At 71.9% G+C, this 48,631-nt stretch carries 44 protein-coding genes; 11 read left to right on the top strand and 33 right to left on the bottom strand.

From position 1 onward, the window contains the following. Positions 1-198: 198 nt before the first annotated feature. Genes Val02_RS43985 through Val02_RS43970 form a run of 4 tightly spaced genes read right to left on the bottom strand, consistent with a single transcriptional unit; the run spans position 199 to position 3,647 of the window. Positions 199-804, bottom strand: coding sequence for a response regulator transcription factor (locus tag Val02_RS43985; RefSeq protein WP_203905326.1), 606 nt, complete (start codon positions 802-804; stop codon positions 199-201). Continuing rightward, positions 801-1,976 carry a sensor histidine kinase gene (locus tag Val02_RS43980; RefSeq protein WP_203905325.1) on the bottom strand — a complete coding sequence of 392 codons (1,176 nt, stop codon included), beginning with the start codon at positions 1,974-1,976 and terminating at the stop codon, positions 801-803. The genes Val02_RS43985 and Val02_RS43980 overlap by 4 nt, the downstream gene beginning before the upstream one ends. Before the next feature lie 10 nt (positions 1,977-1,986). Beyond that, the gene (locus tag Val02_RS43975; RefSeq protein WP_203905324.1) at positions 1,987-2,724 is read right to left on the bottom strand and encodes an ABC transporter permease; all 738 of its coding nucleotides are present in this window, start codon (positions 2,722-2,724) and stop codon (positions 1,987-1,989) included. Continuing rightward, positions 2,721-3,647: an ABC transporter ATP-binding protein gene (locus Val02_RS43970; RefSeq protein WP_203905323.1), complete on the bottom strand. Its 927-nt coding sequence runs from the start codon at positions 3,645-3,647 to the stop codon at positions 2,721-2,723. Before Val02_RS43970 ends, Val02_RS43975 begins: the two co-directional genes overlap by 4 nt. Positions 3,648-3,729: 82 nt before the next feature. Between Val02_RS43970 and Val02_RS43965 the strand changes: the two genes are divergently transcribed. Next, on the top strand, positions 3,730-4,401 hold the full coding sequence (locus Val02_RS43965; protein ID WP_203905322.1) for an MOSC domain-containing protein: 672 nt from the start codon (positions 3,730-3,732) through the stop codon (positions 4,399-4,401). Positions 4,402-4,458: 57 nt separating this feature from the next. After that, positions 4,459-6,099: an ABC-F family ATP-binding cassette domain-containing protein gene (locus Val02_RS43960; RefSeq protein WP_203905321.1), complete on the top strand. Its 1,641-nt coding sequence runs from the start codon at positions 4,459-4,461 to the stop codon at positions 6,097-6,099. Here the strand turns inward: Val02_RS43960 and Val02_RS43955 are convergent. From Val02_RS43955 to Val02_RS43925, 7 genes are all read right to left on the bottom strand, one after another. Then, the gene (locus Val02_RS43955) at positions 6,096-8,357 is read right to left on the bottom strand and encodes a type IV secretory system conjugative DNA transfer family protein (protein WP_203905320.1); all 2,262 of its coding nucleotides are present in this window, start codon (positions 8,355-8,357) and stop codon (positions 6,096-6,098) included. The two genes, Val02_RS43960 and Val02_RS43955, sit on opposite strands and share 4 nt — an antisense overlap. A gap of 42 nt (positions 8,358-8,399) precedes the next feature. Beyond that, a complete protein-coding gene (locus tag Val02_RS43950) occupies positions 8,400-8,990 on the bottom strand; it encodes a hypothetical protein (protein WP_203905319.1) in 591 nt (196 codons plus the stop codon). A gap of 74 nt (positions 8,991-9,064) precedes the next feature. Continuing rightward, positions 9,065-10,753, bottom strand: a complete 1,689-nt coding sequence (locus tag Val02_RS43945; RefSeq protein ID WP_203905318.1) for a carbamoyltransferase C-terminal domain-containing protein — start codon at positions 10,751-10,753, stop codon at positions 9,065-9,067. Beyond that, positions 10,750-11,868: a glycosyltransferase gene (locus Val02_RS43940; RefSeq protein ID WP_239153790.1), complete on the bottom strand. Its 1,119-nt coding sequence runs from the start codon at positions 11,866-11,868 to the stop codon at positions 10,750-10,752. Before Val02_RS43940 ends, Val02_RS43945 begins: the two co-directional genes overlap by 4 nt. 2 nt (positions 11,869-11,870) lie before the next feature. Further along, entirely contained in the window at positions 11,871-12,989 is a 1,119-nt protein-coding gene (locus Val02_RS43935) for a hypothetical protein (RefSeq protein ID WP_203905316.1), read from the bottom strand. Positions 12,990-13,068: 79 nt separating this feature from the next. Then, on the bottom strand, positions 13,069-13,920 hold the full coding sequence (locus Val02_RS43930) for a galactosyltransferase-related protein (RefSeq protein WP_203905315.1): 852 nt from the start codon (positions 13,918-13,920) through the stop codon (positions 13,069-13,071). Beyond that, positions 13,917-15,044: an aminotransferase class III-fold pyridoxal phosphate-dependent enzyme gene (locus tag Val02_RS43925; RefSeq protein ID WP_203905314.1), complete on the bottom strand. Its 1,128-nt coding sequence runs from the start codon at positions 15,042-15,044 to the stop codon at positions 13,917-13,919. Before Val02_RS43925 ends, Val02_RS43930 begins: the two co-directional genes overlap by 4 nt. Before the next feature lie 356 nt (positions 15,045-15,400). On the opposite strand from Val02_RS43925, the gene Val02_RS43920 reads away from it, so the two are divergent. Together Val02_RS43920 and Val02_RS43915 are read left to right on the top strand one after the other, a co-directional pair. Then, entirely contained in the window at positions 15,401-16,393 is a 993-nt protein-coding gene (locus Val02_RS43920; protein WP_203905313.1) for a hypothetical protein, read from the top strand. Positions 16,394-16,395: 2 nt separating this feature from the next. Beyond that, positions 16,396-17,547 (top strand): DegT/DnrJ/EryC1/StrS family aminotransferase, encoded by a 1,152-nt coding sequence (locus Val02_RS43915; protein WP_203905312.1) that lies wholly within the window; start codon positions 16,396-16,398, stop codon positions 17,545-17,547. Positions 17,548-17,604: 57 nt separating this feature from the next. Here the strand turns inward: Val02_RS43915 and Val02_RS43910 are convergent, their stop codons facing one another. Then, a complete protein-coding gene (locus tag Val02_RS43910) occupies positions 17,605-18,849 on the bottom strand; it encodes a Rossmann-fold NAD(P)-binding domain-containing protein (protein WP_203905311.1) in 1,245 nt (414 codons plus the stop codon). 125 nt (positions 18,850-18,974) lie between these two features. Further along, on the bottom strand, positions 18,975-19,904 hold the full coding sequence (locus Val02_RS43905; protein WP_203905310.1) for a sulfotransferase: 930 nt from the start codon (positions 19,902-19,904) through the stop codon (positions 18,975-18,977). Positions 19,905-19,973: 69 nt separating this feature from the next. On the opposite strand from Val02_RS43905, the gene Val02_RS43900 reads away from it, so the two are divergent. The 4 genes from Val02_RS43900 (at position 19,974) to Val02_RS43885 (ending at position 24,954) form a co-directional block, all read left to right on the top strand. Beyond that, positions 19,974-21,347, top strand: a complete 1,374-nt coding sequence (locus Val02_RS43900; protein ID WP_203905309.1) for a hypothetical protein — start codon at positions 19,974-19,976, stop codon at positions 21,345-21,347. After that, positions 21,344-22,576 (top strand): GNAT family N-acetyltransferase, encoded by a 1,233-nt coding sequence (locus Val02_RS43895; protein ID WP_239153789.1) that lies wholly within the window; start codon positions 21,344-21,346, stop codon positions 22,574-22,576. The genes Val02_RS43900 and Val02_RS43895 overlap by 4 nt, the downstream gene beginning before the upstream one ends. Before the next feature lie 61 nt (positions 22,577-22,637). Continuing rightward, positions 22,638-23,597: a tRNA (adenosine(37)-N6)-dimethylallyltransferase MiaA gene (miaA, locus tag Val02_RS43890; protein ID WP_203905308.1), complete on the top strand. Its 960-nt coding sequence runs from the start codon at positions 22,638-22,640 to the stop codon at positions 23,595-23,597. 1 nt (position 23,598) lies between these two features. Beyond that, on the top strand, positions 23,599-24,954 hold the full coding sequence (locus Val02_RS43885) for a hypothetical protein (protein WP_203905307.1): 1,356 nt from the start codon (positions 23,599-23,601) through the stop codon (positions 24,952-24,954). On the opposite strand, the gene Val02_RS43880 is transcribed toward Val02_RS43885, so the two are convergent. Genes Val02_RS43880 through Val02_RS43870 form a run of 3 tightly spaced genes read right to left on the bottom strand, consistent with a single transcriptional unit; the run spans position 24,936 to position 28,838 of the window. Further along, positions 24,936-26,093, bottom strand: coding sequence for a methyltransferase domain-containing protein (locus Val02_RS43880; protein WP_203905306.1), 1,158 nt, complete (start codon positions 26,091-26,093; stop codon positions 24,936-24,938). The two genes, Val02_RS43885 and Val02_RS43880, sit on opposite strands and share 19 nt — an antisense overlap. Before the next feature lie 11 nt (positions 26,094-26,104). Further along, positions 26,105-27,142, bottom strand: coding sequence for a hypothetical protein (locus Val02_RS43875; protein WP_203905305.1), 1,038 nt, complete (start codon positions 27,140-27,142; stop codon positions 26,105-26,107). Between the two features lie 22 nt (positions 27,143-27,164). After that, the gene (locus Val02_RS43870; protein WP_203905304.1) at positions 27,165-28,838 is read right to left on the bottom strand and encodes a peptidoglycan DD-metalloendopeptidase family protein; all 1,674 of its coding nucleotides are present in this window, start codon (positions 28,836-28,838) and stop codon (positions 27,165-27,167) included. Positions 28,839-28,999: 161 nt separating this feature from the next. On the opposite strand from Val02_RS43870, the gene Val02_RS43865 reads away from it, so the two are divergent. Further along, the gene (locus tag Val02_RS43865; RefSeq protein WP_203905303.1) at positions 29,000-29,479 is read left to right on the top strand and encodes a hypothetical protein; all 480 of its coding nucleotides are present in this window, start codon (positions 29,000-29,002) and stop codon (positions 29,477-29,479) included. 7 nt (positions 29,480-29,486) lie between these two features. Here Val02_RS43865 and Val02_RS43860 read toward each other — a convergent pair whose 3' ends face one another. The 7 genes from Val02_RS43860 to Val02_RS43830 form a co-directional block, all read right to left on the bottom strand. Further along, positions 29,487-30,203, bottom strand: a complete 717-nt coding sequence (locus tag Val02_RS43860) for a flagellar basal body-associated FliL family protein (RefSeq protein ID WP_203905302.1) — start codon at positions 30,201-30,203, stop codon at positions 29,487-29,489. A gap of 20 nt (positions 30,204-30,223) precedes the next feature. Further along, the gene (locus tag Val02_RS43855; protein WP_203905301.1) at positions 30,224-32,515 is read right to left on the bottom strand and encodes a hypothetical protein; all 2,292 of its coding nucleotides are present in this window, start codon (positions 32,513-32,515) and stop codon (positions 30,224-30,226) included. Positions 32,516-32,536: 21 nt separating this feature from the next. Beyond that, the gene (locus Val02_RS43850; RefSeq protein ID WP_203905300.1) at positions 32,537-35,311 is read right to left on the bottom strand and encodes an ATP-binding protein; all 2,775 of its coding nucleotides are present in this window, start codon (positions 35,309-35,311) and stop codon (positions 32,537-32,539) included. A 12-nt stretch (positions 35,312-35,323) separates the two neighbouring features. Then, positions 35,324-35,713 carry a TcpE family conjugal transfer membrane protein gene (locus Val02_RS43845; RefSeq protein ID WP_203905299.1) on the bottom strand — a complete coding sequence of 130 codons (390 nt, stop codon included), beginning with the start codon at positions 35,711-35,713 and terminating at the stop codon, positions 35,324-35,326. 80 nt (positions 35,714-35,793) lie between these two features. Then, positions 35,794-36,063, bottom strand: coding sequence for a hypothetical protein (locus Val02_RS43840; RefSeq protein ID WP_203905298.1), 270 nt, complete (start codon positions 36,061-36,063; stop codon positions 35,794-35,796). 34 nt (positions 36,064-36,097) lie between these two features. Beyond that, positions 36,098-38,377: a conjugal transfer protein gene (locus Val02_RS43835; RefSeq protein WP_203905297.1), complete on the bottom strand. Its 2,280-nt coding sequence runs from the start codon at positions 38,375-38,377 to the stop codon at positions 36,098-36,100. 108 nt (positions 38,378-38,485) lie between these two features. Further along, positions 38,486-39,079 carry a hypothetical protein gene (locus tag Val02_RS43830; RefSeq protein ID WP_203905296.1) on the bottom strand — a complete coding sequence of 198 codons (594 nt, stop codon included), beginning with the start codon at positions 39,077-39,079 and terminating at the stop codon, positions 38,486-38,488. A gap of 256 nt (positions 39,080-39,335) precedes the next feature. On the opposite strand from Val02_RS43830, the gene Val02_RS43825 reads away from it, so the two are divergent. Next, entirely contained in the window at positions 39,336-39,728 is a 393-nt protein-coding gene (locus Val02_RS43825) for a hypothetical protein (protein WP_203905295.1), read from the top strand. Between the two features lie 103 nt (positions 39,729-39,831). Here the strand turns inward: Val02_RS43825 and Val02_RS43820 are convergent, their stop codons facing one another. Both Val02_RS43820 and Val02_RS43815 read right to left on the bottom strand, forming a co-directional pair. Continuing rightward, a complete protein-coding gene (locus tag Val02_RS43820) occupies positions 39,832-41,949 on the bottom strand; it encodes an MFS transporter (RefSeq protein WP_203905294.1) in 2,118 nt (705 codons plus the stop codon). Between the two features lie 70 nt (positions 41,950-42,019). Continuing rightward, positions 42,020-43,021, bottom strand: a complete 1,002-nt coding sequence (locus Val02_RS43815) for an EamA family transporter (RefSeq protein WP_203905293.1) — start codon at positions 43,019-43,021, stop codon at positions 42,020-42,022. A 71-nt stretch (positions 43,022-43,092) separates the two neighbouring features. Here Val02_RS43815 and Val02_RS43810 point away from each other — a divergent pair, with 71 nt between their 5' ends. Continuing rightward, complete coding sequence (locus tag Val02_RS43810; protein WP_203905292.1) at positions 43,093-44,004, top strand: LysR family transcriptional regulator; 912 nt, start codon at positions 43,093-43,095, stop codon at positions 44,002-44,004. Here Val02_RS43810 and hisF read toward each other — a convergent pair. Genes hisF through Val02_RS43770 form a run of 8 tightly spaced genes read right to left on the bottom strand, consistent with a single transcriptional unit; the run spans position 43,973 to position 48,625 of the window. Further along, the gene (gene hisF, locus Val02_RS43805) at positions 43,973-44,734 is read right to left on the bottom strand and encodes an imidazole glycerol phosphate synthase subunit HisF (protein ID WP_203905291.1); all 762 of its coding nucleotides are present in this window, start codon (positions 44,732-44,734) and stop codon (positions 43,973-43,975) included. The two genes, Val02_RS43810 and hisF, sit on opposite strands and share 32 nt — an antisense overlap. Beyond that, the gene (locus Val02_RS43800) at positions 44,731-45,111 is read right to left on the bottom strand and encodes a RidA family protein (protein WP_203905290.1); all 381 of its coding nucleotides are present in this window, start codon (positions 45,109-45,111) and stop codon (positions 44,731-44,733) included. The genes hisF and Val02_RS43800 overlap by 4 nt, the downstream gene beginning before the upstream one ends. Continuing rightward, positions 45,108-45,836, bottom strand: coding sequence for a bifunctional 1-(5-phosphoribosyl)-5-((5-phosphoribosylamino)methylideneamino)imidazole-4-carboxamide isomerase/phosphoribosylanthranilate isomerase PriA (gene priA / locus Val02_RS43795; protein WP_203905289.1), 729 nt, complete (start codon positions 45,834-45,836; stop codon positions 45,108-45,110). Before priA ends, Val02_RS43800 begins: the two co-directional genes overlap by 4 nt. 3 nt (positions 45,837-45,839) lie before the next feature. After that, entirely contained in the window at positions 45,840-46,169 is a 330-nt protein-coding gene (locus Val02_RS43790; protein ID WP_203905288.1) for a hypothetical protein, read from the bottom strand. Then, complete coding sequence (gene hisH / locus Val02_RS43785) at positions 46,162-46,779, bottom strand: imidazole glycerol phosphate synthase subunit HisH (protein ID WP_203905287.1); 618 nt, start codon at positions 46,777-46,779, stop codon at positions 46,162-46,164. The genes Val02_RS43790 and hisH overlap by 8 nt, the downstream gene beginning before the upstream one ends. A gap of 1 nt (position 46,780) precedes the next feature. Further along, positions 46,781-46,948 (bottom strand): CG2302 family histidine operon protein, encoded by a 168-nt coding sequence (locus Val02_RS43780; protein WP_203905286.1) that lies wholly within the window; start codon positions 46,946-46,948, stop codon positions 46,781-46,783. A gap of 1 nt (position 46,949) precedes the next feature. Beyond that, the gene (hisB, locus tag Val02_RS43775) at positions 46,950-47,561 is read right to left on the bottom strand and encodes an imidazoleglycerol-phosphate dehydratase HisB (protein ID WP_203905285.1); all 612 of its coding nucleotides are present in this window, start codon (positions 47,559-47,561) and stop codon (positions 46,950-46,952) included. Beyond that, a complete protein-coding gene (locus Val02_RS43770; RefSeq protein ID WP_203905327.1) occupies positions 47,561-48,625 on the bottom strand; it encodes a histidinol-phosphate transaminase in 1,065 nt (354 codons plus the stop codon). Before Val02_RS43770 ends, hisB begins: the two co-directional genes overlap by 1 nt. Between the last annotated feature and the right edge of the window lie 6 nt (positions 48,626-48,631).

Genomic DNA, 48,631 nt, shown 5'->3' with positions numbered 1-48,631 from the left:
GTGAACTCACACCCGTGCGAGCGGGACCGCCGTGAGCTCACACCCGTGCGGCGGGGTGGCGGTCGGGCGGGTGGTGAGCTGGGCGGCTGGACGCGGACCTGGCAGCGGAGGGGTCGATCGAGCGAAGCGGGATCGACCCGGAGCGGTCCGCCGCGGGAGCAGCGGTAGCAGTCCGGCGGACCGTGGCAAGAAAGAACCTTAAAGCCAGCCGCGTTCCTCGGCTATGCGCGCGGCGGCGGCCGAGGTGCGCGCGCCCGTCTTGCCGATGGCCGAGGAGAGGTGGTTGCGGATCGTGCCCTCGGACAGGTGCAGGGTGCCGGCCAGCTCGGCGACGCTGCGCCCGGTCGCGGCGGCCACCAGCACCTCGTGCTCGCGCGCGGTCAGCGGGCTGGGGCCGGTCGCGAGCGACTCCGCCGCCAGGGCCGGATCGACGACGCGCAGCCCCGAGTGCACCCGCCGGACGGCGTCGACCAGCTGCTCCGGCGGCGCGTCCTTCACCACGAAACCGGCCGCTCCCGCCGCCATCGCCCGGCTCAGGTACCCCGGCCGCCCGAACGTCGTGCAGATGATGATCCGCACCTCGGGCATCGCCCGGTGCAGGGCGGCCGCCGCCGCGAGCCCGTCCAGGCCGGGCATCTGCACGTCGAGCAGCGCCACGTCGGGGTCGACGCGCCGGGCGGTGGGCACCACCTCGTCGCCGGCCGCCACCTGGGCGACCACGGTCAGGTCGGGCTCCAGGTCGAGCATGGCGGCCAGGGCACCGCGCACCAGCGCCTGGTCGTCGGCGAGCAGCAGCCGGATCAACGCTCCTCCTTCTGGTTCGCCGCGGCGTCGGTCCCGGTCGCGGCGACGGGCCGGGCCGGGGCGGCCTCCGTGCCGGCCGATGCGCGCAGCAGGAAGCCGCCGCCCTCCAGCGGGCCGGCGGTCAGGTCGGCGCCGACCGCCGCGAGTCGCTCCCGCAGGCCGGTGAGCCCGTTGCCCTCCGCGGGGGCGCCCGAGTGCGGGCCGTTGTCCCGGATCTCCAACCAGGACGGGCCCAGCCGGATCTCGCAGCGGGTCGCGCCGCTGTGCCGCAGCACGTTCGTGACACCCTCGCGCACCACGTAGGCGAACGCGCCCTGCAGGCGGGGCGGCACGTCGTCGACGGCGTTCGGGAGGTGGGCGGTGATCTCGGCGGCGGCCAGCGCGGCCCGCACGCCGGCGAGCTCCGCCACCAGCGACGGCTCGCGGTAGCCCGACACGGTCGAGCGCACCTCCGCCAACGCCTGCCGGGACAGCTGCTCCAGGCTGGAGACCTCGTCGGTGGCGCGCTCGATCTCGCCGGACTCCAGCAGCCGCCGGGTCAGCGACGCCTTCACGGTGATCGTGGTGAGGCTGTGCCCCAGCAGGTCGTGCAGGTCGCGGGCGACCCGGGCGCGTTCCTCGCGGACGGCGGCCTCGGCCAGTTCCTCCTGCGCCGCGTGCAGGGCCCGGTTGGTGCGGATCTGCGCCCCGAACAGGGTCACCGTGGCGGTCACCGACACCAGCGTGACCATGTCCCCCCACAGCGACGAGTCGTGCGCGAACAGGATCAGCAGCGCGAAGAAGCCCACCACGGTGCCGTTGAGCAGCACCGACTCGCGGAACGGCAGCAGGATCCCGGCCGAGGCGGTGGCGTAGATCAGCAGCGTGACGGTGCGCAGCCCGTGCATCGCCACCAGGGAGGCGGCGAGCGCCACCAGCCAAACGCAGACGAGCAGCTTGGTCCGCAGCGGGCGACTCCAGCTGAGGATCGGAAGGGCGCAGTAGCTGGCGGCGTACGCGAGGCACAGGAAGACCGTGGCGACCCGTTGGGCGGTCGAGGTCGCGTCCTCGACCAGTTCGATCGAGGTGACGAGCAGGAAGATGCCGAAGAAGAGGGAGATCCGCAGGCCCCAACGTCGGCCGGCCGGCCCCCGACGGAGGCCGGCCTCGCCGGTCGTGACGTGCGGAGGCATCGCCCGCAGCCTAGACGCGGGCCGCGTCGCGGGAGTATCGGCGGGCGGCGATCAGAGCCGCTGCGGCGGCGTAGGCGCCCAGCACGGCCACCGCCGTCCCGATCGCGGGGTGCGGGGCGAACGCCGAGTGCCCGACCTCGCGCAGCCAGTACGTCGGCGTCGCCTTCATGATCGTCTGCATCCACTCCGGCACCACCTCGGCCGGGATCCACAGCCCGCCGACCAGGCCGAGAACGATCGTCACGGCGCTGGTCACCGGCTGCTGGCTCTCCGGCGTCACGAACTGGCCGATCACCAGTCCCAGCACGGTGAACGGCAACACCGCGAGCCACAGCCCCGCCGTGACCGCGAGCCACTGTCCCGCGTCCAGCCGCACGCCCATCACCGCGCCGAGCACCGACACGATGAGGATGGCCGGCACCGCCAGCAGCATCGCCAGCGCGGTCTTCGTCAGCAGGTAGCCGGTGCCGGTCAGCGGCGTCAGCCGCAGTTGGCGCTGCCAGCCGAGGCCGCGTTCGACGGCGATCAGCGAACTCGTCGAGAACGCCGCGCTCATCGCGCCGTACGCCGCCATGCTGACCATGAGCGAGGCGCGCACCGGCGTGCCGTCCGGGTAGTTCTCGCCCTGGTCGCCGAAGATGCCGCTGTAGACGAGGAACAGCACCGCCGGCAGAGCGACCGTGAAGATGAGGAAACGACTGTTGCGGATCAGGATTCGGATCTCGAAGAGCAGGTAGCGCGGGTTCATCGGGCTTCTCCCCCCGCGAGAGCGGGCTCGGCGGTCAGGGTCAGGAACGCGTCCTCGAGGTTCACCGCGGTGATCTCGATGTCGGCGGCGTCGGGGTAGCGGGACAGCAGCGCGCGCACCGTCGCGTCGGAGTCGGCGCAGGAGAGCACGACCCGGCCGGCGCGCACGTCGGCGCCGGTGACGCCCGGAAGGCGTTCCAACTCGTCGGTCCCGACGCCCGGGACGACGGCCCGCAGCGTCCGGCCGCTCGCCGCGGCCCGGACCTGGGCCACGGTCCCGTCCGCGACCACCCGGCCGGAGCGCATCAGCACCACGCGGTCGGCGTAGGACTCCGCCTCCTCCAGGTAGTGCGTCGCGAAGATCACCGTGCGGCCGGCGCTGGTGTAGTCGCGCATCGCCCGCCAGAAGTCGCGCCGGATCGACACGTCCATGGCGACCGTGGGCTCGTCCAGGATCAGCAGGTCCGGCTCGCTCACCAGCGCCAGCGCGAAGCGCACCCGCTGCTTCTGGCCGCCGGAGAGCTTGTTGGTGCGGGTGTTCGCGATGTCGGTCAGGCCGACCTGCTCGAGCACCGCGCGGGTGCGGCCGGGACGTCCGTGCAGCGCGGCCATGATCCCGACCGTCTCGGCCACCGTGGCGTTGTCGCGCAGCGCCCCGCTCTGGAGCATCGCGCCGATCGCGCCGGAGCGGATGGCCTCTTCGGGGGAACGGCCGAAGACGCGCGCCGTGCCCTCGTCCGGGCGGGTCAGGCCCAGGATCATGTCGACCGTGGTCGACTTGCCGGCGCCGTTCGGGCCGAGCAGCGCCACCACCTCGCCGGGCGCGACGGTCAGGTCGACCCCGTCCACCGCTCGCACGTCGCCGTACCGCTTCCGGAGACCGCTGAGGGAGACCGCGGCCCCGTCCTTCTGCATCTCGCTCATGGGAGAGACGATGCCGGTGGGGCGTTCGGGGAGCCTCGATAATCGGTAACGTCCCGCGCATGACACCTGTCATGCTTTGCGCATGGCACGAGTCCTGTCGGTCAATCTCGCCGTGCCCAGATCCAATCCCGCCAAGGGCGTGGGGATCACGGGCATCGACAAACGGCCGGCGGACGGCCCCGTCACGGTGCGCCCACCCGGGCCCGGCGGCAGCGGCCTCGACGGCGACAAGATCTTCGACGTCGACAGCCACGGCGGTGCGGACCAGGCGGTCTACGCCTACGCCCGCGAGGACCTCGACGCCTGGGGTGCGGAGCTGGGTCAGGAGCTGCCCGGCGGGGCGTTCGGCGAAAACCTAACCACCGCCGGGCTCGCCGTCACCGACGCCCTCATCGGGGAACGCTGGCGGATCGGTCCCGACGTCGTCCTCGAGGTCGCGGTGCCGCGCATCCCGTGCGGCACGTTCGCCCACTGGATGGCCTCGCTCGGCGCCGCACCGGAACGCGGCTGGCAGAAGCGCTTCACGCTGCGGGCCGTGCCGGGCGCGTACCTGCGGGTGGTGACCGGCGGGCAGATCCGCGGCGGCGACCCGGTGGAGGTGATCGAGCGGCCGGATCACGACGTGACGATCGGGATCACGTTCCGCGCGCTGACCCGCGAGGCGGAGCTGTTGCCACGACTGCGGGACATCGCGGCGCTGCCGCAGGACGTCCGCGACCTGGCCGATCGCCGCACGTCCCCGTACGCATCCTGAAACTCGGACCCGGTCGACCGCCGCACGTCCGTTCGCACCCGAAAGAGGCTCCACCGCATGAGCGCGACCCTTATCGCCCGTGATCTCTCCGCCGGGCACGGGGAGAAGGTGCTCTTCTCCGGGCTGGACCTGGTGGTCGCGCCCGGCGACGTCATCGGCCTGGTCGGGGTCAACGGCGCCGGCAAGTCCACGCTGTTGCGCGCCCTCGCCGGGGTCCTGCCGACCGAGCACGGCACCGTCCAGCGCACCCCGCCGCACGCCACCGTCGGCTACCTCCCGCAGGAGCCCGAACGCCGCCCCGGCGAGACGGTCGCCCACTTTCTCGAACGGCGCACCGGCGTGGCCGACGCGCAGCGCGCGCTCGACAAGAGCACCGCGGCGCTCACCGAGGGCCGGCCCGGTGCCGACGACGAGTACGCCGTGGCGTTGGAGCGCTGGCTCGCACTGGGCGGGGCCGACCTGCCCGAACGCGCCGCGCAGGTCGCCGCCGACCTGGGCCTCACGGTCGACCTGGACCATCCGATGACCGCGCTCTCCGGCGGGCAGGCCGCCCGGGCGGGTCTCGCGTCGCTGCTGCTGTCCCGCTACGACGTCTTCCTGCTCGACGAGCCCACCAACGACCTGGACCTGGACGGGCTGGCGCGGCTGGAGGCGTTCGTCACCGGGCTGCGCGCCGGGGTCGTGCTGGTCAGTCACGATCGCGAGTTCCTGGCCCGCACCGTCACCGACGTCCTGGAGCTGGATCTGGCCCAGCAGCAGGTCAACCACTACGGCGGCGGATACGAGGGCTACCTGGAGGAACGCGCCACCGCGCGCCGGCACGCCCGCGAGGCATACGAGGACTACGCCGAGACGCGGGCCGGTCTGGAGCAGCGCGCCCGCACCCAGCGCGCCTGGATGGAGAAGGGCGTCCGCAACGCCCGCCGCAAGGCGACCGACCCCGACAAGTTCGTGAAGAACTTCCGCGCCGAGTCGAGCGAGAAGCAGGCGGCCAAGGCCCGCCAGACCGAGCGCATGATCGAACGCCTCGACGTCGTCGAGGAGCCCCGCAAGGAGTGGGAACTGCGCATGGAGATCGCCGCCGCGCCACGGGCCGGGGCGGTGGTAGCTGCGCTGCGCGGCGCCACGGTGCAGCGGGGGGCGTTCACGCTCGGGCCGGTGGACCTGCAGATCGACTGGGCCGACCGGGTGGCCATCACCGGCGCCAACGGCTCCGGCAAGTCCACGCTGCTCGCCGCCCTGCTCGGCCGGCTGCCGCTGGACTCCGGCCACGCGTCGCTCGGCCCGGGCGTCGTCGTCGGCGAGATCGACCAGGCGCGCGGCCGGTTCCTGGGGGACGAGACGCTGCTGGACGCGTTCCGGGTGGCGGCGCCGGACCTGTCACCGGCCGACGCGCGCACGCTGCTGGCCAAGTTCGGGCTGCGCGCCGATCACGTGCTGCGGCCGGCCGGCACCCTCTCCCCCGGCGAACGCACCCGCGCCGGCCTTGCCCTGTTGCAGGCCAAGGGGGTCAACCTCTTGGTGCTCGACGAACCGACGAACCACCTCGACCTGCCGGCGATCGAGCAGTTGGAGTCGGCGCTGTCGACCTATCCGGGCACGCTGCTGCTCGTCACGCACGACCGCCGCATGCTGGAAGCCGTGGCGACCGACCGCCGCATCGAGGTGCACGGCGGCCGGATCACCGAACGGGTCTAGCGCGTGTCCGTGCCGGGCGGCGCGGGCGGCTGCCACGGCATGTACTGCGGGATCGGCATCGTCGCCTCGGAATCGGGGGCGGCCGGATAACCCACCCCGAACGGATGCTCGGCGACGGCCGGCGGCGACTGGGCCGGCTGGTACGGCGCCCCCGGCTGCGGGACGCCCTGCGGCGCCATCCCCTGGGGCGGCATCCCCTGCGGGGGCATCCCCTGCTGCGGCGCGGCACCCGGCCACGGGGGCTGCTGCTGGTGGTGCTGCGCCCCCGGCCACTGCTGCTGCGGCTGCGGAAGGGGCGGCTGCTGCGGCTGCGGAAACGGCTGCTGGTGCGGGATCGGCATCGGCTGCACCGGGAACTGCGGCGGCGGCGCGACGGCCTCCGGCCGCGCCACGGGCGTCTCGGGCGCACCGGTGCCGCCGGCCGCCAGCTGCGCCATGTACTGCTTCGCCGGGTCGTGCCGCTCGGCCTCCTCGGTGTACTGCAGCACCATTTTCTCGGTCTTCGACTTACCGGCGCCGATCTGCTTGGCGTCCTTGCGCTTCCACCACGGCGTCAGGCTCACCTCGACCGGCCGCGACGCGCGGGCCACCACCACGGCCGTCCCGAACGGCAGCGTGCGGATCTCCTCCGGGGAGAGCACCCGCCGCCCCTCGTGCCGGCTGGTCTTGCCGCTCGGATCGCGCACCTCGCCCATGAGGCGGGACACGTCCTCGAGGTCCTCCACGTTGCCGGCGCCGCCCATGATGACCCGGATCGCCGCGTTGTCCCACATGATCATCGCCTCGTGCACGCCCCACTTGCTCCGGGCCTGCGACAGCGACTGCAGGTAGACGTGCAGCGAGATGGAGAAACCGCCGGAGTCACCCATGTAGCCGGGCAGGTTGGGCATCGGGGCGATGTGCGCCGCCTCGTTGAGTTCGACGGTCAGCGGCGGGTCGAGGCGGCTGCCCGGCATCTTCGACGCGATCTTCCGGATCTGGTCGAACATGTCCTCCATCATCGCGGTGACGATCGGCGCGACACCGCCGCCCTTCTGCTCCTTGCCCAGGATGTAGAGGGTGTTCTGACCGGCCAGGAACTCCTCCATGTCGAGCACCTCGTCCGGCTCCGGCGAGCAGGCGTCCAGCACGTTCGGGTCGCTGAAACAGGCGAGCGCCTGCACCAGCTTCGACCACGTGGCGCCGACCATCTGCGCCTCGCCGTTGGCCAGCGCCTCCAGCGACGCGCCCCACCCCTTCACCGCGGCACCGGCCGCCTCGGCGTGGCGCAGGATGTCGACCGGCTCCGGACTGGTCGGCTTGGTGGCCCACCGCATCACGTCGCGCATCGTCTTGCGGCCGACCGCCGCCGCGTGCAGGTACATGCGCAGCGCCGAGATCGACGCGTTGGTGTAGAACGCGCCCGCGCCGTCGGTGGAGAACCCGGCACCGATGATCACCGCGGTCGCGCGGCTGGTGGCGATCCGCGGGTTCTCCGCACCGGCCACGAGGGACCAGCGGTACTTCTCCGGCCAGTTGGTCATCCCGTTGGGGTCGAAGACCAGCACCTTGCCCAGCTTGGCGCGCATCGCGTACGTGTTGGTGAACGCGTCGGCGCGGGTCGAGGTCACGATTGCCGCACCCGGCGCGTCGATGGTGTACGGCGCGCAGAAGTGCACGTCCTTACCCTGTCGCGGCGGGGCCAGCACGATGAAGACGTCCTCGACGGAGCCGTAGATCTCCTGCCGGGAACGCACGTCGCGACCCAGGTAGAAACCGACCTGCTTCGGGTCGACGTTCTTCTTGCCCTTGGTCGACGGGCGCACCGAGCCCGCCTTGCGCCGCATCGCCGCGACACCCAGCGTCTTGCGGATCTCGTTGCCGGACGCGAAGCCCAGCCGGAACCGGCGACTCTCACGCCGGCGCCGCCAGTTGAGGGCGAACTGCACCCCACGGAAACCCGCGTAGCCGAACGGCGAGAGCAGCACCAGGAAGATGAAGAGGATCAGCCAGAGTGGACCGCTCCGGGCGCCGGTCACCGCCAGCCACGCCGCGGCCGGATCGCCCGGGTTCTGCGCCCACAGTTTCACGATGTTGCCGATGTTCTCGCCGGAGGACGCGGGCCATCCGTTGCCCGTGAGCACCGCCGACAACTGGCCGGCCAGCCACAGCAGCCCGCCGAGCACGATCACCAGCGCGAAGATGCCGATGATCGGCAGCACCAGTGCGAATCCGTCGCTGTTCTTCTTCTGTCCCGTGGTGGCCCCGCGCGGCATCATCGTCCGCCCCCGTAAAACGCCATGTCGCTACTCCCCCGTCGGTCAGTTGACCGTCTGGCCGCTCACGGGCGTCGAATAGAACTCCGCCCGGACCATGTCCATGAACTCGCGGCGGTCGTCGTCCCTGAGCCACACCGCCGGCGCCGGCTCCGTGTGGTCCTCGCGGCACGAGATGAACACGTCGCCGAGTTGGTACGTGCGGTTGTTGAGCTGGTTGAGGAACTCGTCGTTGGACCGGATGCCGCCGCCGTCGGCATACGTGTCCATGTAGTACTCCCACAACGAGGTCAGGATCATCAACGACAGCCGGTGCCGCCACCAGCACGGCCGGATGAGGAAATGCAGGCTGTAGGCCTTGACGATGTGTTCCACCCAGGCGAACAGCTCCTGCCAGGCCAGTGCGCGCTCGGCCCCGGTGACGACGTCCCAGTCGAGCGGGTGCCGCACGGTCAGCGTCGGCGCGGGCGGCTCCGGGGCCGGCTCCGGCTCCCGGGGCGCCGCGGGCTCCTCGACGGCCGGCACCGGCAGGGCCGCCTGCAGCCGCTCGACGGCCTCGGTGAGCTTCTCGATCGAGGCCTGCTGATGCTGCACAACGGACAGGAGTCGTTGCACCTCGGACGACAGGTCGCTCATCGATTCCCCCGCACCACCGACCCGACGAACAGACTCCGACCACCGTAGCCGATCGATACCAGGCGGGGCGGTATTTACGGGCGTCGAACCAGGTAGGGCGGCATGACGAGCAGGTCGACCTCGGGCGCCTCGGCGAAGAGTTCCACCGCGTGCGCCGGGGTGAGCACCATCGGCCGGCCGCGCAGGTTGAGCGAGGTGTTGATCAGCCCGGGCAGGCCGCTGACCCGGCCGACCGCCCCGAGCAGCGCCCCGAACTCCGAACCGTCGGCCACGTGCTGCGCCCGGGTGGTCCCGTCCACGTGCACCCCGGTGGCCACGCGGTCCCAGTCCCGTTCGCCGACCCGGTGCACGCACAGCATGTACTCGGTCAGGCCGGCCACGGCCGGTTCGATGTCGATCGCGTCGAACCCGGCCCCGGTCAGCGCCAGCGCCGCCGGACGCCACGCGGCGCGGCCCTTGATGACGTTCAGGCGGTCGAGCGTGGTGCGCGAACGCGGCGACGACAGCAGGCTGCGCGCCCCGAGGGCCCGCGGGCCGACCTCGATGGGGCCGTCGAACCAGGCGACGATCTCGCCGCGGTCGAGCGCCTCGGCGACCTGCGCACGCAGCTTCTCCGGCTCCAGGGCCTGCCGCGGCACGGATTCCGCGTCGAGCGCCGCCTCGATCGCCGCCGTGCCGACCGCCGGGCCGAGGAAGATGGGCAGCGGATCGGCGGGATCCCGGCGGCGCACCGGCTCGCCGAGCACGGACGCGGCGAGCAGGCCGGCACCGATCGCGGCGCCGCCGTCGTGCGGGGCGGTCGTGCTGGAGACCCGGCGGTAGCCGCTCTCCAGGGCGAGGCGGCGGTTGAGGTGTGCGTTCAGGGCGACGCCGCCGGCCACCAGCAGCGCGTCGTGCCCGGAACGCCGACGCAGCCGCCGCGCCAGCGCCATGCCGACGTCCTCGACGGTCTCCTGCACGTCGGTGGCGAACGTCGCGTAGTCGAACGTGTTGCTCGCGCCGGCCGCGTACGGGAACGCGCTCGCCTCGAAGATCGCCGTCCACTCGTGGGCCAGCCGTTCCTCGGTGAACCCGCCGGAGGGCAGCCCGCGCAGCGCCGGATCGAGCCGGAACTCACCGGCGCCGTCGTCGAACGTCATGAACCGGCGCCCGCTCGGCCGCCCGTAGGAGCTGAGCCCCATCAGCTTGCCGGCGGCGTCCCAACCCAGCCCGGCGTAGAACGCGGCCGCCTCGTAGAAGATGCCGATCGACCACAGTGGAGAGTAGCGGTCGAGCAGTTCGAAGCGGCCGTCCCGCACCCGGAACAGCGACGTCGACCCGGCCCCACCGGTGCCGTCGGCCACCAGGACGTCGGCGTCCCGGTGCGGGTTGAACCAGTACGTCTGCGCGGCGTGGCAGAGGTGGTGGTCGAAGAAGAAGATCTCCTTGTTGCGCAGTTCGGCGGCGAGCGTCGGGAACACCGTCTCGGTCAGCCGGTCTGTGCCCAGCACACCGCAGGGCAGCGCGCTGTCGACCCGCCGCGCGATCTCCGGAGTCGCGTCGGCCCACGCGTAGCCGATGGCGTCCACATCGGACGGTCGCAGCCCCTGCTCGGCCAGCAGCAGCCGCAGCGTCTCCTCCGGCCCCTCCCCGGGCGCGAACCGGCGCCGGCTCAGCCGTTCCTGTTCCAGCGCGACGACGACCCGGCCGTCGACGACGAGACAGGCCGTCGCGTCGTGACACCAGGGCGAGTCGGGCCGACCGATGATGCCGACGACGATCATCGGCGCCTCCCCCGTAGCAGCAGTGCGGTGGCGGCCGCCGCGGCACCGGTCACCAGCAGACGTTTCCTGATCCCGGGCCCGATCCGGAAGGAGAACCTCCCGGCGTCGGGGTTGCCCCAGTTGAACCGCTTGACGAGCAGGTCCGGCCGGCGGCGGCGGGCGGCGCTGCGCACCCGACCGGACTCGTACAGCACCGACCACGCGGTCTGCGTGCCGACCTCGAGCGGCGTCGCCTCGGGATGGCGCCCGGCGAGTTCGACCGCCTCGCTCACGAGCCATCCGGTGGCCGCCGCAGCCGCGGTGGACAGCGGCGACAGGCCGCGTCCGCCGGCGACCAGCCGCGCGCACAGCGCGCCGAGCGCGGCGCTCACGACCGGGTTCTCGTAGCCGAGCCGGGAACGCTGCGGGTAGTGGCGGACCAGTTCGGACTCGGCCCAGCCGTAGTTGCGGGAGCGGCGGGCGTTCTGGGCGAACGAGTTCCACGTCTCGGTGTCGTGCCAGGCGAGCACCTTCGGCACGCCGTGCAGGCGCCAGCCGGCCGCCCGCAGGCGGATGCACGCGTCGACGTCCTCGCCGCCGACCGGCGCGCCGTTGCGCTGCCGCGCGAAGAGGTCGGCCCCCAGGACGGCCTCCCGGCGGAACGCCGACAGGGTGGTGACCGCCCACGTGACGTCGCCCTCGGTGGTGATGTCGGCGAAGCCGGCGAGCAGGTCGCTGTGCAGCGCCGCGTCGAACGCCCGCGTGCGTTCGCCGACGAAGTCCGCGTTGACGAAGATCGCGCCGGTGCGCCGGGGGTGCTGCTCGGCGATCGTGCGCAGCAGCACACCGAGCCCGTCCGGAACGACCCGGCAGTCGTCGTCGAGCATGACGACCCACGCGCTGTCGGTCAGTTCGAACGCCAGCCGCCGCTTGCTGACGCACGACGGGTCGTCGGGCCGGTGGATCAGCCGCGCACCGTCGGGCACCGCGCGCGGCGTCCGGCTGCTGTCGAGCACCAGCACCGGAAGCGACACACCCGCCGCGGCCAACCCGTCGAGCACCGAGCGGACGGCGCGGTCGCGCAGCGCCGGCCGTTCGTGGCTGATGACGACGACGGTCGCGTCGGGCGCGTCCATCGTCACCGGGCCTGTCCGGCCAGCGCCAGCACCTCGCGGCCGACCTGTGCCGCGCCGTCGAACGACGACCACGGGTTGCCCGGGCGCAGCGTCGGCGCCTTCGCCGGCCGGTCGATCGCCTCGCGCAGCAACGCTTTCAGGGTCTCCCGCGCGGCGGCGTCGGTGGCGAACCGGGTGCCCAGCTCGACCGCCCGCGCCACGCCCTTGTCCTCGGAGAGCCCGGCCGGCAGCGTCTCGTACCCGTCGAGCCGGTCCCACGTGATGAACGGGACGTCGGCGAAGAACTGCTGGTAGCTGCCGACCTGGCGGTGGTGGCTGTAGTTGGCCCCGGGCAGCACGACGGTCGGCACGCCGGCCCGCAGCACCTCCCACATGATGGACTGGCCGGGCAGGGTCACCAGGCGTTCGCTCGTGGCCAGCGTGCGCATCATCTCGTCGAACGGCAGGTCCGCGATCCGCGCCCGCACCGGCGCGCCGAGCCGGCGGATCGCGTCGGCGGCGCCCGACGAGCAGGTCACCGTGATGCCGTCGGGGTCGCCGACCACCTCGGTCACCACGTCGATCAGCGCGCGCAGATACGTGTGGTTGCCGCCCATCGGGGACATCGCGCCGCCGAAGTTCAGCACCGTGCCGGAGCGCGCCGCCGGCGCCGCGTCGGGCATCTCGTCCACGATCTGGGAGACCAGGCGGATGCCGCGCGCCGGTGCGCCCTGCGCCGCGATGCGTTCCGCCACTCCGGGGAACGCCAACGCGAGGTAGCGGTCGACGAGGTCCGGCCGCAGCGGATCGGCCGTCCACATCCAGTACAGCGCGTCGACCACCACGGTGCGCAGGCCGCGTTCGCGGGCCACGAGCGGCCGGTCGAAGTCGCCGAAGAAGACCGTGACGGCGCGCGGATCCCGGCCGACGGCGTCCGGCAGCCCGTCGACCTCGGCGAGCAGCAGCCGGTCGCCGAAGAGCCCGCTGTCGCGTAGGAAGTCGTGCGCGATGCCGTCGCCGACACCGAACACCGGCACCTCGGGGTGGTGCTGGCGCAGCCAGCGCGCGACCGCGGTGGCCAGCGCCGCCGGCCCGAACCCGAACGTGGCCGGCACCAGATAGACCGGAACACCCTCGCTCATGCCGCCGCCTCGCTTCGCTCGCCGGCGCCACGAGACGCGGGGCGCACAGTGCTGATGATTCGCTCGTGCGAGCACTCGCTCATTTGTCGTCCTTCCCCCAGGCGGCCGCGTCGGCGCGGATCATCGAATCGACACCGGCGGCGATCCGCCCGGCGAGCACCGCGCGGTTGGCCGCGAACTCCGCCGACTCGTACGGACCGTCGTGCTCGAAGTGCAGGCAGCGCAACGCCGGTTCGGCGCGCCACGCCGTCACCACCGACGTCACCGCCCGCACCTTCGCGAGCAGGTCGTCGTCCTCGCAGCCCCAGCCCCGGTAGCCGTCGTAGTAGCCGCCGACCGCGTCGAAGACCTCCCGGCGCAGCAACATGCTGCCCCAGTGGAACGCCGCGCGCCACCGCAGCTGCTCGGGCGGCGCCGCGCGGAGCACCTCCTCCGGCAGCGGAACCATCAGGTCGTCGCCGTCGTACACGAAGCGTTCGTCGGGATGCGGCACCGGCCGTCCGGCGGCGTCGCGCAGCAGCAGGCACCGCTTCTCGTGGCCGAACACGTCGAGCGCGTCGTCGTCGACCTCCAGCGCGTCCGACAGCAGCCGGTACATCCACGGCTGCGCGAGCGCACCGGCGCCGGCGAGGCGCTTCGCCCGTTCCAGAAAATCGACGCCCACGGGACGGACGTCGGCGTCGGCCAGATAGAACCAGGAACCGCGGGCCCGCGCCGCCGCGACGTTGCGCAGCAGTCCGGGGGCGGCGGGCGAGACGTCGGCGGGGATCACCCGCACGCCGGCGGGCAGCGCCGGCACCGGCCCGTCGGCGACCGCGACGACCACCTCGCACGGAACGCTCTGCGCCAGCCAGCTCGCGCACACCACGGGAAGCGTCTCCCGGCCGCGGTGCGTGCCGAAGAGCGGAATGACGACGCTGACGTCGGTCATGCCTCCAGTGCGCTTTCGAACACCGCACACACCCGTTCGATCTCCTCGGGACCGTGCGCGGCACTGACCAGCACCTGGTCGAGCGGGTGGTACAGAACGCCGCGCTCGTACAGGCGACGGCACAGGTCGTCGGAGTCCAACGACGCGGGCAGGTCGAGGCGGAAGAAGGTCGGCACACCCGACACACCGACGTTGTATTTGCCGCCGATGTCGCGCAGCGCCTCGTAGAGCGCGGTCGAGTTGCGCGCGAACCGCTCGTACCCGCCGTCGGCCAGCGCGCGCAGGCATTCCAGCGCCGCCGCGACCGAGACCAGCTCGGAGGCGTAGGTGCTGTACACGCTGAACGTCTCCGTCGAGGCGAGCAGGTCGGATCCGAGCAGTGCGGCGATCGGGAAGCCGTTGCCGATGCCCTTGCTCACCACGGTCAGGTCGGCCGGGATGCCCCAGGCGGCCGACACCGTCGGATAGGCGAAGCGGAAGCCGCTCTTCACCTCGTCGAAAATGACCACGGCGCCACCGGCCCGGGCCGCGTCGACCACGGCGCGAACCGCGTCGGGCTCCACGGTGTCCGTGGTGGGGGTGACCACCAGGCAGGCCGCCTCGCCCGCCAGCGCCGCCACCCGCGCGGCCAGCGCCGGCGAACGCCAGTCGAGCCGCTCGACGCGGAATCCGCCGAGGTCGCTCAGCTCGCCGAGCGGCAGGAGCCAGCCGTGGTACGAGGTGGTCAGCACCGCGCGCCGCCCGGTGGCCTTGACGGCCGTCGTGATGGCGGCGTGCACCGCCTCCGAACCGGTCTTGAACAGCGCCGCGTGGGTCGCGCCCGGGCACAGCTCGACAAGGTGCCCGGCCAGCTCCGGCTCTCGTGGGTGGCGCAGGCTCACGGTCGCGCCGCTGCCCACCGCCTCGCGCACCGCCGCCACCTGGCCCGGGTGCGCGTGTCCGAGGATGACGGCGCCGCTGCCGCAGAAGAGGTCGATCAGCTCACGGCCGCCCGGCTCCACCACCCGCGCACCGCGCGCCGCCGCCATGAACGCCGGAACGCCCGCGGAGATGGGAAACTGGTGCCAGTTCTGGCTGCCGGGCGCCAGGCGGGAAATCCCGCCCGAAGCATCGTGCGCTGTCAAGTGTCAAGCCCCCGCTCTTCACCGGCATCGACCAATGATCTTCGACGCCTCGGCCGAGCCTAGCAAGGGCGGCACAAACGTCAAGTGTCGAACGCCGTCGACGATCTTCGATGGACGCATCGACGAGATCAACCCCTCGCGCCGAATGGGACCTCCTCGTATGCTGGCGACACCGCGTCGCCCCACGACGGTTCGACGCGGCACCGAGTTGCCTGAAATCACGAGGGAGGCAGCGAATGGTACGGCTGGAAGAAACACTCACCCACTTCGACATCTATCTCGGCGACGCATGCAATTTGAAGTGTGTCCACTGTGCATGTTGGATCAATGAGAGCGCCCCGCGGTTCGATCCGGACGTGTTGGAGGCGCGCCTGTTCGAGGCCGTCGGCTACGCGGTGGAAAACTGCCCCAAGCTCGACAAGGTGATGCTGATCGGCGGTGAGCCGTTCATCCACGAGGGCATGGTGCGCTTCCTGGAGAAGCAGCGCCTCGACGTGATGATCACCGTCTACACCAACTTCGTCTGGCCGAACCCCGACGTGGTGCTTCCGGACAACGTGTACTTCCTCAGCTCGATGGACGCGCCGGCCCAGGACATCTACGGCCAGCTGCGCCGCACCAAGGACTTCCGCTACTCGCAGGAGATCATGCGGGAGCGTTCCAGCAAGCTGCTGCACATCGACACGACGGTCTCCAAGGGCAACCTGCTGCACATGGACGCGATCTTCGACATCACGCGGACGTACCCGTGCACGCATTGGTTCCTGCCGATCGACCCGCGAATGATGCGCTACGAGGACCGGATGAAGAACGGCGGCACGCCGACGCCGACCGAGCTGAGCAACACGTTGCGCACGGCGGCCCGCACGAAGTCCCTCATGCTCGACGACGACGACCTGCGCGTGGTCGAGGACTTCTACCGCCGGCGCGGTGCCGAACTGACGCCCGAGGGATTCGAGCGCACAAACGACTTCGACACGTTCCGCGGGATCTATCTGTCGGGTGTCAACAAGTTCAAGAACGAGACGTTCGACTACCGCAAGGACATGGCCGAGCAGAAGATCACGCTGCCCGGCACCGGACAGCACCGCTGCGCCGCCATCCGCCGGTACATGGAGATCAGTTTCACAGCTGACGGCCAGTTCGTGCCGATGGTGCACTGCCCCGAGCTGTGGGACATCCTCGCCACCCAGCGCGGCCCGGGGCTGCCCTCGTTCAAGGCGCTGATGGACTGGGAGTACGAGGCGCGCGGGCGCAGCGGCTGCCAGACGTTCTGCGGGCGCACCCAGTTCCTCGGCATCGACGAGTACGAGGACACGTTCCGGCACATCGCCGTCGAGCCCGCCTGAGCATGTACCGCTTCGGCAAAGAGGAGAGCGACGCCGCCGCCCGCGTGCTGGAGAGCCGGCAACTGTTCCGGTACCTGCCGGACGCGCGGGAGGCGGACACGTTCGAGGGGGCGCTGGCCACCCGGCTCGGCGTTCCGCACGCGGTGGCCACGTCGAGCGGCACGGCCGCGATGATCAGCGGCCTGGCCGCGCTCGGCGTGGGGCCGGGCGACGAGGTCGTGGTGCCGGCGTACGGCTTCGTGGCGAGCGTGCTCGCGCCGCTGGCCGTCGGCGCCGTGCCGGTCGTGTGCGACATCGACGAGAGCCTCACGATGGATCCGGCCGACCTGCGCCGGAAGATCACGCCGCGGACCCGCGCGGTGCTGCCGGTGCACGTGCACGGCAACGCGAGCGATCTCGACGCGATCCTGGCCGTCGCGCGGGAGCACGACCTGCTCGTGCTGGAGGACGCGTGCCAGGCCATCGGCGGCACCTACCGGGGACGCGCGCTCGGCACCATCGGCGACGCGGGGGCGTTCAGCTTCAACCAGCACAAGATCCTGACGGCCGGTGAAGGGGGCGCGCTCGTCACGCCGAGCACCGACGTGTACGAGCGCGGGTTCATGGCGCACGACGGCTCGGCCAACTTCAGCCGGCACGCGTTCGCCCAGCCGATGCGGGCCGGGCTGGCGTTCCGGATGACGGAGGTCGCGGCGGCCGTCCTCAACGTCCAGTTGGGGCGCCTCGACGGGATCCTCGCCGACCTGCGGGCACTGCGCTCGCGCGTCGCGGAGGCGGTCGAGTCGGCGGCCGTGCTGACGCCGGTGCCGCAGCACGACCCGGACGGCTCGTGCGGCACCAATCTCGGGTACGTCTTCGCCGATGCCGTTACGGCGCAACGGTTCCAGGCCGCCGCGGACGGGCGCAACATCGACGCGTTCTTCGGCAACGAGTACGGCCACTCGTTTCGCGAGTGGACGATCGTGCACGAGGGGCGCGGTGGCCACCATCCACTGGCCAACCCGTTGCGGGACACCGAGTGGCGCCAGGACGCCGACGCCTGCGCGCGCAGCGAGGACATCCTGAGCCGCACGGTGTTGCTGCGCTACAACTTCGACGTCACCGACGCCGAGATCGACAAGATTCACCAACGGCTGGCCAAGGAGTTCGGCTGATCGGGACCCGCGCGGCGACCGGGCAGGTGCCTCCGGTCGCCGCGCGGGCCCGGGCGCTCAGCGGTGCTCGCCGACCCGGATCACCGTGACGTCGTCGAGGTCGCCCACCACGTGCCACGGGTCCACGACCACCGACCCGGCCGGGAAGTCGAACGCCGCGAACGCCCGCTCCGGGCAGCCGATGAAGTAGGCCGCCGGCCCCTGCGGGAGGTCGCTCGTGGCGATGTCGTCCGGCGTCGCCACCAGCGTCATGTCGACGCCCTTGGCCGCGGCGAGGTTGACCATCAGCACGGTGGAGCTGCCCGTCTCGATGGGCACACCGGGCTTGTAGGCGGTGCCGAGCACCACCAGCGGTCGCCCCTGCGCCGCCTTCACGAAGGTGTCGCCGAGCCAGCCGACGTACGCCTCGCGCTGGAACATCAGCGCCGAGAAGAGATCGGCGCCCAGGTCCAGCTCGCCGGCGAGCCAGGAGAGCGCGATGTTGTCCCGCGGGTGGCACGGGCCGCCGTCGCCCATGCCCGGGCCGATGTACGTGGGGCTGGCGAGCCGGCGCGTCGAGGAACGCAGGATCGCGAACACGTCCGCGGCGTTGGCCCCGACCTGGTGCGCCGTCTGCTGCACGACGTTGGCGACGGTCACCTTCGCGCCGACGAACGTGTTGTAGGAGACCTTCGCCAGTTCGGCGCTCTCGTAGGAGACCTCGAACGTCGGGCAGTCGTTGCGGCGCATGCTCTCCAGCACCTCCTTGACCACCAGCGGCTTGCTCTCCCCGTAGCCCAGCAGCACGAACTCCGGCGTGCGCAGGTCGGCGGCGACCGTGCCCATCGCGATGAACTGCGGGCAGTACACGAGGCTGTGCCCGGCGGTGTACGGCAGCACGTGCCGGCGCACCCCGCCCGGCAGCACGGTGGAGATGACACCGATCTCGATCGGCCGGTTGGCGACCGCCACGACGGCGCGAACCGCCGCGGTCAGCGCCTCGTAGGAGAAGTCCGCGCGGGTCTGCGGCAGCGGCGTGATGCCCTCGTACAGCGGGCCGTGCGGCGTCTCCACGGCGACGAGCACGCAGTCGCTGTCGTTGACGACCTCGGCGAGGTCGCGGAAGTGCAGGTCGAGCGTGTCGTCGAAGGTGGCCGACAGGGGGCCGGCGCGCTCCGCGTCCAGCTCGTACGGCGCGAGCGAGTCGAGGCTCATCCGTGCCGGGTCGAGGTCGTAACCGAGTACCCGATGACCGCTCTGCGCCAATGTGATCGCGGTCGGCAAACCCAACTTGCCCAGACCGACGAGCCCAACCGATGCCATCCCCGTGTTCCTTTCACCGCATGGTCCCGCGCCGCAACACAACCGTCCACAATGGACGGTTACGCTTTGATCGACTTGAGTACACTAACCGCTGCCGCGAGAGCGAAACAAGACGAGCAAAGTCACTACGGCCGGTGCCCGCGCAGCAGGATCCGGTACAGCGGCGAGGCCACCGCGCCGAGCCACACCCGCACCGGTCGCGACAGCCGGCGCCGCCACTCGTCATCGAGCGTGACCTGCCCGAACCCGCCGAACCGGGCCGGGTTGCCGCCGAGCACGTGATAGGCGCGCGGGGCGTCGCGGCGGACCTCCCCGGCGTCGAGGAGACCCAGTGCGCGGACACACCGGTCGACCGCACCCGCCGGATCGGCGCACAGCTCGTCATACGACATGCGCACATACGGCACGTCCGGGAAGAGCCGCCGGAAAAGCGCCGCCTGCACCGCGTTGACACACCACGCCGCACCGGTGCGCAGCGCCGAACGCGGCTCCATGTGCCAGTTGCGGTCGCCGGACTCGGGCAGTGGCTTGCGCCGCCGCCAGCTCCACACGACGGCCTGCGGGCGGCGCAACAGGTGCACGACGCGCAGGTCGACGGCGCCGGTGCTGGCCAGCGCGTAGAAGTGCAGCGGCGTCTTGGAGTTGTCCAGGAGCGTGTCGTGCCCGGCGGCGAGGGCCCGGAGCGCGTCGAGGACCGGGTCGTACGCGGCGAGCCCGCGCGGCGGCCGGCCGGCCCGCCCGGTCCACCGGCGGCGCAGCGCGGCGGCGCCGAGCCGCAGGCAGAAGCGTCGCCAGCCCCGGCGGTTTTCCACCAGGGAGACCCACTCCTCGTGTGCCGGGTCGGCGACCAACGCGGTGAGCACGGCCGTCCACTCTGGACAGTCGACCGCCGGCTTGCCGCAACTGCACGGCTCGGCGTCCTGGTAGCTGCGCGTGACGATCGTGTCCAGCTCGCCGACGGCCCGGGCGTCGCGCAACCGGGCGGCGAGCAGGAACTCCAGCAGCGTGCTGCCGCTGCGCCCGGTCCCCATGATGCCGACGACGGGTACACCCATCGCTTGTCACCCCCCGTTCAGCGTCCTAATCTACAGCGCGGGAACGACAGCGGAAGAGCGCACACGGGGGTGATCGCGATCGAGGTCGACGCCGCCCCGCTCGTGGTGGGTTTCGATGACGTGCACGACGATCCGGTCCGGGGACTGACCGTCACGCTCGGACCGTCCAATGTGGACCGTCCGATCTGGACGTACTGGTTCCCGATGATGTGCCGGTTGCGCCCGGACCTGATGCGGCCCGTCCCGATCGGCACGCTCGACGCCGCGACGCGGCCGTTCGTGTATCCGATCGAGGTGCGCTTCGAGGCGGAGCAATGGTCGCGGGACGCGCCGCCCGGGGAGCCCGTCGCGGTGCTGAGCCCGGCGGCCGAGCGCGCCGTCGGCACGGGTCGGGTGATCGTCGTGATCTCCATCGCGCACGAGGGCAACTCGCTGGCGCTCGAGCCCGGTTCCGACGCTCCGGTGCTGCTGGACCGGGTGGCCGCCTTCGCGCGGTGCTACGGACTGCCGCCCGAGCGGTTGTGGTTCCTCACCGGCAGCCTCGACGGCGTGGCGTCCGTCGCGGCGTGGCGGCAGGCCCGGGGGCTCGCCACCGTGCCGTTCACGGTGCGCAGCACGGAGCCGTTCTCGGCGTTCACCGGCGCGTGCGTGCGCGAGAGCCTGCGCCACGGCCGGGCACCCACCGCCGCCGTCGACTTCGCGCGTCGGCATCCGCACCTGGTCGGGTGGCGTTCCACCACGGTCTCCTGGACGGCGCGGCCGTTCCCCGGGCTCGGGGCCGCGGCGCCCGACGAGCCGGCCCGGTTCCGCTACGCCTGTCTCAACCGGATGCTCCGGCCGCACCGCTGGCAGGTGCTGCGCCGGCTGTGGACCGCGGGCGCGCTGGACAAGGGCCTGGTCAGCTTCCCCCTGCCGGACGCGGAGGACCTGGTGGACCTCGGCGTCGACCCGGCCGCCCCGGCCACCCGCGAGCTGCTCTCCCGGCTGCCGCTGGAGATCGACCGGACGGTCTTCCTGGACAGCGCGCGGATCTTCGGCGACAACGCCGAGTTCGTCGGGCTGCACCCGGACGTGGTGCTGCGCGACTGCGCGATGGAGATCGTCACCGAGACCCTGCAGGACGGCCGGTTCGTCTCGGAGAAGGTCTTCAAGTCGCTGCTCGGGCGCGGGCCGGCCGTGGTGGTCGGCACCGTGGGCACGCTCGACTACCTGCACTCGATCGGCGTGCGCACCTGGGGCGACCGGGTCGACGAGAGCTACGACCGGATCGCCGACCCCGCCGCGCGCCTGGACGCCGCCGTCGACGCCGCACTGTCCTATGTGGACGGTGACGGCGCGGACGCCACGGCCGTCCGCGCGGAGAACCTGCGCTGGCTGCTCGACGCGCCGAAGCCGTGGGACGCGCTCACCCGCGAGCTCGCACAGACGCTGGCCGGCCTGTGACCGCGCCGTTCGATCGCATCACGACCCGGTGCGCGGCGCAGGGCGACTGGCCGGGGATCATCGCGCTGCTCGACGAGGCCTTCCTCGGCGGCGGCGACCCCTCGGGGTGGGACGCCGAGCGCGCCGTCTACGCGCCGGAGCGGGCGCTCGTCGCGCGCGACGGCGAGCGGGTCGTGGCGCACGTCGCCTCGTACGGCCGCGACCTGGCCGTGCCCGGCGGCACGCTGCCGGCGGCGCACGTCGCGCTCGTCGCCGTCGCGCCCCTCTACCGCCGCCGCCGGTTGCTCTCCACCCTCATGCAAAAGCATCTGGTCGAACGGCGTGCGGCAGGCGAAAGCCTCGCTGTGCTCTGGGCCAGCGAGGGCCGCATCTATCAGCGCTTCGGCTACGGGCTCGCCTCGACCCGCCTGGAACTCGACGTCGACACCCGGGCGGCCGGCCTGGACACCGCCCCCACCGCATACCTGCTGGAGGACGCGGTGCCCGCCGACGCGATACCGCGGCTGCGCGACGTCTACGAACGCCTGTGGCGGCACCGGCCCGGCTGGTCCGGCCGGACGGACACCTGGTGGCGCCGGCTCACCGAGGACCCGCCCGCCCGTCGCGGCGGCGCCACCCCGTTGCGCGCGCTGCTCGCCGTCGCCGACGGACAACCGCGCGGTTATGCGCTGTGGCGGGCCGAGCCGCGCTGGGACGACGCCGGCCCGCGCGGCACGGTCGACCTCCGCGAACTGGTCAGCGCCGACCCGTCCGCCACGCGTGCCCTGTGGCGCTTCCTCTTCGCCGTCGACCTGACCAGGACCCTGCGCTACCGCTTCGGCGCCGCCGACGACCCGCTCGCACACCTGCTCGACGAACCCCGCCAGCTGCGCGCCACCGTCGCCGACGCGCACTGGGTGCGGCTGCTCGACGTCGCCGCCGCGCTCGCCGGGCGCCGCTACCGCACACCCGTCGACGTCGTGCTGGAGGTGCGCGACGCGCTCATCCCGCAGAACGCCGGACGCTACCGGCTGCGCGGCGACCGTTCGACCGCGTCCTGCACCGGAACCACCGCGGACGCCGACCTCACCCTCGACGTCCGCGACCTCGGCGCGGCGTATCTCGGCGGGACGCCGCTGACCGCCCTCGCGGCGGCGGGACGGGTCGCGGCCCACCGGCCCGGCGCGCTGGACGCCGCGGCCGACGCCTTCTCCTGGCGGCCCGGCCCCTCGGTGGTGGAGGACTTCTGAGCCGGCGGCGGCCGCCGGGTAGCATGGCCGACCGGGTCCGGCACTGGCAAAGGGGTGGGAAATGAGCGGCGATCGCCTGCTCGTGGCGCTGTACGGGCCCACCTCGTCCGGCAAGACCGCGCTGTCGGTCGACGTCGCGCACCGGCTCCGGCGCACCCTCGACCGCCCGGTGACGGTGATCTCCGCCGACTCCCGCCAGGTGTACCGGTACATGGACATCGGCACCAGCAAGACCACGGTCGAGGAGATGCGCGGCATCCCGCACGAGATGCTCGACGTCGTCGAGCCCGACCACAAGCTCGAGTTGGAGGAGTACGCCCGCCGCGCCCGCGAGCACATCGGCGCGGCGTTCGCCGCCGGCCGCGTGCCGTTCGTCGTCGGCGGCACCGGGGTCTACGTCAAGGCGCTCGTCGACGGTTGGGAGATGGACGCCGTCGGCGCCGCCCGCCGGGGACTGCGCCAGGACTTCCCGCGCAGCATGGCCGCCGACGCGCACGCGATGCTGCGCCGCCTGGACAAGGCCGCGGCCGCGAAGGTCCACCCGAACAACTACGAGGCCGTCATCAACGCGCTCGCCGCCCGGATGGCCTCCTCCGGCGGGAGCGGCGGCGGCACCGCGGCTCCGCGCACGGTCCTCCTCGGCCTCGACCCCGGCCCGCGCGCCGTCGACGAACGCCTCGCCGCCACCTACGACCGGCAGGTGGAACGCGGGCTCCTCGACGAGATCGAGGAGCTCAACGAGCGCTACGACCTCGAACGGGAGAAGCGCCGGCGCGGCGCCGACAGCCCCAACCAGGTGCTGCACACCCACGGCTACCGCGAGTACTTCGACGTGGCCGCCGCTCGTGGCCGCCCGCTGGCCAACCTCACGGCGGCCGACCGCGCACAGGTGCGCGAGCAGGTGCTCGAACACATCCGCGGGTACACCCGCCGCCAGCGCTCCTGGTTCAAGAAGCTGCCCGGCGTCAAGATGGTCACCTCCCCCGGCCAGGCGGCGGCCGCCATCGCCAAGAGCCGCTGACGTGGACGGACCGCTGCGTCTCGGGGACTACCTCGAGGACCCGTGGCTGCGCGGGCACACCGGGCGGGAGTTCCTCGGTCGCGACCCGGCCGCCGAGCGCGCCGCCGTCGCCGCCTACCTCGCCGCGCAGGAACCCGCCTGGCGGGAGCTGACCGGCGGGTGGGCCGACCGGTTCGGGCCGCTGCCGCCCGGACACCGGCTCACCGTGTTCCTGCTCGCCGGCAACGAGGCCGACCTGATCGGCCCCTGCCTGACGGCCCTCGCGACCGACCTGCGCTCCTCGGGACTCGGGCGGCACGCCGAGATCCTGGTGGTCCGCCAGCATCTCGCCGGCACGAAGCGCGACGACACCGCCGCGATCGTCACCGCCTGGGCCGAGCGGCACCGCGCCGACGTGACGTGCCGGCTGGTCGAGGTCGAGTGGCCGGCGGAGTGTGCCACGTTCCTGCCGTTGTCCCGCAAGCTCGCCGTCGACATCACCGCCACCCGCATGCTCGCCGGGCCGCGTACCGCACCGGTGTACCTGATCACCGAGGACGCCGACGTCGAGTGGGTCGAACACGGCCGGGCCGCGCACGTCGTGCGGGCGTTCGACGCCGAGCCGCACCTCGACGCGCTGCGCGGCTGGCACCTGCGCAGCCTCGACCTGCTGGAGTACCTGCCGCTCTTCGTCGAGCGGCTCACCTGGCGGGCCTGCGAACACGCCCTCGCCGACCCGCGGCTGCGCCCGGAGCGCGGCGGCGACTACAACTTCGCGTGGAACAGGGTCGTCACCGCCGGCTGGAACGTCGCGTTCACCATGGAGGCCTACGCCCTCGCCGGCGGCTACACCACAAGCGTCGAGCTGTTCGAGGACATGGATCTCGGGCAGCGCATCTCGGTCATGCGCGGCCGGCACACCGGCACCGGGTTCGTGCCCGGCACCGAGACGATGCGGTGGATGCCGTACGAGGCGTGCTCCGACGGGCGGCGCGCGTTCGGCGCCCTGGTCGACGGCAGCGACCTCTACGGTGCGGCGCCGTCGCTGGACGGGTTCGTCGAGGCCACCGCCCGCACCCGCACGTGGTCCATGGTCGACGCGGCCGCCCGCGCGGCGAACGGTTTCGTGCCGCCCGACGCGGTGGACCTGGTGCTGGAACGCCGGCGCGAGGAGGTGGCGGCGATGGTGCCGGACACCGCCGCGCTGGAGTTCGTCATGGACGCCGCCGCGCGGGCGCTGGGCGGGCGGGACGCGTCGGCGCTGGCGGCGCGACAGCGGGAGTTCCTGGCGGCGGCGCGGGCCGTCGCCGGTGGCGCCCCGTCCGCGGCCTCGGCGTCGATCCTGCGCCGCGAGACGGCCTACTCGACCCGGTCGTAGACCCAGATAGTGGTCTTCATGCCGAGGAGCCTGATCGGGAAGCGTTCGCGCAGCCGCAGCGCACCCGGCACCGCGGCCCGGTCGACGGCCGGCGCCAGCAGCACCACCCGCCCGCCCGGGCGCACCACCCGCGCCATCTCGCCGAGCACGGTGCGCAGCCAGGCCTTCATCTCCCCCTGAACGGCGTACTGCTCGCCGAACGGCAGGTTGGACACGCACGCGTCGACGCTGCCGTCGGCGTACTCCAGCCGGCGCGCGTCACCGTGGCGCACCGTCGCCTCGGGAACGTTGGTGGCGGCCACCCGCACGGCGTCGTCGTCGATGTCCAGCCCTTCGGCGGCCCAGCCCGCCTCCAGGGCCTCGGCCAGGATCGTGCCCGAACCGCAGCAGGGGTCGAGCAGCAGCGGCCGGCGCCCCTCCGCCTCCGGCTTCGGCTCGTGCGCCGCACCCGCCAGTTCGACCATCGCGCTGGCCACCGTGGGGCGCAGCGCACCCTCGCGCTCGACCAGGCGGCCCTCGTGCTGGCGGGTCGACGCGTCGGTCAGGCGCAGTCCGGCGACGATCCGGCCGGCCGCGTACTCGCTGACCCAGACCTCGATCTGTGCCGGGTCCGCCACCCGCCAGCGCGGCCGGTCCCGGGCGATCACGTCGACGAACTCCTGCCGCAGCTGCGTGCGCAGGAACGCGCGTTCGTGCAGCACGCGCGCGATCACCCGGTACGACATGCCGGTGCTCAGCGGGCGTACCTGGTCGGCCCAGACCGAGAGCGCGCGCTGCACCCGTTCGGGCCGCCACATCCGGCCGGCGATCTGGACCGGCCGGTCGCCGTCGCCCCGCGTCGTGCGCCCCACCTCGACGAACAGGTCCTCGACCAGGCTCAGGTCGGCGACCTCGCCGCGCCTGCCGCGGGCCACCTCGAAGACCACGACGTCGGCGCGCCCGTCGAAGCCGCTGTCCTGGACGGTGACCCCGGGCAGCCGGTCGAGTGACCGGGCGACCAGCGGCGCCAGGCCGGGCACCGCCATCGCGAACATCCGGGTGACACCGGCCGGCAACGGCGGATCTTCGCGCCGGCGGGGCGCGGTGCGGTCCTGCGGGCGCGGACGGGACCGGTGCGGGGGCGGGTTCTGGCGGCTCATGGAAGGGCCGATTATACGGACGCCGCGGATCGCATCCTTCGGGCCAGCCGCCGCACCTGCAGGCCGGTCAGCACCGCCGGCCCGTGACCGAGCCGGCCGGCCAGCAGGTCGGCCCGGATCACCAGCACCTCGGAGCGCTCCTCGGCCGTCCCGTCGGTGGTGCGCATGATCCCGGTCGGGAACTCCGCGCCCGACACGACCAGCACCGGCTGCACCGGCGTGCGCAACGTCCTGGCGACCCGGCGCGCCGCCGACGCCGCGTGCCGCACCGGCCGGTCCAGACGGGTGCCGCCGGCCACCAACCGGGTGCCGCGGCCCGTCGTCCCCACCTCGCCGTCCGGCTCGCACAGGTGCACCGCGAACGTTCCGGTCGACCCGGTCACCACCGTCACCGAACGGCCCTTCGCCGTGGGCACCCGCCAGCCGACCGAGTGCCCGGGCCCCAGGTTCCGCAGCGCCCCGTGGAGCGCCTCGGCGTCGGGGTCGTCCTCGGGCGGCGCCGGGATCCGCCGCGAACGCATCGGCGGGCTGAGCCGCCACACCAGCACCGCGATCGTCACCACGTAGCCGACCAGCCAGCCGTGCCGCGGCGCGACCAGCGACGCCGTGAGCAGGACGGCGAAGTTCACCGCCCAGGCCAGCATGATCGTGGCGGCCGGCCGCGGCGCCCGGCTGACCATCGCGCACAGCCAGACGACCGCCCCCAACGCGACCGTCGCCGTGGTGGCCGACGGCACGAACGCGATCGACGCCAACGCCGGCAACCGCATCGTGCTGAGCACGCCCACCGCCGGCGTGGTGCTCACCCACCACAGGATGGCCAATGCGCTGGTGAGCAGCGCCCGGTGCACCTCCCACGCGACCCACAGCAGCCCGAGGATCAGCGCGACGAGGAACCCGACGGCGAAGCGCGAATGGTCGTTGAGCCACGCCATCGCCGTCAGCAGCGCCACCGCGAACAGCGCGATCGTGTAGGTGCGGCGGCGGTCGGCCGTCTTGCGAGGCCGCGCCGGCCGGATCTCATCCAGCCGCCGGCGCGCCCGTGTCACGAGTCCACTCATACGGTGTCGCTCAACCCCAGTAGTTGACCTGGTGCGCGATCAGCACCGGCTTCGGATCGATGTGCCCGGTGAACAGGGCGCCGCTGCTGTTGAGCACCTCGAAGTGCAGGTGGCAGCCGGTCGAGTTGCCCAGGTTGCCGACCTCGGCGATCTTCTGGCCCTTCCGGACCGTGTCGCCCTTGTTGACGAACAGCGCCTGTTCATGGCCGTAGCCGGTCATCACGTTGCTGCCGTGGTTGATCTCTATGTAGTTGCCGTAGCCGTTGGCCGGACCCGCGAAGGCCACCACGCCGTCGGCGACCGCGTAGATCGGCGTGCCGCAGCCGGCGCCGATGTCGATCCCCTTGTGGTTGGTCGAACCGCCGTCGCCCGGCGACGCGCGCAGGCCGAACTCGGAGGTCACCACGCCGGTCACCGGCCGCGCCCAGGGTCCCGCGGAGCCGCCGGAGGCCACCATGCCCTTGACCCGGCCGACGCCCATCACCTTCGCCCAGCGGCCCGGCTCGTACTTGGAACGGATCACGCCCCGGTCGCTGCTGTACGCCTCGACCACCTCGCCGTTGCCGATGTACATCGCCACGTGGCCGATGTACGCCTGCAGCCGGCTGGAGTAGTCGTTCTGGGCGCGGCTGCCGTTGTCCATGAAGAGCAGGTCGCCGGGCATCAGCCCGGACCCGTCGGTGACCGGCCGGCGCTTCACGATGTCGATCCGCTCGTCGTCGGCCTGGTCGACCGCGCGCCGGTTGATCTGCACGCCGACCGACTTGTACGCGGCGAGCATCAGCCCCGAGCAGTCGTAGGAGTCCGGGCCCTCGGTGGCCCACACGTATGGGTAGCCGACCCGCGCGACGACGTACGCGACCACCTGCGCCAGCAGCCCGGAGTCCAGGCCGCTGCACATCTGCGCGTCGACGTTCGTGGTGTCGGTGACGCCACCGGAGAACTTCTCCGCCCAGAACAGCACGTCGTTCTTGTAGAACTCGTGCGGGTTGTACGCGCCGATCGCCCGCAGGACGCCCTCGGGGCCCTCCAGGAATCCGTTCTTCACCAACAGGTTCGCCGCCGCGAACACCCCGTCGGCGACGCTCTCGTCGGTGACCTTGCCGTCGTTGTCGCCGTCGACGCCGTAGGCCCTGAACGTGGCCGGGATGAACTGCATCGGGCCGTACGAGGCGTCGCTGTTGGCGCCACGGTCCCAAGTGGACGGATCGGCGCCGTGCCGGGTCTCCTGCCACGACTGCGCGGCGAGGAAGAACCACGGGACCCCGAACTTGCGTTCCGCGTCGTGGAAGTACTGCGCGTAGGGAACCGTCTTGCCGGCGTGCTCGTACGTCTCGGGCAGCGGCCCCGGCGTCGCTTCCGGGTTCTTCGTCTGCTGGCGCTTCGCCGGATCCGGGTCCCACTTCGGCAGCGTGAAGTTGTAGTTGGTGGGCACCCCGGCGCCCGCCATGGTGGCCGCGCAGCCGTCCTCGTTGGCCGCGTCGCGGAACCCGATCAGGCTCGAGATGCTCTGGATCATCACGATGACGAGCAGCACCGGAGCGAAGAGCGCCACGATGCCGGCGATCACCTTGAAGCCGCCACCGCCGCCCGCCCCACCACCGCCACCGCCACCGGACCCGCGGGCCGCGTTCGCCGCGTTGCGCACCTGACCGGCCAGCTGAACGGCCTTGAAAATCGCCATTGGAGCCGGCATCTGTCCTCCCCCGTGTTAGATGGCCGTCACCGCATCCGCACCGTCGACCGCGCTTGCCGGCATCAACCGACTTCGCGATACTGCCCACTGGCGCGAGTGCCGCGGAGCCCTCCGGCTACCGAGGAAAACACACCAACGGGGGAACAGACATGCGCATTCTTCGAACCGTCGCCGTTGCCCTGACGGCCACCGCGGTCGTATTCGCGGGTACCGCGTGCGGTGGCCCCGAGGCCCCGGACGATCCCAAGTCGACGCTGACCGATCTCACCAAATACATCGCCGACGACGACGGCGACGCCGCCTGCGAACTGATGCTCGAGCCGGTCCGGGACACGTTCGCGACCGACAATGACGCCGACTCCTGCGAGAAGGCCGTCAAGGCCCTGCACGCGAAGGTGGCCGACAAGAAGGCGTTCAAGGCGATGGTGCCCAACGGGCTGAAGGTCGACGGCGGCACCGCCGAAATCACCGGCGCCTGCAACCGCGGCTGGTTCCAGCCCGACGGCAGCCGCGACAAGCTCGACTTCAGCCCCAACGCCCTCGGCAAGTTCACGCTGAAGAAGACCGACGACGGCTGGTTCGTCAGCGAGTACCGCGGCGGCAAGCACTTCGGCTCCTGCGGCGGCTGAACGGGCGTCAGCGGTTGCCGTTGCCAACGTCGCCCTCCCCCGGATCCCGCACCGCGGTGACCATCCAGACATTCGCCTGCTTCACCAGCGTCAGCGTGAAGCCCATGCGGCCCGGCTTGGGTGCGACGCCGTCGGATGCCACGGTGCGGTTTCCGGCGACCGTGAGCACCACCTGGGTCTCCCCGATCAGCGCCCAGCGCGCCTCGGTGACCTGGTAGGTGATGATCTCGTGCCGGTCCATGACCGGGCGGACCCGCTGGTAGCGGGCCAGCACACTGTCCAGCGAGTCCTTCGACACGAACGGCGAGATCGCCGCGATCTGCTTCTCGGCCGTGTCGTTCCACCGGCCGTTGGCGAACACCTCCAGGAACGACATGGCCCGGCCGGAGGCCGCCGTGAGGTCGGCCTCCGACATCGGCGCGACCGGCGGCGCGGTGTAGCGCGGCGGCAGCGACTGCGGTCCGCTGGGCACCGGACCGACGGACTGCCGGTCGTCGTGCTCGATGCCCGTCGGCGGCGGCGTCGCGCCACCGCCCGGCGCGGCCGGTGACTGCGCCGCCGGCTGCTGCTGCCCGGCCCGCGCGCTCGCCCTCGGCTCGTCGGGTTCGTCCCCGCCGCCGAGCCCGGCGAACGCCACGATGCCGAGCAGCACCACGATGATCACCACCGCGCCGATGAAGATCCGCCGCCGCAACGGGTCGACACTCGACCATCCCGTAGCCATCGCTCATCCCCTCGCTTTCGCTACGGCCGGTTGCGGTTGCGGTTGTTGTTGCGCGGGTCGTACTGGCGCCGCTGCCGCTGTTGTTGCTGCTGCTGCGTCGCGTTGAGCCGTTCCACCGCGGCGATCACCTCGTCGAGCTGCTTGGTGTGCCGCTTCTGCTCGCTGACCTGCTGCTCCTGGCGGGTGTCCTGCTTCGTCTCCCGCTGGTGCTGCCGCTGTTGCTGTTGGGTCCGCTCCTCTTCCTTGCGCTTCTGCTCGGACTCGGACACCACGCTGCGGCGCATGTGGCGGTTCATGAAGACCTCGTCGTAGGCCTGGCGCGTCTTGCCCGGCGTCATGCCGCGGCCGGCGCCGGTGAGGGCGCCCTTCCACGGCGAGATGCCCGCGTGCTTGGCGCCGACCGCGCCACCGATCGCCCCGGTGGTGATGCCACCCAGGAGCTGGCTGGCCTTCCCTGCCATCTCGCCGTCGGTGTGGAAGTCCTGGCTTCCGGAGAACTTCAGCGCGAACGCCTCCGTGAACCGCTTCCGATACGTGAAGCCGATCGCCGCGATCATGCACACCAGGACCAGCTTCATGATCCACGGCATGTTGATTGTCAGTACGACCGAATACAACGCCATCAACAGGCCGACGAACAGACCGAGCACGATCCGCTTGACGAACGTGCCGAGCAGCAACTCCAGCCACCGCAACAGAATCTGCGTGCCGAAGCCGGGTATCAGGCCGATCAGGAACGCCGCGGGTGCCATCAACGCGAGCATGATGGTGGCGATCTGCAGCATCAGATACGCGAGCGACACGACGATGATGATGATCGCGATCGACGTGGAGCCGACCAGCGCCAGCACCGCGATGCCGAACCGGTTGTCCGAGGCGCCACCGCTCCAGTTCTTCCAGTACTTGGTGTCCTTGGCGTTCTCCGACACCTGTACGCGGGAGTACACCCACGTCGCCTCGTCGAACTGCTCATCGGGCACACCGAGTTCGTTCTCCCGCATCAACGAGCGGTCGCACGCCTTCATCGTGAACGTGCGCGGCGTGACACCGGCGTCGTTGCGGTGCTCCGTCCACCAGCGCCCCTGCTCGGTGTCCTCGCAGATCTGCGGCTTGCCGCCCTTCATCGTGCCGTCGTTGTTGCGGCGCTGATCGCGGTAGTCGGCGATGTTCCCGCCGTTGTCCTGCACGTCCCGGAACGAGTACGCGTTGTGCTTCAACATGCGCAACGCCATCTGGTCGTCGTTCGTCGGCGTGCCCGGCTGGCCGTTCTCCTGCCGGTTGGCGCGGTTGTAGCTGCCGAGCATCCCCACCACGTACGGCGTGAAGATGGTGACCTCGTACAGGGACTCCGCCGCACAGTCCAGCGCGATGCTGCGCCGCTTTCGCAACGCCTTCTGGTCCTCGGTGAAGTCCGAACCGGTGCCGCTGAAGTCGGGCTCGGAGCAGTTGGTGCCGGTGAACGCCGACAGCACGACCGAGGTGATGTCGTTCGTCCAGTCGTTGACGGTCTTCAGCATCGACGAGGCGTGCGGCCCACCGCCGCCCGGCGCCCCGCCGTAGAAGAACGCGAAGCCGGCCACCAGCACCATCGCCATGAACTTGCCGAGGATGTTCGACGCGCCCTCGCGGCTGAACAGCCACTTCCACGCCAGCACGATCGCGCCGATCAGCACACCGACCGCGAACAACTGCAGGAAAACGTCGATGTGGATCTGCTGGATCATCATGTCGAGGGTCGCCTTGGTCCCGCCGACCTCGCCGTTGGGCGAGAGGAACACGTCGAGCAGGTCACCGCGGAACGTCCAGGAGAAGATGAGGATCGACATCGCCGCCAGATGCTTCGTGTCGTGGAACACGAAGTTCGCGGCGTCGTTGTAGAAACCGGCCTTGCTGAAGCAGTCCAGCCAGAACGTCGACCACGTGGTGCCGGCCACCCCGTACTGGCCCCACTTGGTGGTGGGCTTGTCCGGGCGGTTCTTCCACTCCTGCTCCAGCACCATGCCGACCATGCCCTCGTCGGCCCGCTCCGGCTGGAACACCTTGCGGTCGCACCAGGTGTTGATGTCGAACGCGTCGAGGATGTCGGCCTGCGCGGGACCGCCGGCGAACGCCAGACCGCTGCCGGCCACGACGACGAGCAGCAGCATCGCCACCCGCCGGCGCAGCATCGGCAGGGCCGTCACCGCACGCGCCAGCCACCGCCCCGCTCCGGTGCCGGTACGCGCGCGGTCTGACCACTTCACCTGACGCAGGAACGCCTCGTCGTCGGCACTGCGCTGCCGTACGAGGACCTGCCCGGCGGGACGATCCATCGAACCCAACTCCCCCGAATATCAGTTCGACGACGGGACGGCACCCTGTGCGGGCGCATCCCTCAGTACGGTGGTCCGCGCCGAGTCGGAGCGGATCGCGTCGGCTTCCTCGAGCGTGTCGGCCACCCCGAGCACCCGCCCCGACGTGTCGGTGACGATGCGGCGGGCGGCCGACTGGACCCGACCGGTGCCGTCGTCCGGCGTCGAGTCGAACGCGGCCACCACCTCGGGCAGGTACGACATGTCGACCCGCATCGTGCCGACGTGACCCCGGATGTCGCGCATGATGCACTCCGAGTGCCGGCCGGTCGGCAACGTCGCGATGGCGTTGCGGTGCTCGGCGTTGTCGGAGATGCGCAGCAGTTCGATGTCGGCACTGATCTCGCCCGGATCCTCGGAACGGAACACGAACATCGTCGTGAGACAGTTCCGCACGTCCTCGGCGAGCAGGTCCTTGGCGTTCTGCGACACCAGCACCAGCGCGGTGTTGCGCGAACGCCCGAGCCGCGCGACCTCCGCCACGAGCTGCGCACCCTGCTGCGTCTGGGTGACCGCCCACGCCTCGTCGATGACCAGCGCCTTCGGGCCGGTGTACAACGGGTCGGTGACGAGGCTGCGCGTGTAGTGGGTGACCAGATACAACAGCGTCACCGACAGCCGCTGCGCGTAGGTGTAGCGGTCGACCGAGACCTGCGCGGTCGGCAGCGACAGGCCGGCGAGCGTGATGATGCTGAGCCGGTTGCGGACCAGCTTCACGTCTACCCGCGCCTCGGAGAAGCACAGGTTGCCCAGCGGCAGTTCGCTGATCACCTCCAGCAGGCTCCCGACCGAACGCGCGATCGACACCTGCTGTTCGGTGTACATCGAACGGGACGGGTTGAGCGCCTCGACGCCGCCGGCGAGCAGCAGGTCGATGACCTTGCGCAGGTTGGGCGACGGCTGCATGGAGACGTAGCGGATCGCGCCCACCACGGCGTTCTCCCGCTCGGCGGTCAGCTCGCCACCGAGCAGCAGGCGGATCGTCTCCATCGCCAGCAGCACACCGGACTCCCGCGACTCCGACAGCGAGAACGGGTCCAGCAGGCCGGCCATGTTGGCGCCCAGCTCGAGGATCCGCACGTCGCCGAGGCCCTGGATGGTGGCCAGCCCCTTCGCGTCGCCCTTCGGGTCCAGCAGCACGGTGGTGATCCCGCGGATGGCCGCCTGGTACGCGATGGTGAGCGTGGTGAACGTCTTGCCACCACCGGGCGCGCCGACGATCGCCACGCCCGGCGGCTTGTTGTTGCGCGGCGCGAACAGCGGGTCGAAGTAGACGATCTCCTCGCTGCGGCCGGTGGTGCGGCCCAGGTACGGGCCCTGCCCGTCACCGAGGCTGTTCGTGGCGGTGAACAGGCCGGCCGTGATCGTCTCCAGGTCCTGCACCTGCCGGTAGGCGCGCACCTTCAGCCGCACCCGGTCGCCGGGGAACTGCTCGACGAACAGGCGCAGCTGGTCGTTGGGCGACCAGGCGACATCGATGCCGATGTTGCGGTAGTGCTCGATGAGCACCTCGCAGCGCCGGGTCAGCTCGTCCGGGCTGTGCGCCGAGACCATGAGCCGGCCGGCCCCGTACACCAGGTACTTGCGGGCGCGTTCGACCTCGACGTCGAGCGAACGGCCGTCGGCGAAGGCGTCCTCGACGCTCGTCGGCACCTCGGCGCCGGAGACGGCGATGTGCCGCCGCTGGCCGGCGACCTTCTGCAGCTGCTTCTCGACGTCCTTCTTCGCCTTGCGCGGCGGGTGGATGTCCCACCGGGCGGAGAACTCCACCGGGAAGCCCAGGCTCGGGTCCTCGGCGTGGTGGATCCACGGGTTGCCGTCCCAGGTGTCCATCTCGCGCGGCACCCGGGAGACCGACAGGGTCGCCACGTACGACGTGTACTCCCGCTCCGGCGGGGTGCCCCCGTCCTCCTGCCGGTACGAGTCGAGCTGCTTCAGGTAGTCCCAGTTGGGCTGCGTGATCCGCAGGTAGTAGCGGCTCTCCGTGTTGTCCACGACGCCCTCGACCAGGTGCTGCACCTCGCCGCTGCCCCACGGCTGGTTGCGGCGGGTCGAGGCGGGCGGCACCGGCATGGCCGGGTGCATGTGGTGGCGGAACAGCCAGGTCAGCTCGTCGATCGAGGCGGGCACCGCCTGGAAGGCGCCGCCGCGCAGCATCCGCTGCACCGGCGTGGCCTTGCCCCGCCACTTGGCGATCTCCTTCTCGTCGATCACGTCGTCCGGCCCGACGACCGAGTCGGCCATCAGGCTGAACCAGCGGCCGACGGTGGCGAACGCCGCCTTCAGCTGGCTCGTCGCCTCGTCCGTGCGCGAGCCGAGGCGCACGCCGAGGTAGACCTCCTTCTGCAGGAACTGCTCGTCCCACAGGTGCTGCTGCTGCGCCACGAGCAGGTCGGCCCAGCCGTCGACGCCGTGGTGGGTGCGCTTGTCCAGCTGCTCCGCCCAGTCCGCGATGTCGTATTCGCGGAACACCGTCTTGAGGTGGATCTGCGTGTCGGTCAGACCCGCGAGGCTGTGCGCCTGCGACTGGATGACCCGGTCCCACTCGTCCGCGGTGCGGAACTCGACCGAGACGGTCGGCAGGCGCAGGTAGGTCCACGCCTCGGTGTCGGTCAGCAGGACGGAGTCGTCGAAGTAGCGCACCGACAGCCGGGCCGGCAGCGCGGTGCTGGTGCGGTCGGCGCGCTTGGCGCCGGAGGTGTTCATGTATGCGAATCCCGCGATACCCGCGAGAATGAACAGCGCGATGACGATCATCCGGTCCTCCCCCTACCGGTCCGGAATCCACCGGCTCGCGGTCAGCATCACCGGCCGGGTGGGCTCGGCCGCCGCCAGCGCGCTCAGCGTCTTCGGTTCACCGGCCCGCGCCACCATCGAGCCGAGCACTTCCTCGATGGTCTTCTCGTGCGCCACCGGCCGGTCGGCCTGCAGCATCACGAAGACGGGCGGGCCGACGTAGGCGAGAAACGCCAGACCGGCGTTCTCGATGAACTGGCCGACGTCCACCAGCAGGCACAGCGGCACCCAGATGATGGCGGCGCCGATGCCCGCGAGCAGCTGCGGGACGCTCACGCCGTTGCGCAGCGGCAACCGCACGTCGTCGAACGCGTAGATGCGTACCCGCATGTTCCATGCATGGGTGTAGGTACGTACCAGCAACTGTCACACCTCCTTCGCCGGTGGGCGTCGCGCGGGCCGCGGTGCCGGCGTTCCGGCACCGCGGTGTCCACAATGGACGGTCAGGACAGGATCGTGTTGATGATCCCGCCGAGCGACTTCAGGATCGTGTCGCCCCACTGGATCAGCGCGTAGACGAACGCGCCCAGGAACAGGAATCCGATGAACCCGGCGAGCGACTTCTCCTCGCCGAACAGGTACTTCAGTCCGAAGGCACCGACGAGTACCGCCGCGATCGGCGCGACGAAGGCCTTCAGCTCGTTGGCGATCGACTGACCCGTGGCCGCGAGCACTGTCGGCTCGGCCACGACGCTCATGACCTCGTGAAGCATTTTCTTTCCTCCAACAAACGTTCAGTGCGCTGCTTTATTCGGTCGACTGCGACGCCGCCGACCCCGATGGGTTGGGGGAGGCCGCCCCCGACGTCTGCGCCGAGCCGGAAGGCTTCGGTGACGCCGGAACGGAATTGGTCGGTTGGGGCGACGGCTGCGGTGCCCCGCCCTTGGCCGGTGCGACGTCGGCGGTGTCGACGCCACCCTCGATCCGCTGCACGAACCACCGGCCGCCGATCTGGCGCATGGTGAGCCGGTATCCCTGCAGCAGGGTGCCGCCGGACGGCAGGCGCCACCGGACCCGCACCTCCGCCTCGCGAACGGTGCCGTCCTCCCGCTCCTCGACGACCGGGACGAACAGCTGCGGCATGTCCACGAAGGACACCGTGCCGTGCAGCCCGTAGATGCCCGAGTCCTCGGTGATGACCTGCGCCAGCTCGGAACTGGAGCTGCCGTACGCCCGGAAGAACGTGTCCAACGTGGGCGTCAGCACCGATGCGAGCGCACCGTCCGCCTCGCGCGTGTCCAGCGGAACCTCCACCCCCGCGACCGGCGGACACGCTACGAACGCAGCGTAGGCCGTGATGGCAAACGCCTTTCCCTTGTCGGCGGAGTAGACCGAGACATCCATGCACGTCCAACCGCCGGGCGTCAGGAACGCGGCGATGTGCACGATGCCGTGGCTGTCGTCCTTGGCGGTCACCCCGGCCACCACGGGCTGTCCGTTGACCCGCTGAACCCCCTTGCTGTCCCAGCCGAGCTGCGCGTCGGTCGCGTCGGGGAAGAACATCTTCAGTTCGTTCGCCCGCGCCGTCGTGTTCTTCTCGTCCCAGTTGAGATACGCGCTGGCGAACCGGGCGGCGTATCCGCCGGCGGCCGTCGCCGGATAGTTCGCACCGGCGGCCGGCTTCGGCGGGTCGTACAACGCCTTGCCGGTCAACCGGTACACGCCGTTGACGATCAGCACCAGCAGCGCGATCACCATGGCGGTCAGCAGCGCCAGCCGCTTCCAGCGCCCGCCCGCGAGGCGGGACCGCTTGCGCTTCTTGCGCCCCTGGCCGGCCGGCTCGACCGTGCCGTTCTCGATGACGAAGTCGCGACCCGCCTCGGCCGAGGCGCCACGCGTCGCGTCGAGGCGCGCCTCGAGGCTCGCGTCCGGCGGGACCCGACTGTCCGAAGTGGACGGTCGACGGCCGGCCTTCGCCGCCGTCGCGGCGTCCTTCTTCTGCTGCTTGCGCTCCTTGCGGGTCAGGCGCTTGGCCGGCTGCGCCTTGCCGGGCGGCGCCGACCGGTCGGCCGAACGACCCGACGGCCCCCCGCCCTGGCCGGAACCGGCGACGTAGGGACCCGAACGCCCGCCCTGCGGCTGCTTCGCCGGCGGCCGGTACGGCGGCGTCGGCGGCCGGGTCGGCGGCTGCTCCACCGGCGGCGGATACTGCGGCGCCGGCGGCTGAACGGGCACCTGCGGCGCCGCGGGCGGATAGGCCGTGGCCGGCGGCGCGTAAGCCGTCTGCGACGGCGCGGCGGACACCGGGTACGCGGCCGGCGACGGCGCGGCCGAGACCTGGTGGGCGGATGTGCCCCAACCGGCCTGCTGCTGGGCCTGCGACGCCGGGTCGACGGTGGGGTTCCACGTCGGCGGGTGCGGGCCGGGCGGCGCGGACGTCGGCGCGTACGCCGCCTGCTGCGGCGCCCCGTGCCCCGCCTGCTGGCCCGCGGCGGCGTGGTTGACCGTCTGCTGCGCGGCGGCGGCCTGCTGATTCGCGGTGCCGTGGTTGACCGTCTGCTCCGACGCGGGCAGGTGCACCGCGGCGTGCTGGGCCGCGGCCTGCTGCGCCGCCGCCTGTCCGGCCGCCTGCTGCGCCGGCGTGAGGCCGGGCTGCGGATACGTCGGCGTCGCCTGCCCGGACGTGTGCGTCGACTGCCAGATCGGCACCGGCGCGGACGGGCTCGGCGCCGAACGCCACGACGGCGACACGGTGCCGCCCGACGGGTCCGCGCCCCCGGCCTGCGCGGCCGGGTCGTTGGCCACGTCGCGCGGCGCGAGGAACCGCGCGGGCGGCGGCTCCGACCCGCCGCCGTTGGCCGGCGCAGCGTCGGTCTCGTTGGTCTGCGTGGAACGGTAGGTCGTGCCGACGTGATGCGTCTGGACGGTGGGTCGCGCCGCTGTCACGACGTCCGGGCCCTCGACGGAGACCGGGCGGGCCCGTCCCGTAGGCGGTACCTGCGTGCCCGGTGCTCCAGCGTCGACGGGCTCCCGTGGGACGTCCGGATGTGCGGCGCCCACGACCTCACCCTGGTCGTACTGGCTCATTTTCTCCCCCGTGCATTACCTGGCCTGGCGCTGAAACCGTTCGCTCGCCGGGCGTCCCGGGGACGCCGCGGTGCCTCTCAGGTGAAGTATTGCCGTCCGTCAGTGCTTTTAGCTCGGGTCGGCCTGTTGCTGACTGTCAGCCGTGTAAGCGCCGTCGTCGAACAGGTGTCGCCGGACCTCCGCCATCTGGCCCAGCCGGGTATGGATGTCCGCGCGGAGCGCGTCGGCGCGGCGTAGGTCGCCGGTGCGTTCGCACGCGAGCACCTCGCCGGCCGCGTCTACGCTCGCCGCGACGCTGTCCGACACGGCATTGACCACCTGCTCGAACTCCGCGGAATCCAACCGCTCGCCGCCGAAGGCGATGATGTCGTCGCGGGTCTCCTGCATGCCGACGATGTCGTCGACGAGGTCCTCGGGCACCTCGACCGTGCCCGGCGGCCGGTTGGCCATCCGGACGTCGGCGACGTGGAACAGTCCACATAGGACAAGGAGGGCGACGAGGATGAGCCACGACGTCCAACCGACGACATCGCGGAACGTTGCGACGAGCAGCGCGAGGAAGACGAGGCCGGAGCCGATGGCGAGCACCCGCTTGCCCCGGCGCACCTGCTCCCAGATCCGCTCGTATTGGGCCTGCGTCTGGGGTGGAACATTGCCGAGAACGAATGCACCCCCGGCCGAGTGGCCGTAGAGCCTACCCAAGAATGAGCGCTGCGCAGCGCGCAGCGAACCTCCAGCCACAACCGAGCCCCCGTGCCGATGGTCTATGGAGACGCCACCATAACATGGGTATTCAAAGACGCCAGCATATCAATATCGACGGGTGCGTTAGCCTACCTGCATCGATGTCTCGTGAGGGACCTAGCAGATGAACGAGTCAACGGGGGTAGTACTGTCCGCCCGCCCGGTGTGGTTACGCGCCGGCGACGGCAGGGCTTCCAAACATCTCCGGCTCCGCGTGGAGTACGAGACGGACGACGGACTCCGGGAGGAGCAGTTCCAGGTGCCGTACCGGCCGGGCATCCGGGTCGGCAGCACGGTCACCGTCGCCGAGCGGCGCGGCCGCGGCGTGCAGTTGGTGCTCGACGAGACCGCACCGGTCGAGTGGTGGCGCCCTACGCAGGTACGCAGCGGGTTGCTGACCTACGCGGCGATCCTCGGCGTGATGCTGGTCTTCGGTGGCGTGGTGCTGGGCGGGGTGATGTACGGCTCGCGCGGCACACCCGTTTCACCGTGGGGTCCGGGCGGCAGTCCGGTGCCCTCCGAGAGCCTCACACCCTCGGGCGTCTCCCCCTCCGGGGCGTCCCCGTCGGGCCAGTCCGCGCCGCCGTCCGTCACCCCGGGCAACTGAACGATATCTGTCCGAAGTCGTATTCGAAAAGCGCCGGAAAGCTGCCGGTCGAATCGCCGAAAAAATGCCGATGCCTAACGGCGGTTACGAGAATTCACGATCGTTATTCGGGTTTCGGCCCACGGCTCAACACCCCGGCGAACATCGTCAGCAACGCGCACCCGGCCGCGAAGTAGAACACGTACGGATACCCCACGAGCGCGATGGCGCCGCCGATCAACCCGGCCACCCCGAGCCCCAGGTCCCAGAACGACGTGTACGCCCCGAGCGCCGCGCCCTGCTCGGCCGGCTTCGAACGGCGGATCACCAGCAGGGCCAACGCCGGATACAGCAGCGTGAAGCCGGCGCCCAGCACGGCCGCGCCGATCGCCGCCTGGATCCACGTCTGCGCGGTACCGAGGATCACCAGGCCGGTGGCCTCGCCGACCCCGCAGAACGCGGCCACTATCCCCGGCCCGACCCGGTCCGGCAGCCGCCCCGCGACGATGCGCACCGACACGTAGACCACGCCGAACACCCCGATGATCGAGGCCCCGTCGGTGATCCCCTTGGCGTCCAGGTGCAGCACCACGAACCCGGTCAGCGCCGAGTACCCGAAAGCCGCGAGCAGGATCGCGGTGCCCGGCACCACCACGGCCGCCGGCACCAGGCGACGGGACACCGCCCCGCCGATCGGCCGGTCGGCCGACATCGTCAGCAACACCGCCGCCGCGAACACCGGCAGAGCCACCGCCGCGGCCCACACCAACCGGTAGCCGCCGAAGCCGAGCAGGAACGTCCCGAGGACCGGCCCGAGCGTCCAGCCGCCCCACATCGCCAGCCCGTAGTAGCCGACGAGCTGCCCCCGACGGTCGGCCGGCGCGACGGCGACGACCCGCACCGAACCGGCCGTGAAGATGGCGGACTCGGCCAGCCCCATGACCAGGCGGGCGCCGAACAGCGCGGCCAGCCCGAACGGCGCCGCGTACAGGGCGCCGCAGAGCACCGCGACGAGGATGCCGACGAACATGACCCGACGGCTGCCCCACCGCTGCGCGAACTGCCCCGCGTACGGCCGGACCAGCAGCGCCACGAACCCGGACAGCGCGAACGCCACACCGACCAGGAACGCCGAGCCGCCCAGTTCGTCCAGGACGTACGGCGGGATCGCCGGGATCACCACCCCCAGCCCGGTGAACGCGATCAGCACCGCCAGGAAGAGCCGGGTCAGCACCGGCCAGAACGGCTCCTGCGGCGCGGGCGGTTTCGACGGCGCCTCGGGCTGCCGCGGCCGTGGTGCGGAGCGGCCGTTCTCGTCCGGCGCCGGCTCGTGGAACTCCCACGGCATCGTGGGCTCGCGCATCGGCGGCAGCCGGTTGGATCCCTGGCGCGGCACGGTGCGGACGTTCGGGTTGCGCGGATGCGCGGTCGGCGCGCCCGGCACGGAGGTGTCGATGCGCAGCGTGCGGTCGGTCTCCAGGGGGATCACGCTGGTGCGGTCGACGGCCGACGCGGCGTTGACGGTGCGCAGCGGCACCGTGTCGGCGGTCTCGACGTCGGGCGGGGGCGGCCGGCCGTGGGCCTGTCGGGGCGCCGGAGCGGGACGCCGCCCGCCGGAACGCCCGTCGGCGCCGGGCTGCTGAGCGTCGCGGCGGCCGCGGTCGGGCCGTGGTCCCCCGCTGCGCGGACCGGCGCTGTACAGGCCGTCGCCGCGCGGCGCGTCCTCGCGTCGGGAACCGCGCCGGCCCGCGTCGGGTGCGCCGACCGGTCCGCGGCCGGTGCCGAGCGCGGGCGTGCGGTCGGGATCCACCGTCGGGGCGCGGTCGGAGTAGCGCACGCTCGACGGCACGGCCCCGCCGGAGCGCGGCCGGCCGTTTCCGGCCGGCGGGCCACCGCCGTCGCGCCCGCGCTGGGCACCGGCCGGGGCCGCACTGTCGTAGAGCCCGTCCCCCCGGGAGCCCCGTGCGGCGCCACCGGCGCCCGACCCGGAGTCCCGCCGCCCGTCCCGCGAAGAGCCACCGGCCGGCCCACCGCCACGAGGCCCGGGCGAGGGAGCACGCGAAGGATCACCGGCGGGATGCGCCTCACCGCCCTGCGGCGGCGCGGCGTTCTGCTGGGCCCGTCGATCCGCCGTCCTGCGCAGTCGCGCCCGCAACGGCTCCCGCCCGTGCGGCTGCGACGGAAATGTCGGCAGGTCGGCCCGCCCCCAGCCGCCACCGGTGGACCGGTCGACCGGCGTCACCTCGGGCGTGCGCTGCCATCCCCCGCTCTGGGTGCCCGGCGTGCGCGAGCGCCCACCGGCGGGTGGCTGTTCAGGCGGCTGGTCGCCCCGCGGTTGCGCGGATCCGCGCCGGGCCCGTCGGCCCTCCGGATCGGGGGGACGTTGCGGCGGCGTGGTCACCTCGACTCCCGTCGACACATGCGGATACCTCCTCGCCGCCCAGCACGGCTACGGTACCTGCCGCGCGCCTCCTACCGGCGCCCAACAACACTCCGACCAGCACCGCACCACCCCCGGCAAGCTCGGTGCCGGTGAGCCGTTCACCCAGAAGGATGGCCGCCGACACCAGTGCGAACACCGGTGCGAGCATCGCGAAGGGCGCCACCGTCGCCGCTCCGTAGCGACGCAGCAACGCTGCCCACACACCGAACGCGAAAAGCGTCGACAGATACGCCACGTACGCCACCGCGCCGACGGCGACAAGAGACAGGGATCTCACCTCGGTCCATACCACTGACGGGCCCTCGACGGCCAGGGACAACACGATGAGTACCGGGGTGGCCACGACGCTGACCCAGACCATGAAGTTCAGCAGGTCGGTGGCGGCCGCCTTGCGCATGGCCACATTGGCCACTCCCCACGCCGCCCCGGCACACACCACGAGCACGAACCCCGAGAGCGGCCCCACCGAGGAGCCGAAGCCGACGAGGACCAGACCGCCCGCGGCGAGGACCAGACCGAGCACGGCACGCGCGGTCGGCCGTTCGCGAAGCAACACGAACGCGAGAGCGGCGCTGAAAACGGCCTGGCTCTGCAGCACCAGCGCGGACACCCCGGCCGGCATCCCGGCCGCCATCCCGGCGAACAGCAGCGAGAACTTCACCACCGCGAGGGACATCGCGACGGCCACGATCCACCGCAGCGGCACCGTGGGCCGCCCCACGAAGAACACCGCCGGTATCGCACACGCGCCGAAGCGCAGCGCCACGAACAGCAGCGGCGGCATCGTGTCCAGCCCCACCGCGATCACCACGAAGTTCAGTCCCCACACGGCCGCCACGACGACCGCGAGCATCACGTCCCGAGTTCTCACGGGTCCAGGGTCGACCGGAAAACCGTGAAGCACTATCGAAAAGAAATGAATGCGCTTGTTAGCATCACTGAATGATCGAGCTGGGCAGGCTCCGGGCGCTGTGCGCCGTCGCGGGCCACGGGACCGTCACCGCGGCCGCGGCCGCCCTGCGCTGCACCCCGTCGGCGGTCTCGCAGCACCTGGCCAAGCTGGAGCGGGAGACCCGTTCGACGCTGGTCATGCGGGAGGGGCGGGGCATCCGGCTCACCGAGGCCGGGCGGGTCCTGGTCGAGCACGGCACGCGTGTGCTGAGCGCGGTCGAGGCGGCCGAGGCGGCCCTCGCCGCGCATCACGGCTCCGTGTCGGGACGGGTCACCGTGGCGTCCTTCCCGACCGCGTGCCGGGGGCTCATGCCGTTCACCCTGAAGAAGCTGGCGACCGATCACCCGGAGTTGCGGCCGGGGCTGCTGGAGGCGGACCGGGACCTGATGGTGGAGGCGCTGCGGCGCGGCACGGTCGACGTGGCGGTGCTGGACGAGTGGCCGGAGATCCCGGTGGCGCTGCCGGACGAGATCGCCCACCGGGAGCTGGGACACGACACCGCCGACCTGGTCGTGCCGGCCGGACACCGCCTCGCGAGCGGCCCGTTCCGGCTGGCGGAGCTGGCCGACGAGCGGTGGATCGGCGCGATACCCGGCTCGGTCTGTCACGAGTGGCTGCTGCGCGCGGTCCCCGGCGTCTCTCCCGATTACCTGGTGGCCGAGTTCGAGACGCAGCTGACGCTGGTCGCCGCCGGGTTGGGGGTCGCTTTCGTGCCGCGGCTGGCCCGCACCGACCTGCCGGACGGGGTGGTCGTGCGCGAGGTGACGCCGCCGGCCCGCCGCCGCGTGCTCCTCGCCTGGCGCCGCGCTTCGCAGCCCAGACCGGCGGTCTCGGCCACCCTCTCCGCACTGATCTCCTCGTGGAACGACCTCAGCGCACGAGCTGTCCCGCAGCCCGCATAGTGCGCTTGACGTCCACAATGGACAGTTCGCCGAAGTGGAACACGCTCGCCGCGAGAACGGCGTCCGCGCCGGCGTCGACGGCCGGCGGGAAGTGTTCCGGCGCACCGGCACCACCCGAGGCGATCACCGGGATCGTGACGGCCGCGCGCACGAGCGTGATGAGTTCGAGGTCGAACCCGTCCTTCGTCCCGTCCCGGTCCATCGAGTTGAGCAGGATCTCGCCGGCGCCCAGTTCGGCGCCCCGGCGGGCCCACTCGATCGCGTCGAGCCCGGCACCGCGCCGGCCCCCGTGCGTCGTCACCTCGAACCCGCTCGGCTGCTCCACGGAACGCCGCACGTCGAGCGAGAGCACCAGCACCTGGCGCCCGAAGCGCTCGGCGATCTCGGAGATGAGTTCGGGCCGGGCGATCGCCGCCGTGTTGACGCCGACCTTGTCCGCACCGGCCCGCAGCAGAGTGTCCACATCGGACACACTGCGCACGCCACCGCCCACGGTCAGCGGGATGAACACGCTCTCGGCCGTGCGGCGCACCACGTCCAGCATCGTCGCCCGCCCCGACGAGGAGGCGGTGACGTCGAGGAACACCAACTCGTCCGCGCCGGCGGCGTCGTACGCGGCGGCGAGTTCGACCGGATCGCCGGCGTCGCGGAGGTCGACGAAGTTGACCCCCTTCACGACCCGCCCCGCATCGACGTCCAGGCACGGAATGACGCGAACGGCAACGCTCACGATTTGTACGCCTCCACCTCGACCTCGAAAAGCATCGCCGGATCGATGAACCCGGACACCACGAACATCGACGCGACCGGCTTCACCTCCCGGAAGAACTCCGCGTGCACGGCGCCCACCGCATCGGCGTGCGCCCGGTCCGTGATGTACATGCGCGTGCGCACCACGTCCCCGGGAGCGGCACCGGCCCGCGCCAGGGCGGTCAACGCGACCGTGAACGCCTCGCGCGCCTGCCCCGCCGGATCGCCCGGATGCGTCACCCGACCGTCCACAGTGGACGTACACCCCGCGGTCAGCAGGAACGGTCCCGCCTTCACGACCCGGCAGTACCCGATGACGTCCTCGTAGGGACCGCCCGAGCCGAAGCGTTCGATCACGTCAGGTTGCGCAGGGTGTGCAGCGCCTCGGCCACGGTGAAAGCACCGGCGTACAACGCCTTCCCGACGATCACACCCTCGACACCGACCGGCTCCAGCGACGCCAACGCCCGCAGGTCGTCCAGTTTGGACACCCCGCCGCTGGCGATCACCGGCTTGTCGGTGCGCTCGCACACCTGCAGCAGCAGCGTGACGTTCGGCCCGGTCAGCGTGCCGTCGCGCTGCACGTCGGTCACCACGTACCGCTGGCAGCCGGCGAGTTCGAGGCGTTCGAGGACGTCGAAGAGGTTGCCGCCGTCCTTGGTCCAGCCGCGCGCCGACAGCGTCTCGCCGCGCACGTCCAACCCGACCGCGACCTTGTCGCCGAAGCGGCCGCAGACGTAGTCGCACCACTGCGGGTTCTCCAGGGCGGCGGTGCCGATGTTGACCCGGGCGGCGCCGGTGGCCAACGCGCGCAGCAGGGTGTCCTCGTCGCGGATGCCGCCGGAGAGTTCCACGGCGACGTCGAGCTTGCGCACCACCTCGGCGAGCTGCTCGTGGTTGGAGCCGCGGCCGAACGCGGCGTCGAGGTCGACGAGGTGGATCCACTCGGCCCCGTCCCGCTGCCAGGCGAGCGCGGCCTCGAGCGGATCGCCGTACACCGTCTCCGAACCGGCGGCCCCCTGCACGAGGCGGACCGCCTGCCCGTCGGCCACGTCGACGGCGGGAAGCAACTGCAGTGTCACGGCTCAGATCCTCCGGTCAAAACTGATAACGATGAGGGCGGGTGCGGCCACCGCCACGAGAACGGTCAGACCGATGCGGGTCGGCAACGAGTCGACCAGGTACCAGACCAATACCAGCACAGCGACCGACGCCATCACGATGGCGGCCCGCTGGCTGCGCGAACGCCGCGCGTACAGCCGGCCCGCGCGGCGCGGCTTCGGCACGAGCGCCCGCGCCTTCCGGGCGAGGGTCCGCCGGGAGGCGCGGCGCCGCTGTTGCCGTTCGCGGGCGGCCCGCGTCTTCTCGGCCTCGGCGAGCCGGGCCGCCCGACGGATCGCGCGCTCTTTAGCCAAGGCTGTCGACCCAGTTTTTCAGGATGCGGGCGCCCGCGTCCCCGGACTTCTCCGGGTGGAACTGGGTGGCCCACAACGATCCGCTCTCGAACGCCGCCACGAACGGCTCCCCGTGCGTGGTGACCGCGGCGCCGGGGACACCCGGGATCGGCCGCGCCGCGTAGGAGTGCACGAAGTAGAAGCGGGTGTCCCCCGCGACGCCGGCGCCGAAGCGCGACTCCGCCGGCCACTCGACGGTGTTCCACCCCATGTGCGGCACCACGGGGGCGTTCAACAGGGAAACCGTCCCGGGGACGAGACCGAGCCCCTTGGTGACCACCCCGTGCTCGTCCCCGCCGTCGAACATCACCTGCATGCCCACGCAGATCCCGAGCACCGGCGACCCGGCGCGCACCCGGTCGGTGATCACCGGCCCGGCCCCGATCCCGTCGATGCCGGCCATCACCGCCGCGAACGCCCCGACGCCCGGAACGACCAGCCCGTCGGCCCGGGACGCGAGGTCCAGGTCGGGGGTGACCGTGACGTCGGCGCCCGCCCGCTCCAGCGCACGCTCGGCGGAGCGCAGGTTGCCGGAACCGTAGTCGAGCACGACCACGCGCGGCCCGGTCATCTCATTCACCTCCGAGCGACAGCCGCAGCACACCCGCCGCCGCCGCCATCACGGCGAGCACACCGAGCAGCGCCGAGGCGGTGATCGGTGCTCCCTGCCGCTTCAACGACCAGGCCCCGCCGAGCAGTACGCCCGCGAGCCCGAAAAGCACAATCGGAAACACACTCATGTCACAGCACGCCCTTGGTGCTGGGGATCTGGCCGGCGTTGCGGGGATCCACCGCGCACGCCACCCGCAGCGCCCGCGCGACGGCCTTGAACTGCGCCTCCACCACGTGGTGCGCGTCCGGCTGCGCCCCCGGCCGGGACGCCCGCAGCACACTCACGTGCAGCGTGATCCTCGCCGTGTGCCCGAACGACTCCCAGATGTGCCGTGTCAGCGACGTCGGGTAGATCGGCCCGATGTACGGGGCGATGTTCGTCGGCTCGTCGTGCACCACGTACGGCCGGCCGGAGAGGTCGACCGACGCCTGCACGAGCACCTCGTCCAGCGGCACCAGCGCGTCGCCGAAGCGGGTCAGCCCCGCCTTGCTGCCGAGCGCCTCCGCGAACGCCGACCCGACGGCCAGCGCCGTGTCCTCGACGGTGTGGTGCGCGTCGACCTCCAGGTCGCCGACGGTCTGCACCTTCAGGTCGAACCCGCCGTGCTTACCCAACTGGGCGAGCATGTGGTCGTAGAAGCCCACACCGGTGGAGATGTCGGTCTTGCCGGAGCCGTCGAGGTCGAGTTCGACCAGGACCTTGCTCTCGTGAGTGGCACGTTCGATCTTGGCAGTACGCATTAGAGGACTTCCCTCATCGCAGTCAAGAAGGCATCGGTTTCCCGGGGATCGCCGGCGGTGACCCGCAGCCAGCCGGCGAGCCCGACGTCACGGATCAGGACACCCTTGTCCAGCAAGGCTTTCCACACGGCGGCCTGATCGTCGAACCGTCCGAAGAGGACGAAGTTGGCGTCGCTGTCGGCGACCGTCAGGCCCATCGCCCGCAGTTCCGCGACGATGCGGTCGCGCTGGGCCTTGATGGCGTCCACAGTGGACAGCAGCGCCGCGGCCTGACCCAGCGCGGCCCGGGCGGCCGCCTGCGTCAGCATCGACAGGTGGTACGGCAGGCGCACCAGCAGCACGGCGTCGACCACGGCCGGATCCGCCGCGAGATAGCCCAACCGCCCGCCCGCGAACCCGAACGCCTTGCTCATCGTCCGGGTCACGACCAGGCGCTCGTGCCCGGGCAGCACACTGAGCGCGCTCGGCACACCCGGCCGCGCGAACTCCGCGTACGCCTCGTCGACGATCACCATCCCGCGCGCCTCGGCCGCCACCGCCCGCACCACGTCGAGCGGCAGCGCGGTGCCGGTCGGGTTGTTGGGCGAGCAGAGGAAGACCAGGTCCGGATCGTGCTCGCGAACCTGCGCGACGGCGTCCTGCGGGGTCAGGTCGAAGTCGGCGCCGCGCCGGGCGGCGATCCACTCCGTACCCGTGCCGGCGCACAGCAGCGGGTGCATCGAGTACGACGGCGTGAACCCGAGCGCCGTGCGCCCCGGCCCGCCGAACGCCTGCAACAGCTGCTGCTGCACCTCGTTGGAGCCGTTGGCCGCCCAGGTGTTGGCGACGGTCAGGCCGTGCCCGAGGTACGCGGCCAGGTCCTCGCGCAGCGCGACGGCGTCCCGGTCGGGATACCGGTTGAGCTCGCGCAGCACCCCGGACAGCGCCTTCTCCATCGCCGCCACGACCGGCTCCGGCGGCGGGTAGGAGTTCTCGTTGGTGTTGAGCCGCACCGCGACGTCCAACTGCGGCGCCCCGTAGGGCTTCAGCCCGACCAGCTCCGGCCGCAGCGGCAGCGCGCTCATGAGGGG

Source organism: Virgisporangium aliadipatigenens, from assembly GCF_016863615.1.
Taxonomy (GTDB): domain Bacteria; phylum Actinomycetota; class Actinomycetes; order Mycobacteriales; family Micromonosporaceae; genus Virgisporangium; species Virgisporangium aliadipatigenens.
This window is presented reverse-complemented; position numbering and strand designations above follow the sequence as displayed.

Bases quoted from the DNA above. Each gene is read 5' to 3' on its own strand.
- Val02_RS43980 (WP_203905325.1), bottom strand. From the start codon at position 1,976: ATGCCTCCGCACGTCACGACCGGCGAGGCCGGCCTCCGTCGGGGGCCG.
- Val02_RS43975 (WP_203905324.1), bottom strand. From the start codon at position 2,724: ATGAACCCGCGCTACCTGCTCTTCGAGATCCGAATCCTGATCCGCAAC.
- Val02_RS43970 (WP_203905323.1), bottom strand. From the start codon at position 3,647: ATGAGCGAGATGCAGAAGGACGGGGCCGCGGTCTCCCTCAGCGGTCTC.
- Val02_RS43965 (WP_203905322.1), top strand. From the start codon at position 3,730: ATGGCACGAGTCCTGTCGGTCAATCTCGCCGTGCCCAGATCCAATCCC.
- Val02_RS43960 (WP_203905321.1), top strand. From the start codon at position 4,459: ATGAGCGCGACCCTTATCGCCCGTGATCTCTCCGCCGGGCACGGGGAG.
- Val02_RS43955 (WP_203905320.1), bottom strand. From the start codon at position 8,357: ATGATGCCGCGCGGGGCCACCACGGGACAGAAGAAGAACAGCGACGGA.
- Val02_RS43950 (WP_203905319.1), bottom strand. From the start codon at position 8,990: ATGAGCGACCTGTCGTCCGAGGTGCAACGACTCCTGTCCGTTGTGCAG.
- Val02_RS43945 (WP_203905318.1), bottom strand. From the start codon at position 10,753: ATGATCGTCGTCGGCATCATCGGTCGGCCCGACTCGCCCTGGTGTCAC.
- Val02_RS43940 (WP_239153790.1), bottom strand. From the start codon at position 11,868: ATGGACGCGCCCGACGCGACCGTCGTCGTCATCAGCCACGAACGGCCG.
- Val02_RS43935 (WP_203905316.1), bottom strand. From the start codon at position 12,989: ATGAGCGAGGGTGTTCCGGTCTATCTGGTGCCGGCCACGTTCGGGTTC.
- Val02_RS43930 (WP_203905315.1), bottom strand. From the start codon at position 13,920: ATGACCGACGTCAGCGTCGTCATTCCGCTCTTCGGCACGCACCGCGGC.
- Val02_RS43915 (WP_203905312.1), top strand. From the start codon at position 16,396: ATGTACCGCTTCGGCAAAGAGGAGAGCGACGCCGCCGCCCGCGTGCTG.
- Val02_RS43910 (WP_203905311.1), bottom strand. From the start codon at position 18,849: ATGGCATCGGTTGGGCTCGTCGGTCTGGGCAAGTTGGGTTTGCCGACC.
- Val02_RS43905 (WP_203905310.1), bottom strand. From the start codon at position 19,904: ATGGGTGTACCCGTCGTCGGCATCATGGGGACCGGGCGCAGCGGCAGC.
- miaA (WP_203905308.1), top strand. From the start codon at position 22,638: ATGAGCGGCGATCGCCTGCTCGTGGCGCTGTACGGGCCCACCTCGTCC.
- Val02_RS43880 (WP_203905306.1), bottom strand. From the start codon at position 26,093: ATGAGCCGCCAGAACCCGCCCCCGCACCGGTCCCGTCCGCGCCCGCAG.
- Val02_RS43870 (WP_203905304.1), bottom strand. From the start codon at position 28,838: ATGGCGATTTTCAAGGCCGTTCAGCTGGCCGGTCAGGTGCGCAACGCG.
- Val02_RS43865 (WP_203905303.1), top strand. From the start codon at position 29,000: ATGCGCATTCTTCGAACCGTCGCCGTTGCCCTGACGGCCACCGCGGTC.
- Val02_RS43860 (WP_203905302.1), bottom strand. From the start codon at position 30,203: ATGGCTACGGGATGGTCGAGTGTCGACCCGTTGCGGCGGCGGATCTTC.
- Val02_RS43855 (WP_203905301.1), bottom strand. From the start codon at position 32,515: ATGGATCGTCCCGCCGGGCAGGTCCTCGTACGGCAGCGCAGTGCCGAC.
- Val02_RS43850 (WP_203905300.1), bottom strand. From the start codon at position 35,311: ATGATCGTCATCGCGCTGTTCATTCTCGCGGGTATCGCGGGATTCGCA.
- Val02_RS43840 (WP_203905298.1), bottom strand. From the start codon at position 36,063: ATGCTTCACGAGGTCATGAGCGTCGTGGCCGAGCCGACAGTGCTCGCG.
- Val02_RS43835 (WP_203905297.1), bottom strand. From the start codon at position 38,377: ATGAGCCAGTACGACCAGGGTGAGGTCGTGGGCGCCGCACATCCGGAC.
- Val02_RS43810 (WP_203905292.1), top strand. From the start codon at position 43,093: ATGATCGAGCTGGGCAGGCTCCGGGCGCTGTGCGCCGTCGCGGGCCAC.
- hisH (WP_203905287.1), bottom strand. From the start codon at position 46,779: ATGACCGGGCCGCGCGTGGTCGTGCTCGACTACGGTTCCGGCAACCTG.
- Val02_RS43780 (WP_203905286.1), bottom strand. From the start codon at position 46,948: ATGAGTGTGTTTCCGATTGTGCTTTTCGGGCTCGCGGGCGTACTGCTC.
- hisB (WP_203905285.1), bottom strand. From the start codon at position 47,561: ATGCGTACTGCCAAGATCGAACGTGCCACTCACGAGAGCAAGGTCCTG.
- Val02_RS43770 (WP_203905327.1), bottom strand. From the start codon at position 48,625: ATGAGCGCGCTGCCGCTGCGGCCGGAGCTGGTCGGGCTGAAGCCCTAC.